General features: G+C 64.4%; 54 protein-coding genes, 1 tRNA gene, 3 pseudogenes and 1 riboswitch (1 of these 59 running past the window's edge). Of the genes and pseudogenes, 24 read left to right on the top strand and 34 right to left on the bottom strand.

What is annotated here, in order from left to right; translation table 11 throughout:
• Positions 1–123 carry the end of an MBL fold metallo-hydrolase gene (locus tag EN851_RS01680; RefSeq protein ID WP_245520674.1) on the top strand. Its footprint begins 870 nt before the window's first position, so the window shows 123 of its 993 coding nt (coding positions 871–993); its start codon lies beyond the left edge, outside the window; its stop codon occupies positions 121–123.
• A gap of 16 nt (positions 124–139) precedes the next feature.
• On the opposite strand, the gene EN851_RS01675 is transcribed toward EN851_RS01680, so the two are convergent.
• The 17 genes from EN851_RS01675 to EN851_RS01595 form a co-directional block, all read right to left on the bottom strand.
• Positions 140–1,810, bottom strand: coding sequence for a ribonuclease J (locus EN851_RS01675; protein WP_135866590.1), 1,671 nt, complete (start codon positions 1,808–1,810; stop codon positions 140–142).
• 95 nt (positions 1,811–1,905) lie between these two features.
• Entirely contained in the window at positions 1,906–2,727 is an 822-nt protein-coding gene (locus tag EN851_RS01670; RefSeq protein ID WP_135928390.1) for a biotin--[acetyl-CoA-carboxylase] ligase, read from the bottom strand.
• A gap of 4 nt (positions 2,728–2,731) precedes the next feature.
• Positions 2,732–4,168 (bottom strand): NADH-quinone oxidoreductase subunit NuoN, encoded by a 1,437-nt coding sequence (nuoN, locus tag EN851_RS01665; protein ID WP_135866586.1) that lies wholly within the window; start codon positions 4,166–4,168, stop codon positions 2,732–2,734.
• Positions 4,169–4,187: 19 nt separating this feature from the next.
• A complete protein-coding gene (locus tag EN851_RS01660) occupies positions 4,188–5,693 on the bottom strand; it encodes an NADH-quinone oxidoreductase subunit M (RefSeq protein WP_127276496.1) in 1,506 nt (501 codons plus the stop codon).
• Complete coding sequence (gene nuoL, locus EN851_RS01655; protein WP_135928389.1) at positions 5,693–7,666, bottom strand: NADH-quinone oxidoreductase subunit L; 1,974 nt, start codon at positions 7,664–7,666, stop codon at positions 5,693–5,695. Before nuoL ends, EN851_RS01660 begins: the two co-directional genes overlap by 1 nt.
• A gap of 10 nt (positions 7,667–7,676) precedes the next feature.
• On the bottom strand, positions 7,677–7,985 hold the full coding sequence (gene nuoK, locus EN851_RS01650; protein ID WP_127276500.1) for an NADH-quinone oxidoreductase subunit NuoK: 309 nt from the start codon (positions 7,983–7,985) through the stop codon (positions 7,677–7,679).
• Position 7,986: 1 nt separating this feature from the next.
• Complete coding sequence (locus EN851_RS01645; protein ID WP_127871580.1) at positions 7,987–8,607, bottom strand: NADH-quinone oxidoreductase subunit J; 621 nt, start codon at positions 8,605–8,607, stop codon at positions 7,987–7,989.
• Positions 8,608–8,730: 123 nt separating this feature from the next.
• A complete protein-coding gene (gene nuoI, locus EN851_RS01640) occupies positions 8,731–9,222 on the bottom strand; it encodes an NADH-quinone oxidoreductase subunit NuoI (RefSeq protein WP_023763316.1) in 492 nt (163 codons plus the stop codon).
• Positions 9,222–10,265 carry an NADH-quinone oxidoreductase subunit NuoH gene (gene nuoH / locus EN851_RS01635; RefSeq protein WP_135866582.1) on the bottom strand — a complete coding sequence of 348 codons (1,044 nt, stop codon included), beginning with the start codon at positions 10,263–10,265 and terminating at the stop codon, positions 9,222–9,224. The genes nuoI and nuoH overlap by 1 nt, the downstream gene beginning before the upstream one ends.
• Before the next feature lie 2 nt (positions 10,266–10,267).
• The gene (nuoG, locus tag EN851_RS01630; RefSeq protein ID WP_135928388.1) at positions 10,268–12,349 is read right to left on the bottom strand and encodes an NADH-quinone oxidoreductase subunit NuoG; all 2,082 of its coding nucleotides are present in this window, start codon (positions 12,347–12,349) and stop codon (positions 10,268–10,270) included.
• A gap of 72 nt (positions 12,350–12,421) precedes the next feature.
• Complete coding sequence (locus tag EN851_RS01625) at positions 12,422–13,117, bottom strand: NADH-ubiquinone dehydrogenase (RefSeq protein WP_135928387.1); 696 nt, start codon at positions 13,115–13,117, stop codon at positions 12,422–12,424.
• A 67-nt stretch (positions 13,118–13,184) separates the two neighbouring features.
• The gene (gene nuoF, locus EN851_RS01620; RefSeq protein ID WP_015317342.1) at positions 13,185–14,489 is read right to left on the bottom strand and encodes an NADH-quinone oxidoreductase subunit NuoF; all 1,305 of its coding nucleotides are present in this window, start codon (positions 14,487–14,489) and stop codon (positions 13,185–13,187) included.
• Positions 14,490–14,499: 10 nt separating this feature from the next.
• Positions 14,500–15,792, bottom strand: coding sequence for an NADH-quinone oxidoreductase subunit E (locus EN851_RS01615; RefSeq protein ID WP_135928386.1), 1,293 nt, complete (start codon positions 15,790–15,792; stop codon positions 14,500–14,502).
• Positions 15,793–16,983 (bottom strand): NADH-quinone oxidoreductase subunit D, encoded by a 1,191-nt coding sequence (locus EN851_RS01610; RefSeq protein WP_127871586.1) that lies wholly within the window; start codon positions 16,981–16,983, stop codon positions 15,793–15,795.
• Between the two features lie 9 nt (positions 16,984–16,992).
• Complete coding sequence (locus tag EN851_RS01605) at positions 16,993–17,598, bottom strand: NADH-quinone oxidoreductase subunit C (RefSeq protein ID WP_135866573.1); 606 nt, start codon at positions 17,596–17,598, stop codon at positions 16,993–16,995.
• Between the two features lie 4 nt (positions 17,599–17,602).
• Positions 17,603–18,184 carry an NADH-quinone oxidoreductase subunit B gene (locus tag EN851_RS01600; protein WP_015317338.1) on the bottom strand — a complete coding sequence of 194 codons (582 nt, stop codon included), beginning with the start codon at positions 18,182–18,184 and terminating at the stop codon, positions 17,603–17,605.
• On the bottom strand, positions 18,175–18,540 hold the full coding sequence (locus EN851_RS01595) for an NADH-quinone oxidoreductase subunit A (RefSeq protein WP_006335683.1): 366 nt from the start codon (positions 18,538–18,540) through the stop codon (positions 18,175–18,177). The genes EN851_RS01600 and EN851_RS01595 overlap by 10 nt, the downstream gene beginning before the upstream one ends.
• Before the next feature lie 332 nt (positions 18,541–18,872).
• Between EN851_RS01595 and EN851_RS01590 the strand changes: the two genes are divergently transcribed.
• From EN851_RS01590 to EN851_RS01555, 8 genes and pseudogenes are all read left to right on the top strand, one after another.
• Positions 18,873–20,072: a winged helix-turn-helix domain-containing protein gene (locus tag EN851_RS01590; protein ID WP_135928385.1), complete on the top strand. Its 1,200-nt coding sequence runs from the start codon at positions 18,873–18,875 to the stop codon at positions 20,070–20,072.
• A gap of 29 nt (positions 20,073–20,101) precedes the next feature.
• Positions 20,102–20,308: riboswitch (cobalamin riboswitch) on the top strand.
• 37 nt (positions 20,309–20,345) lie between these two features.
• Entirely contained in the window at positions 20,346–20,780 is a 435-nt protein-coding gene (locus tag EN851_RS01585; RefSeq protein ID WP_127871589.1) for a DUF1636 family protein, read from the top strand.
• Positions 20,777–21,829 (top strand): cobalamin biosynthesis protein CobW, encoded by a 1,053-nt coding sequence (cobW, locus tag EN851_RS01580; protein WP_135881838.1) that lies wholly within the window; start codon positions 20,777–20,779, stop codon positions 21,827–21,829. The genes EN851_RS01585 and cobW overlap by 4 nt, the downstream gene beginning before the upstream one ends.
• Positions 21,830–21,847: 18 nt before the next feature.
• A complete protein-coding gene (locus EN851_RS01575; RefSeq protein WP_135919218.1) occupies positions 21,848–25,369 on the top strand; it encodes a cobaltochelatase subunit CobN in 3,522 nt (1,173 codons plus the stop codon).
• Positions 25,366–26,859: pseudogene (gene cobG, locus EN851_RS01570) on the top strand (precorrin-3B synthase); the annotation flags it as partial. The gene EN851_RS01575 and the pseudogene cobG, both read left to right, overlap by 4 nt.
• 5 nt (positions 26,860–26,864) lie before the next feature.
• Entirely contained in the window at positions 26,865–27,497 is a 633-nt protein-coding gene (locus tag EN851_RS01565) for a precorrin-8X methylmutase (protein WP_127871593.1), read from the top strand.
• Positions 27,494–28,246 (top strand): precorrin-2 C(20)-methyltransferase, encoded by a 753-nt coding sequence (locus EN851_RS01560; protein WP_127280970.1) that lies wholly within the window; start codon positions 27,494–27,496, stop codon positions 28,244–28,246. Before EN851_RS01565 ends, EN851_RS01560 begins: the two co-directional genes overlap by 4 nt.
• Positions 28,243–29,007, top strand: a complete 765-nt coding sequence (locus EN851_RS01555) for a precorrin-3B C(17)-methyltransferase (protein WP_127280969.1) — start codon at positions 28,243–28,245, stop codon at positions 29,005–29,007. The genes EN851_RS01560 and EN851_RS01555 overlap by 4 nt, the downstream gene beginning before the upstream one ends.
• On the opposite strand, the gene EN851_RS01550 is transcribed toward EN851_RS01555, so the two are convergent.
• The gene (locus EN851_RS01550; protein WP_135866560.1) at positions 28,971–29,729 is read right to left on the bottom strand and encodes a cobalt-precorrin-6A reductase; all 759 of its coding nucleotides are present in this window, start codon (positions 29,727–29,729) and stop codon (positions 28,971–28,973) included. The genes EN851_RS01555 and EN851_RS01550 overlap by 37 nt on opposite strands.
• Positions 29,730–29,883: 154 nt before the next feature.
• Here EN851_RS01550 and cbiE point away from each other — a divergent pair, with 154 nt between their 5' ends.
• From cbiE to cobT, 7 genes are read left to right on the top strand one after another with little or no spacing between them, the layout of a single operon-like run.
• Positions 29,884–31,110 (top strand): precorrin-6y C5,15-methyltransferase (decarboxylating) subunit CbiE, encoded by a 1,227-nt coding sequence (gene cbiE / locus EN851_RS01545; RefSeq protein ID WP_127280201.1) that lies wholly within the window; start codon positions 29,884–29,886, stop codon positions 31,108–31,110.
• Positions 31,107–31,493, top strand: coding sequence for a cobalamin biosynthesis protein (locus EN851_RS01540; RefSeq protein ID WP_135866556.1), 387 nt, complete (start codon positions 31,107–31,109; stop codon positions 31,491–31,493). Before cbiE ends, EN851_RS01540 begins: the two co-directional genes overlap by 4 nt.
• Positions 31,490–32,254, top strand: a complete 765-nt coding sequence (gene cobM / locus EN851_RS01535; RefSeq protein ID WP_135866554.1) for a precorrin-4 C(11)-methyltransferase — start codon at positions 31,490–31,492, stop codon at positions 32,252–32,254. The genes EN851_RS01540 and cobM overlap by 4 nt, the downstream gene beginning before the upstream one ends.
• The gene (gene cobA, locus EN851_RS01530; protein WP_127280204.1) at positions 32,251–33,069 is read left to right on the top strand and encodes a uroporphyrinogen-III C-methyltransferase; all 819 of its coding nucleotides are present in this window, start codon (positions 32,251–32,253) and stop codon (positions 33,067–33,069) included. The genes cobM and cobA overlap by 4 nt, the downstream gene beginning before the upstream one ends.
• Complete coding sequence (locus EN851_RS01525; RefSeq protein ID WP_135928384.1) at positions 33,066–34,379, top strand: cobyrinate a,c-diamide synthase; 1,314 nt, start codon at positions 33,066–33,068, stop codon at positions 34,377–34,379. The genes cobA and EN851_RS01525 overlap by 4 nt, the downstream gene beginning before the upstream one ends.
• A 3-nt stretch (positions 34,380–34,382) precedes the next feature.
• Complete coding sequence (cobS, locus tag EN851_RS01520; protein WP_135928383.1) at positions 34,383–35,159, top strand: adenosylcobinamide-GDP ribazoletransferase; 777 nt, start codon at positions 34,383–34,385, stop codon at positions 35,157–35,159.
• Positions 35,160–35,196: 37 nt separating this feature from the next.
• Positions 35,197–36,207 carry a nicotinate-nucleotide--dimethylbenzimidazole phosphoribosyltransferase gene (gene cobT, locus EN851_RS01515; protein WP_135928382.1) on the top strand — a complete coding sequence of 337 codons (1,011 nt, stop codon included), beginning with the start codon at positions 35,197–35,199 and terminating at the stop codon, positions 36,205–36,207.
• Between the two features lie 68 nt (positions 36,208–36,275).
• On the opposite strand, the gene EN851_RS01510 is transcribed toward cobT, so the two are convergent.
• A complete protein-coding gene (locus tag EN851_RS01510) occupies positions 36,276–36,509 on the bottom strand; it encodes a hypothetical protein (RefSeq protein ID WP_135928381.1) in 234 nt (77 codons plus the stop codon).
• 91 nt (positions 36,510–36,600) lie between these two features.
• Positions 36,601–36,952: pseudogene (locus EN851_RS01505) on the bottom strand (IS1 family transposase); the annotation flags it as partial.
• Positions 36,953–37,387: 435 nt separating this feature from the next.
• Here EN851_RS01505 and EN851_RS01495 point away from each other — a divergent pair.
• Positions 37,388–37,696 carry a hypothetical protein gene (locus tag EN851_RS01495; protein WP_135919225.1) on the top strand — a complete coding sequence of 103 codons (309 nt, stop codon included), beginning with the start codon at positions 37,388–37,390 and terminating at the stop codon, positions 37,694–37,696.
• 257 nt (positions 37,697–37,953) lie between these two features.
• Here EN851_RS01495 and EN851_RS01490 read toward each other — a convergent pair.
• Positions 37,954–38,029: transfer RNA gene (locus EN851_RS01490), tRNA-Lys, on the bottom strand.
• Between the two features lie 106 nt (positions 38,030–38,135).
• Entirely contained in the window at positions 38,136–39,044 is a 909-nt protein-coding gene (locus EN851_RS01485) for a PhzF family phenazine biosynthesis protein (protein ID WP_127279494.1), read from the bottom strand.
• A 101-nt stretch (positions 39,045–39,145) separates the two neighbouring features.
• Between EN851_RS01485 and EN851_RS01480 the strand changes: the two genes are divergently transcribed.
• The 4 genes and pseudogenes from EN851_RS01480 (at position 39,146) to EN851_RS37800 (ending at position 42,739) form a co-directional block, all read left to right on the top strand.
• Positions 39,146–40,438: an efflux RND transporter periplasmic adaptor subunit gene (locus EN851_RS01480; RefSeq protein ID WP_127279495.1), complete on the top strand. Its 1,293-nt coding sequence runs from the start codon at positions 39,146–39,148 to the stop codon at positions 40,436–40,438.
• Between the two features lie 4 nt (positions 40,439–40,442).
• A complete protein-coding gene (locus EN851_RS01475; RefSeq protein ID WP_127871606.1) occupies positions 40,443–41,150 on the top strand; it encodes an ABC transporter ATP-binding protein in 708 nt (235 codons plus the stop codon).
• Between the two features lie 3 nt (positions 41,151–41,153).
• Positions 41,154–42,371, top strand: coding sequence for an ABC transporter permease (locus tag EN851_RS01470; protein ID WP_135866537.1), 1,218 nt, complete (start codon positions 41,154–41,156; stop codon positions 42,369–42,371).
• A 129-nt stretch (positions 42,372–42,500) separates the two neighbouring features.
• Positions 42,501–42,739: pseudogene (locus EN851_RS37800) on the top strand (hypothetical protein).
• Positions 42,740–42,812: 73 nt separating this feature from the next.
• Here the strand turns inward: EN851_RS37800 and EN851_RS01460 are convergent.
• The 4 genes from EN851_RS01460 to EN851_RS01445 all read right to left on the bottom strand — a co-directional run bounded on the left by EN851_RS01460 (position 42,813) and on the right by EN851_RS01445 (position 45,448).
• A complete protein-coding gene (locus EN851_RS01460; RefSeq protein ID WP_127280733.1) occupies positions 42,813–43,238 on the bottom strand; it encodes a type II toxin-antitoxin system VapC family toxin in 426 nt (141 codons plus the stop codon).
• A complete protein-coding gene (locus tag EN851_RS01455; protein WP_127280732.1) occupies positions 43,235–43,489 on the bottom strand; it encodes a plasmid stabilization protein in 255 nt (84 codons plus the stop codon). The genes EN851_RS01460 and EN851_RS01455 overlap by 4 nt, the downstream gene beginning before the upstream one ends.
• Positions 43,490–43,592: 103 nt before the next feature.
• A complete protein-coding gene (locus EN851_RS01450; RefSeq protein WP_127280731.1) occupies positions 43,593–44,309 on the bottom strand; it encodes a hypothetical protein in 717 nt (238 codons plus the stop codon).
• A gap of 26 nt (positions 44,310–44,335) precedes the next feature.
• Positions 44,336–45,448, bottom strand: a complete 1,113-nt coding sequence (locus tag EN851_RS01445; protein ID WP_135928380.1) for an endonuclease/exonuclease/phosphatase family protein — start codon at positions 45,446–45,448, stop codon at positions 44,336–44,338.
• Positions 45,449–45,639: 191 nt separating this feature from the next.
• Here EN851_RS01445 and EN851_RS01440 point away from each other — a divergent pair, with 191 nt between their 5' ends.
• Positions 45,640–46,227 carry a BA14K family protein gene (locus tag EN851_RS01440; protein WP_127279160.1) on the top strand — a complete coding sequence of 196 codons (588 nt, stop codon included), beginning with the start codon at positions 45,640–45,642 and terminating at the stop codon, positions 46,225–46,227.
• Positions 46,228–46,391: 164 nt separating this feature from the next.
• Here the strand turns inward: EN851_RS01440 and ilvC are convergent, their stop codons facing one another.
• The 3 genes from ilvC to EN851_RS01425 all read right to left on the bottom strand — a co-directional run bounded on the left by ilvC (position 46,392) and on the right by EN851_RS01425 (position 48,710).
• Positions 46,392–47,411, bottom strand: a complete 1,020-nt coding sequence (ilvC, locus tag EN851_RS01435) for a ketol-acid reductoisomerase (protein WP_135928379.1) — start codon at positions 47,409–47,411, stop codon at positions 46,392–46,394.
• A gap of 18 nt (positions 47,412–47,429) precedes the next feature.
• The gene (locus tag EN851_RS01430) at positions 47,430–48,086 is read right to left on the bottom strand and encodes a TetR/AcrR family transcriptional regulator (protein ID WP_127279159.1); all 657 of its coding nucleotides are present in this window, start codon (positions 48,084–48,086) and stop codon (positions 47,430–47,432) included.
• Positions 48,087–48,251: 165 nt separating this feature from the next.
• Positions 48,252–48,710, bottom strand: coding sequence for a MarR family transcriptional regulator (locus tag EN851_RS01425; protein WP_135928378.1), 459 nt, complete (start codon positions 48,708–48,710; stop codon positions 48,252–48,254).
• Between the two features lie 100 nt (positions 48,711–48,810).
• On the opposite strand from EN851_RS01425, the gene EN851_RS01420 reads away from it, so the two are divergent.
• Positions 48,811–49,548 (top strand): glutathione S-transferase family protein, encoded by a 738-nt coding sequence (locus EN851_RS01420; protein WP_245520672.1) that lies wholly within the window; start codon positions 48,811–48,813, stop codon positions 49,546–49,548.
• Here the strand turns inward: EN851_RS01420 and EN851_RS01415 are convergent.
• Together EN851_RS01415 and EN851_RS01410 are read right to left on the bottom strand one after the other, a co-directional pair.
• Positions 49,496–50,761 carry an NAD(P)/FAD-dependent oxidoreductase gene (locus tag EN851_RS01415; protein ID WP_135866522.1) on the bottom strand — a complete coding sequence of 422 codons (1,266 nt, stop codon included), beginning with the start codon at positions 50,759–50,761 and terminating at the stop codon, positions 49,496–49,498. The two genes, EN851_RS01420 and EN851_RS01415, sit on opposite strands and share 53 nt — an antisense overlap.
• Positions 50,762–50,813: 52 nt before the next feature.
• The gene (locus EN851_RS01410) at positions 50,814–51,224 is read right to left on the bottom strand and encodes a helix-turn-helix domain-containing protein (protein WP_127871613.1); all 411 of its coding nucleotides are present in this window, start codon (positions 51,222–51,224) and stop codon (positions 50,814–50,816) included.
• 134 nt (positions 51,225–51,358) lie between these two features.
• Between EN851_RS01410 and EN851_RS01405 the strand changes: the two genes are divergently transcribed.
• A complete protein-coding gene (locus EN851_RS01405; protein WP_127279156.1) occupies positions 51,359–52,249 on the top strand; it encodes an SDR family oxidoreductase in 891 nt (296 codons plus the stop codon).
• Between the two features lie 34 nt (positions 52,250–52,283).
• On the opposite strand, the gene EN851_RS01400 is transcribed toward EN851_RS01405, so the two are convergent.
• The 3 genes from EN851_RS01400 to EN851_RS01390 all read right to left on the bottom strand — a co-directional run.
• Positions 52,284–53,324, bottom strand: coding sequence for an aldehyde reductase (locus tag EN851_RS01400; protein WP_135928376.1), 1,041 nt, complete (start codon positions 53,322–53,324; stop codon positions 52,284–52,286).
• A 37-nt stretch (positions 53,325–53,361) separates the two neighbouring features.
• On the bottom strand, positions 53,362–55,281 hold the full coding sequence (locus EN851_RS01395) for a potassium transporter Kup (protein WP_135928375.1): 1,920 nt from the start codon (positions 55,279–55,281) through the stop codon (positions 53,362–53,364).
• Positions 55,282–55,476: 195 nt separating this feature from the next.
• Positions 55,477–55,941: KUP/HAK/KT family potassium transporter (locus EN851_RS01390; RefSeq protein ID WP_189521741.1), on the bottom strand; the 465-nt coding region annotated here is incomplete at its 5' end.

Here is a 55,941-nt window from a genome sequence, read left to right as displayed (position 1 = left end):
ATGGCTTCCGAGCGTCGCCTGCTCGTCGCCGGCCATCACATGCCGTTTCCGGGCCTGGGCCACGTCGGGCGGACAGGCGGGTCCTTTCGCTGGATTCCGGTCAGCTACCAGCTGAACGTCTGACCAGCCGCCGCCGCCTTCAGCGGGTGACGAAAACCGTCACCAGCGGTTTCTTGCCCCAGGCTTCGTTGGCCGCGCCGCGCACCGCGCGGCGCACCGCCTCCTGCACGAGGTCGAGGTCCTTGCGGCGCTGACGGGGGATCGACTCGACCGCGCCGACGGCCGCATCGATCATCAGGTCCTCGAGCGTCTCGCCTCGGGCATCGGCCTCGGCGACGCCGATTGCCACCAGATCGGGATCGCCGGCCAGCTCGTACTTCTCGTCGAGCACGACATTGACCGCGACATGACCGGCAAAGGACAATTTGCGCCGGTCGCGAATACCCATCGCCTGATCGCTGCCGATCAGATTGCCGTCCTTGTAGACGCGGCCGAACGGCACCTGGTCGATGATGGTGGCGGGACCTGGCGCGAGCCGCAGCATGTCGCCGTCGCGCACCTGCGCCACCTGGCCGATGCCAGAGGTCGACATCAGCGAACCCTGCGCCACCAGATGCGCGGCCTCGCCATGCACGGGAACGCCGATCTGCGGACGCACCCATTCGTACATCTTGCGCAGTTCACTGCGTCGCGGGTGGCCGGAGACGTGTACCAGTGCGTCGCCGTCCTCGATGATCTTGATGCCGAGATCGATCAGGCGGTTCTTGATTTCGAGGATCGCCTTCTCGTTGCCGGGAATGGTGCGCGAGGAAAACACCACCGTGTCGCCCGCCGTCAGCGACACCGATTTCATCTCCTCGCGCGACAGTTTCGCCAGCGCCGCCAGCGGCTCGCCCTGGCTGCCGGTGCAGATGATGACGAGGTTCTCGCGCGGGATGAAGCCGAAATCCTCCTCGGCGATGAACTCCGGCAGCCCGTCCATATAGCCAAGCTCGTCAGCCACATCGATGACGCGCTTCAGCGAGCGGCCGAGCACCAGGCACTGGCGGCCGGCATCGCGCGCTGCCCTGGCGATCGAGACGATACGTCCGACATTGGAGGAGAAGGTGGTGACGGCGACGCGGCCCTTGGCGGCCTGGATGACGCCTTTCAGGCCCTCGCCCACCGCCACTTCCGAAGGCGACTCGCCTTCACGCAGCGCATTGGTCGAATCGCAGATCAGCGCCAGCACGCCCTTGTCGCCATAGGCGCGGAACCGCGCCTCGTCGGTCTTGGGTCCAATCGTCGGTTCCGGATCGATCTTCCAGTCACCGGTATGGATGACGGTGCCGGCAGGCGACGTGATCGCCAGCGACATGGGTTCGGGAATCGAGTGCGCCACCGGAATGGCTTCGATCTCGAAGGGACCGACAGTGAACTTTTCGCCCGCCCGGTAGATCGTCAGCGGGATCTTCGGCGCGCCCTGCTCGCCCTGCCGCTTGGCTTCCAGCAGCCCGGCGCTGAACGGCGTCATCCAGACCGGCGCCTTCAGCTTCGGCCAGGTGTCGAGCAGCGCGCCGTAATGGTCCTCATGCGCGTGGGTGATGATGATGCCGCGCAGATTGGCGAGGTTCTCCTCGATGAAGCGCGTGTCGGGCAGAATCAGGTCGACGCCCGGATGCGCCGCGTCGGGAAAGGTGACGCCGACATCGATGACGATCCACTCGCGCGCGCTCGGCGGGCCGTAGCCGTAGAGGGCGAAGTTCATGCCGATCTCGCCGACACCGCCGAGCGGCACGAAGACGAGTTCGGCGTTGTCCGCTTTCGCCATGATTTTTCCCTTCCTGGCCCTCAGGCCAAGCCGTTAAAGCAATTCCGGCAAAGGTGTCTAACGGTTTTCAGTCCGGAATTGCCCAAAAAACAAAACTAAACCCGCGCGGAAGCGACCGCACCGAAGTGAACATCGCCGGCGGCGACCGTCAGAACAGCCCCGTCATCGTCGCGGATCACGAAACGGCAGTCCTCGTCAATGGTCTCGAACACGCCACGCACCACATTACCGTCAATTCTGACAGCAACCTCGCCGCCAAGGCCCGCGGCACGGGCCAGCCAGCGCTTTCTGATCGCGGCAAGGCCTCGTCCTTCGTCCCAAAGGCGGGCATTCTCGCTCCAGGCATCCGACAGCGCCAGAAAAAGCGTCTCGGCATCGCAGGCGGCGCCCAATTCATGAAGCGATGTCGCGGGATAGGGCAAGTCCTGCGGGTGCGCCACCACATTGACGCCGATGCCGACCGCCACCGCGAAGCGGCCACCGTCGAGCATCGCCGACTCCAGCAGGATGCCGGCCAGCTTGGCCCCGGACGCCAGCACATCGTTCGGCCATTTCAGCTCGAAGCGGTTCTGTCCCTGGCTCGCGCCGTCGAGGCCTACCGAAATGCGGCCCTTCGGGACCGCCGCGTCGAGCGCGTCGGCCAGTGCCAGCCCGGCGACGAAACCGAGCGTCGCGGCAAGGCGCAGTTCACCGCCGGTGATGACAAGCAGCGTCGCCGCCAGATTGCCTTCCGGCGTCGCCCAGGGACGGCCACGCCGGCCACGCCCGCTTTCCTGTTTCTTGGAAACGACCCAGAGCTTGCCCGGGTCGCCGGCGCGGGCATGGTCCAGCGCCAGCGCGTTGGTCGAGCCGACACTGTCATGCGCCTCGAGCCGGAACCCTTCCGACGCCGAGGTTGGAGCCAGCCGAAATGCCATCCCGTCAGAAAAATGTCTTGGCGGCGGCTTCGGCATAGGTGCCGATCGGCCCGCCGATCAACACATAGAACAGCACGAAGGCGCCACTGACGCCGAGCACGACACGCAATTCGCTGGCCATCGGCACGAAGCCGCCGACCGGCTCGTCGAACCACATGATCTTGATGATGCGCAGATAATAGTAGGCGCCCACCACCGAGGCCAGCACGCCGATGATCGCCAGCGCATAGAGATTGGCGTTGATGGCGGCGAGGAAGACGTACCACTTTCCCCAGAAGCCGGCGAGCGGCGGAATGCCGGCCAGCGAGAACATCAGGATGGTCAGGATCGTCGCCATGACCGGGTTGGTCGACGCCAGGCCGGCGAGATCGCTGATCTGTTCGACATTGCCTTCCTTGCGCCGCATGGCGAGGATGAAGGCGAAGGTGCCGAGCGTCATCACCAGGTAGATCAGCATATAGATCGCGACGCCGCGCACGCCGGCCTGGCTGTTGGCGGCAAGGCCGACCAGCGCGTAGCCCATATGGCCGATCGAGGAGTAGGCCATCAGCCGCTTGATGTTGGTCTGGCCGATCGCTGCGAAGGCGCCAAGCGCCATCGAGGCGATCGAGATGAAGACGATGATCTGCTGCCAGTCGGAAGCGATCGGCTTGAACGCGCCCATGGTGACGCGCACGATCAGCGCCATCGCCGCCATCTTGGGGGCCGCCGCCAGGAAAGCCGTCACCGGGGTCGGCGCGCCCTCATAGACGTCCGGCGTCCACATGTGGAACGGCACCGCCGATATCTTGAAGGCAAGCCCGGCCAGCACGAAGACGAGGCCGAAGACGAGCCCAAGCTGGCGCTCGCCGCCGCCCAGCGCGGTCGCGATTTCCTGGAAACCGGTGTTGCCGGTGTAACCGTAGACCAGGCTGATGCCGTAGAGCAGCATGCCCGAGGACAGCGCGCCGAGGACGAAATATTTCAGGCCGGCTTCGGTCGAACGCAGATTGTCGCGGTTGATCGCCGCCAGCACATAGATCGCCAGCGACTGCAGTTCGAGGCCGAGATAGAGCCCGATCATGCCGTTGGCCGAGATCATCAGCATCATGCCGAGCGTGCAAAGCAGGATCAGCACCGGATATTCGAACTTGTCGAAACGCTCCGCCTTGGCAAAGCGCATCGACATGATGAGCGTCACCGCCGAGCCGACCAGGGCCAGCACCTTCATGAAGCGGGCGAAGGAGTCCTGGATGAAGGCGTGGCCATAGGCGCTGCCCTGCCCTGCGTGGAAGATCAGCCAGGCGCCTGCGATCACCAGCACGGCCACGGCAAGGCCGGTCACCGTACTGGCGGTGTTGGAACGCGAATAGGCCCCGACCATCAGCAGCGCGAGCGCGCCGATGGCAAGGATCAGCTCGGGCGTCGAGAGCGACAGGCTGGAGAGAAGGTCCGGCGTCATGGTTCGCAAAACCCCTGGGTCAGTTCGCCGCCGCGGTCTGCGCGGCGCCGATGGATGCGGTGACATTGGTGACGAGCGACTTGACCGACTGGGCCGTCGCGTCGAAGACGGGTGCGGGATAGACGCCGAAGAAGATGACCAGCACGACCAGCGGATAGATGATCGCCTTCTCGCGGGTCGACAGGTCGAGCAGCCCCTTCAGGCTGTCCTTGGTCAGCGCGCCGAAAATCACCCGGCGATAGAGCCAGAGCGCATAGGCGGCCGACAAGATGACGCCGGTGGCGGCGAAGAACGCCACCCAGGTGTTGACCCGGAACACGCCGAGCATGGTCAGGAACTCGCCGACGAAGCCTGACGTGCCCGGCAAGCCGACATTGGCCATGGTGAAGACCATGAACACGGTGGCGTATTTCGGCATGTTGTTGACGAGGCCGCCATAGGCGGCGATCTCGCGCGTGTGCATGCGGTCATAGATGACGCCGACGCAGAGGAACAGCGCGCCCGAGACCAGGCCGTGGCTGAGCATCTGGAAGATCGCGCCCTGCACGCCTTCCTGGTTCATGGCGAAGATGCCCATGGTGACGAAGCCCATATGGGCGACCGACGAATAGGCGATCAGCTTCTTCATGTCCTCCTGCATCAGCGCCACCAGCGAGGTGTAGATGATGGCGACGACCGACAGCGTGAACACCAGCGGCGCGAACATTTCGGACGCCAGCGGGAACATCGGCAAGGAGAAGCGCAGGAAGCCGTACCCGCCCATTTTCAAGAGAATGGCCGCCAGGATGACCGAACCGGCCGTCGGCGCCTCGACGTGTGCGTCGGGCAGCCAGGTGTGCACCGGCCACATCGGCATCTTCACCGCGAAGGAGGCGAAGAAGGCGAGCCATAGCCAGGTCTGCATGTTGGCCGGGAAGCTGTGCGTCAGGAGCGTCGGAATGTCGGTCGTGCCGGACTGGTAGAACATCGCCATGATGGCGAGCAGCATCAGCACCGAGCCGGCCAGCGTATAGAGGAAGAACTTGAACGAGGCGTAGACGCGCCGCTTGCCGCCCCACACACCGATGATGATGAACATCGGGATCAGGCCGGCCTCGAAGAAGACGTAGAACAGCACGATGTCCAGCGCGCAGAACACGCCGATCATCAGCGTTTCCAGCAGCAGGAAGGCAATCATGTACGCCTTGACGCGCTTCTCGATCGCTTCCCACGACGCCAGGATGCAAAGCGGCATCAGGAAGGTCGTCAGGATGACGAACAGCATGGAAATGCCGTCGACGCCCATATGGTAGGAAATGCCGGAGTCGAGCCAGGCCACCTTCTCAACGAACTGGAAGCCGGCCTGCGAATTGTCGAAGCCGGTCCAGATAAACAGCGAGATGATGAACGTGAATGTCGTGGTCAACAGCGCGATGGCGCGGATGTTGCGGCGTGCGTTTTCGCTGTCATCGTTGATGAACAGGATCAGCAGCACACCAACCAACGGCAGGAAGGTGACCAGCGAGAGGATTGGCCAAGCGGTCATCAGAGCATCATCCAGGTGACGAGTGCGGCAACGCCGATCAGCATGGCGAAGGCATAGTGGTAGAGGTAGCCGGTCTGCAGCTTGACGACGCGGTTGGTGACGTCGACGACGCGGGCCGAAACGCCGTCAGGCCCCAGGCCATCGATGATGGTCCCGTCGCCGGTCTTCCACAGGAAGGACCCGAGGCGCTTGGCTGGCCGCACGAACAGGAAGTCGTAGAGCTCGTCGAAGTACCACTTGTTGAGCAGGAACGCGTAGAGCCCGCGGTGCCGCCCGGCGAGATCGACCGGCATTTCCGGCGAGCGGATGTAGAACTTCCAGGCCAATGCCAGGCCGATCAGCATGGCGATGAAGGGCGATAGCTCGACCCACAGCGGCAATTCGTGGATTTCGTGCAGGATATGGTTGTCCGCCAGGGTGAACAGCGACGCCTTCCAGAATTCGGCATAGCCCTCGCCGATGAAGGCGCCGTGGAAGATGATGCCTGCAAACAAAGCGCCGGCCGCCAGGATGAACAGCGGCACCAGCATCACCGGCGGCGATTCATGGACGTGATGCATCACCTCGTGGCTCGCCCGCGGCTCGCCATGGAAGGTCATGAAGATCAGCCGCCAGGAATAGAAGGAGGTGAAGCCGGCGGCGATCACCAACAGCACGAAGGCCAGGCCCGCAGCCGAATTGTGGCCGGCAAAGGCCGTCTCGATGATGGCGTCCTTGGAGAAGAAGCCGGCGGTGCCGATGACGGTCACGGGAATGCCGACGCCGGTCAGCGCCAGAGTGCCGATCACCATCATCCAGTAGGTGGTCGGGATCAGCTTCCTCAAGCCGCCCATCTTGCGCATGTCCTGCTCGTCGGAGACGGCATGGATGACCGAGCCCGAGCCGAGGAAAAGCAGCGCCTTGAAGAAGGCATGCGTGAACAGGTGGAAGATCGCAGCGCCGTAGGCGCCGACGCCGAGCGCCACGAACATGTAGCCGAGCTGCGAGCAGGTCGAATAGGCGATGACGCGCTTGATGTCGTTCTGGACGAGACCGACGGTCGCGGCGAAGAATGCGGTGAAGGCGCCGATGAAGGTCACCACCGTCAGCGCCGAATGCGACAGCTCGAACAGCGGCGACAGCCGCGCCAGCATGAATACGCCTGCCGTCACCATGGTGGCGGCATGGATGAGTGCCGACACCGGGGTCGGGCCTTCCATGGCGTCGGGCAGCCAGGTGTGCAGCGGCACCTGCGCCGACTTGCCCATGGCGCCCATGAACAGGAGCAGGCAGACGACGGTCATCGCCGCCTGCTTGTCGAGCGCATGGCCGAGGAAGGTGAGCACGGCGGCACCCTGTGGCGCGCCTTCGGCAGGAATGAACGTCGCCGCATTGGCGAAGATGGTGCCGAGATTGGCCGAGCCAAACAGCACGAAGACGCCGAAAATGCCGAGTGCGAAACCGAAATCGCCGACACGGTTGACGACGAAGGCCTTTATTGCCGCTGCATTGGCCGATGGCTTCTTGTACCAGAAGCCGATCAGCAGGTAGGACGCGAGGCCCACCCCTTCCCAGCCGAAGAACATCTGCACGAGGTTGTCCGCCGTCACCAGCATCAGCATGGCGAAGGTGAACAGCGACAGATAGGCGAAGAAGCGCGGCCGGTTCGGATCGTGGTGCATGTAGCCGATCGAATAGATGTGAACCAGGGCCGACACGGTGTTGACCACCACCAGCATCACCACCGTCAGCGTGTCGATCCGCAGCGCCCAGGAGACGTCCAGCCCGCCGGACTGGATCCAGTGCAGCACCGGCACGGTGAACACCTCGCCATGGCCGAAGCCGACGCTGAAGAAGGCGACCCATGACAGCACGGCCGCGATCACCAGGAAGCCGGAGGTGATGTATTCGGATGCCTTGGCACCGAGCGCGTTGCCGAACAGGCCGACGATCAGGAAGCCGAGCAGTGGAAGGAAGACGATCGCTTGATACATAGTCGCCCCGTCAACCCTTCATGGTGTTCACGTCTTCGACCGCGATCGAGCCACGGTTGCGGAAGAAGACGACGAGAATGGCAAGTCCGATGGCGGCTTCAGCCGCCGCGACCGTCAGCACGAACAGCGCGAACACCTGGCCGACCAGATCGCCGAGCGCCGCCGAGAAGGCGACGAAGTTGATGTTGACCGCGAGCAGGATCAATTCGACCGACATCAGGATGACGATGATGTTGCGGCGGTTGAGGAAGATGCCGAACACGCCGAGCGTGAACAGAACAGCCGATACGGTCAGATAATGTGCGATGCCGACGACCATCTCAGACTCCTTCGCCCGACTTGACCTTGCGGATTTCCATGCCGGTAGCCGCGGTGCGGCCGACCTGGGCGGCGATCGACTGCCGCTTGACCCCTTCCTTGTGGCGCAGCGTCAGCACGATGGCGCCGATCATGGCAACCAGCAGGATGAGGCCCGAAATCTGGAAGTAGTAGAGGTAGTCGGTATAGAGGATGTCGCCGAGCGCTGCCGTGTTCGAGCGCGCGGCGAGATCCGGGATGGGCTTTGCGACGGTCGCGGCGAGCTTCGGGGCGAAGGTGTAGCCGCCCAGCACGATGATCAGCTCCGCCGCCAGGATCAGCCCGACCAGCGCGCCGATCGGCGCGTATTGCAGGGCTCCCTCCTTCATCTCGGCGAAGTCGACGTCGAGCATCATGACGACGAACAGGAACAGCACCATGACCGCTCCGACATAGACGACGAGCAGGATCATCGCCAGGAACTCGGCGCCGGTCAGCATGAACAGACCGGCGGCGTTGAAGAAGGTCAGGATCAGGAATAGCACCGAATGCACGGGGTTGCGCGACGAAATGACCATGAACGCCGACGCCACCGCGACAAAGGCGAAGAGGTAGAAAAAGGCCGCCTCTAGTCCACTCAGCATTGGGGATCCCCCGGGTTCCTGTCCGGACACGACGCTTGCGCCTGTCCGATTTTCGCCGCCGCCTCCGGCTGGCAAGTTGCTTGTCCTTAGACGAGGCCCCTCGCCTCGTCCATGCGTCAAATGTCAGCGATAGGGCGAGTCCAGCGAGATATTGCGCGCCAGTTCGCGCTCCCACCGGTCGCCATTCGCCAGCAGCCTGTCCTTGTCGTAGTAGAGTTCCTCGCGCGTCTCCGTCGCGAACTCGAAATTCGGCCCCTCGACGATGGCGTCGACCGGGCAGGCTTCCTGGCAGAAGCCGCAATAGATGCACTTCACCATGTCGATGTCGTAACGCACCGTGCGGCGCGTGCCGTCATTGCGGCGCGGGCCGGCCTCGATGGTGATGGCCTGCGCCGGGCAGATCGCCTCGCACAACTTGCAGGCGATGCAGCGCTCCTCGCCATTGGGATAGCGGCGCAGCGCGTGCTCGCCGCGGAAGCGCGGGCTGACCGGCCCCTTCTCGTGCGGATAGTTGATCGTCTCCTTCGGCGCGAAGAACTGGCGCATCGACAGGAAGAAGGCGCTGACGAAATCCTGCAGCAGCAGCGATTTTGCGGCCTGGGACAAAGCGGACATCACGCAAACCCCGTGATCTTGAGGAAGGCCGCGGTGGCGACGACCATGAACAGCGAGATCGGCAGGAACACTTTCCAGCCCAGCCGCATCAGCTGGTCGTAGCGGTAACGCGGCACGAAGGCCTTCACCATCGAGATGCCGAAGAACACGAAGCAGACCTTCAGCACGAACCAGATGACGCCCGGCACCCAGGTGAAGGGCGCGAAGTCGAAGGGCGGCAGCCAGCCGCCGAGGAACAGGATGGTGGCCAGCGCGCACATCAAGACGATCGCGACATACTCGCCGAGGAAGAACAGCAGGAACGGCGTCGACGAATATTCGACCATGTGGCCGGCGACCAGCTCCGATTCGGCTTCCACCAGATCGAAGGGCGGCCGGTTCGTCTCGGCCAGGGCCGAGATGAAGAAGATGATGAACATCGGGAACAGGGCCAGCCAGTTCCAGTCGAGGAACGTATTGGGCAGGCCGAGCCGCGTGCCGATTCCGTCATGCTGCGACAGCACGATATCGCTGAGGTTGAGCGAGCCGGCGGTGAGCAGCACGGTGACGATGACGAAGCCGATCGAGACTTCATAGGACACCATCTGCGCGGCGGAACGCAGCGCGCCGAGGAACGGATATTTCGAGTTGGACGCCCAGCCGCCCATGATCACGCCATAAACCTCCAGCGAGGAGATGGCGAAGACATACAGGATGCCGACATTGACGTTGGCGATCGCCCAGCCCTGGCTGACCGGAATGACCGCCCAGGCCGAGATCGCCAGCACGGCCGAGACCAGCGGCGCCAGCAGGAAGACGCCCTTGTTGGCGCCTGACGGGATGACCGGCTCCTTGAAGACGAACTTCAACAGGTCGGCGAAGGCCTGCAGCGTGCCCCAGGGGCCGACGACGTTCGGGCCACGGCGAAGCTGCACCGCCGCCCAGATCTTGCGGTCGGCGTAGAGGATGTAGGCGACGAAGATCAGCAGAACGACGATCAGCACGACTGATTTCAAGAGGATCAGCAGCGCCGGCAGCACGTAGAAGGAGAAGAAGGTGTCCATGCTTATTCCGCCGCCTGCTTGAAGCCGCTCTTGGCCAGTGCCGAGCATTCCGCCATCACGGCCGATGCCCGCGCGATCGGGTTGGTCAGATAGAAATCCTTGACCGGCGAGGTGAAGGTGCCCTTGTTCAGCCGCCCGCCGAGCTTCGCCACGCTGGCGATATCCTCGGCGTTGCCGGCCGCGACCTGGTCGATGCGGGCCAGATGCGGGTATTCGCCATAGAGCTTGGCACGCAGTTGCGGCAGCGAGTCGAACGGCAGTTTCTTGCCCAGCACGTCGGACAGCGCCCGCAATATGGCCCAATCCTCGCGCGCATCGCCCGGCGCGAAGCCGGCGCGGTTGGTCTGCTGCACACGTCCCTCTGTGTTGACGTAGGTGCCGGACTTTTCGGTATAGGCCGCCGCCGGCAGGATGACGTTGGCGCGGTGCGCGCCGGCGTCGCCATGCGTGCCGACATAGACGACAAAGGCGCCGCCGGTCTTGCTCATGTCGATCTCGTCGGCACCGAGCAGGAACAACACATCCGTCTCGCCCAGCATGCCGGCAACGTTCTTGCCACCCTCGCCCGGCACGAAGCCGAGGTCGAGGCCGCCGACGCGCGCCGCCGCATTGTGCAGCACGGCAAAGCCGTTCCAGTCGGCGCGAGCAGCATTCACGGCAGCGGCGAGCCTGGCCGCCTGGCCGAGCACGGCCGCACCGTCGGCGCGCGCCAGCGCGCCCTGGCCGACGATGATCAGGGGATGCGTCGCCTTCTTCAGCGTCTGGAAGAACTTGCCGTTGCCGTCCGCCAGATCCTTGAGCGAGTCCGGCCCGGCGCCCAGTTGTTCGTAGTCATAGCGCGTGTCGCCGACATCGCCGATGACGCCGACCGGCAGATTGCCGAGGCGCCAGCGCTTGCGGACGCGGGCATTGAGCACAGAGGCCTCGAAGCGCGGATTGGCTCCGATGATCAGCACCGCGTCGGCCTGCTCGATGCCTTCGATGGTCGGGTTGAAGATATAGCTGGCGCGTCCGAGCGCCGGATCGAGCGCAGCGCCGTCCTGGCGGCAATCGGTGTTCTTCGAACCGAGCGAAGCCATCAGGAGCTTCAACGCAAAGATTTCCTCGACCGCCGCGAGATCGCCTGCGATCGCGCCGATCTTCTCAGGCGTCGTCTTCGACACCGCGTCCTTGATAGATGCGAACGCTTCGGCCCAGCTCGCCGGAACCAGCTTGCCGTCCTTGCGCACATAGGGGCGGTCGAGGCGCTGCGTGCGCAGGCCGTCCCAGATGAAGCGGGTCTTGTCGGAAATCCATTCCTCGTTCACGGCCTCGTTGACGCGCGGCAGGATGCGCATCACTTCGCGGCCACGGCTATCGACGCGGATCGCCGAGCCGACGGCGTCCATGACGTCGATGGATTCGGTCTTGGTCAGCTCCCACGGCCGCGCCTGGAAGGCGAAGGGCTTGGAGGTCAGCGCGCCGACCGGACAGAGATCGATGACATTGCCCTGCAGCTCCGAGGTCATTGCCTGTTCGAGATAGGTGGTGATCTCGGCATCCTCGCCACGGCCGATCAGGCCGAGTTCGGAAATGCCGGCGACCTCGGTGGTGAAGCGGACGCAGCGCGTGCAATGGATGCAGCGGTTCATCACCGTCTTGACCAGCGGGCCGATATACTTGTCTTCGACCGCGCGCTTGTTCTCGTGATAGCGCGAGGAATCGACGCCGAAAGCCATCGCCTGGTCCTGCAGGTCGCACTCGCCGCCCTGGTCGCAGATCGGGCAATCCAGCGGGTGGTTGATCAGCAGGAATTCCATCACGCCTTCCCGGGCCTTCTTGACCATCGGCGTGTTGGTGAAGATTTCCGGCGGCTCGCCGTTGGGGCCGGGGCGCAGGTCGCGCACGCCCATGGCGCAGGAGGCCTGCGGCTTGGGCGGCCCGCCCTTCACCTCGATCAGGCACATGCGGCAATTGCCGGCGATCGACAGCCGCTCATGGAAGCAGAAGCGCGGCACTTCCGCGCCCGCGTCTTCCGCCGCCTGCAGCAGCGTATAGTGGTCGGGTACAGTGATTTCTTTCCCGTCGACCTTGAGCTTTGCCATTCGCTTCAAACCCCTGCGGATTTCCCGCAATCTCTTTTCCGGTCGCGACCGACGCCGCGCCCGACATTTCGTTTACTTCTTGGCGGCCAGCGCCGCGGCCTGGGCAGTCCAGTCGTCACGGCCGATACGGCCGTTGAACGAGAGATAATCGTCGACCCAGGCGATCTCCTGCGGCGACCATTGGGCGATCTGGGCGTAAGTCCAGATACCCAGCCCGTTCAACACCTTCTCCAGCTTCGGGCCGATGCCCGATATCGCCTTGAGGTCGGACGGTTTCGCTGGCTTCTCCATGGCCTTGGGCTGCCTGAAATCTTCCGGCAACAGCACATCGGAGGTCTCACCCGCTGCCGGAGCTGCATCCGCGGCTGGTGCGATGACCGCGGCCTCCCTGGCTGCGATATCGGTGACCTCCTGGGCGAAGGACTGCGCCTCGGCCATCATGGTCTTCGCCGTCGCCCGCGCCCTGATGGACGACGAGTTCGCGTCCTCGAATTGCTCGACGCGCGCCTCGAAATCCTCGATCAGCGGCTGCATGAGCCGATGTGATGCCTCGGTGGCTCCCGAAAGCGCCCCCATCCAGACGCCGAAGGCATGATTGGCGAGCCCCATGCCAAGCGCCGACATCGCCACTGCACCCGCGACAGGGTGCGCGAAAAGGTTGACGGCGCTGGCCATCTCCTTCGGCATCATCCTTGTCAGGTCCTGGTTCATCTTCTCGATCTGGTCCAAATTGGGCATCAATGAGTAGGGTGTCGAATACGGCGCCATAGAGTTCTCCTGGTCGTTTCTTCGTTCGCCCCGCCCCGTTTTCTTCCCGAGTTCAAAAAGTTTCTTTTTATTCCGCCGCCACCATCACCGGTTCGGCCCGGTGCGCGTTGCGCGAAAACTCGTCGATGCGCCGCTCCACCTCGCCACGGAAATGCCGCATCAGGCCCTGGATCGGCCAGGCCGCGGCATCGCCCAGCGCACAGATCGTGTGGCCCTCGACCTGCTTGGTGACGTCGAGCAGCATGTCGATCTCGCGCTTCTGCGCCTCGCCGCGCACCAGCCGCTCCATCACCCGCCACATCCAGCCTGTGCCCTCGCGGCATGGCGTGCACTGGCCGCAGCTCTCGTGCTTGTAGAAGTAGGAAAGCCGCGCGATCGCCTTCACGACATCGGTCGACTTGTCCATGACGATGACGGCCGCGGTGCCGAGGCCGGATTTGAGGTCGCGCAGCGCGTCGAAATCCATCGGCGTGTCGATGATCTGCTCGGCCGGCACCAGCGGCACCGAGGCGCCGCCCGGAATGACCGCAAGCAGATTGTCCCAGCCGCCGCGGATGCCGCCACAATGCGTCTCGATCAGTTCGCGGAACGGGATCGACATCGCCTCTTCGACGGTGCACGGATTGTTGACGTGGCCGGAGACGCAGAACAGCTTGGTGCCGACATTGTTGGGCCGGCCGAAGGACGAGAACCACGCGGCCCCCCGGCGCAGGATGGTCGGCGCCACGGCAATCGATTCGACATTGTTGACCGTGGTCGGGCAGCCATAGAGGCCGACATTGGCCGGGAATGGCGGCTTCAGCCGGGGCTGGCCCTTCTTGCCTTCGAGGCTTTCCAGCAGCGCGGTTTCCTCGCCGCAGATATAGGCGCCGGCGCCGTGATGCATGTAGATTTCGAAATCGTAGCCCGACGTGTTGTTCTTGCCGATCAGCTTGGCCTCGTAGGCCTCTTCGATCGCCCGCTGCAGCGCCTCGCGCTCGCGGATGAATTCGCCGCGCACATAGATATAGGCGGCAATCGCGCCCATGGCGAAGCCGGCCAGAAACGCGCCCTCGACCAGCGTGTGCGGATCGTTGCGCAGGATGTCGCGGTCCTTGCAGGTGCCGGGCTCGGATTCGTCGGCGTTGATGACGAGATAGCTCGGCCGGCCGTCGCTCTGCTTGGGCATGAACGACCATTTGAGGCCCGTCGGGAAGCCGGCGCCACCACGGCCGCGCAGGCCCGACGCCTTCATCTCGTTGACGATCCACTCACGCCCCTTGGCGACGATGCCGGGCGTGTTGTCCCAGGCGCCGCGCGCCATGGCGCCGGCCAGCGACTTGTCGAAGAGGCCGTAGATGTTGGTGAAGATGCGGTCTTTGTCCTGAAGCATTTTTCGTCCCTCAGACCGGCTTCTTGCCGAAAACGCGGATGTATTCGGCAACGCCGCCCTTGGCGAGCGCCTTGGCTTGGGCAACCCAGTTGTCGCGGTCGATGCGGCCCTGGAAGGAGAGATAGCCATCGACCCATTCGCGCTCGGCCTTCTTCCACGACGCGACTTGCGCGAAGGTGAAGATGCCAAGCGTATGCAGGATGCCCTCGATCTTCGGGCCGACGCCGGAGATCAGCTTGAGATCGTCGACCGCGGCCGGCCTGTCGATACCGGCCGGACGGTTCTTGTCCTCCAGCGACGGCTTTGCCGGCTTCGCGGCTGGCACCTTGGCTTCCGGCGCCTTGAAGGCCGATGCCGGTTCGGCCTTGGCCGTCGGCCCATTGCGCTGCTTGGAAACCTTCTCGACCTCAGGCGCTGCCGTATTCGCGTTGGCCGCCGAATGCAGCGGCGCCGAAACGCTCGCCGCCTTTTCCGCCGCCGGCGCCACCTTGGTCTTTGAAGGCGTCTTCAGCGCCGGGCTGGTCTCGGGCGCATCGGTTTTCGGCTTGCTGGCATTGGACGGCGCGACAGGGGGCGTGGGAGCTACAGCCGCGGGGGCCGGCACGGCCGTCGCGATGATCGCGCCGGGCGCTGCCTTGGCGGCCTTGGCTGCTTCCCGGGCTTCACGGTCGCGGGTCGATTTGAGGATCGCCTTTTCGCTTTTGAGCGTCGTCAAACCGGAGGCCGGCTCCGAGCCGGTGCGGCCGTTCTGCGGTCCCGGCGCCACCGAGGCGCCCTTGCCGGCATCATAGAGATCGATGATTTCGGCCAACCGTTCAGGCGTCAGATCCTCGAACGTATCCTTGAACACCATGACCATCGGCGCGTTGACGCAGGCGCCGAGGCACTCGACCTCCTCCCACGACAAGGTGCCCTTGTCGTTGGTGTGGAACTGGTCGTGATGGATTTTCGAGCGGCACACATCCATCAGCGCTTCCGAGCCGCGCAGCATGCAGGGCGTGGTGCCGCAGACCTGGATATGCGCGCGGGTACCGACCGGATTGAGCTGGTACTGCGTGTAGAAGGTCGCGACCTCGAGCCCGCGGATGCGCGGCATGCCGAGCATGTCCGAAATCGTCTCGATCGCCGCCTTGGTGACCCAGCCTTCCTGCTCCTGCGCTATCATCAGAAGCGGGATGATCGCCGACTGTTCGCGCCCCTTCGGATATTTCTTGATCCACTGCTTGGCCGCCGCCGCATTCGCCTTGTTGAAGGCGAAGGACGCTGGCTGGACGCTGGCTTCTGCGAGACGGCGGACTGACATTTAGCGATCGACCTCACCAAACACGATGTCGAGGGAGCCAAGAACGGCGGTGACGTCGGCCAGCATGTGGCCGCGGCACAGGAAATCCATGGCTTGCAGATGCGCGAAACCGGGGGCGCGCAGCTTGCAGCGGTACGGCTTGTTGGTGCCGTCGGAGACGAGATAAACGCCGAACTCGCCCTTCGGCGCCTCGACGGCCGCATAGACCTCGCCGGCCGGCACGCGATAGCCCTCGGTGTAGAGCTTGAAGTGGTGGATCAGCGCTTCCATCGAACGCTTCATCGCCTGGCGCTTGGGCGGCACCACCTTGCCGTCGAGGTTCGACACCGGACCGGTGCTTTCCTTGCCGAGCAGAAGATCGACGCACTGGCGCATGATCCGCGCCGACTGGCGCATTTCTTCCATACGCACGAGATAACGGTCGAAGCAGTCGCCATTCTTGCCGATCGGGATGTCGAAATCCATCTCGGAATAGCATTCATAGGGCTGCGACTTGCGCAGATCCCACGGCGAGCCCGAGCCGCGCACCATGACGCCCGAAAAGCCCCAGGCCCAGGCATCGGCCAGCGAAACGATGCCGATATCGACATTGCGCTGCTTGAAGATGCGGTTGCCGGTGAGCAGCTTGTCGAGATCGTCGAGCGATTTCAGGAACGGGTCGATCCATTTGCCGATGTCCTCGACCAGCTGCCGCGGCAGGTCCTGGTGGACGCCGCCAGGCCGGAAGTAGGCCGCATGCATGCGCGAACCTGAAGCCCGCTCATAGAACACCATCAGCTTTTCGCGCTCGACGAAGCCCCACAGCGGCGGCGTCAGCGCACCGACGTCCATCGCCTGCGTCGTCACATTGAGGATGTGCGACATGATGCGGCCGATCTCGCAATAGAGCACGCGGATCAGTTGGCCGCGCCTCGGCACCTCGATGCCGAGCAGGCGCTCGGCGGCAAGCGCGAAGGCATGTTCCTGGTTCATCGGCGCGCAATAGTCGAGCCGGTCGAGATAAGGCACCGCCTGCAGATAGGTCTTGGCCTCGATCAGCTTCTCCGTGCCGCGATGCAGCAGGCCGATATGCGGATCGACGCGATCGACGACTTCGCCGTCGAGCTCAAGGACCAACCTCAATACACCATGCGCCGCAGGGTGTTGAGGTCCAAAGTTGATGTTGAAATTGCGGACGGAGGTTTCAGCCATTCTGGCGCCTCAATTCGTCTTGGCTTTTTCGTCCCCGGGCAGCACGTAATCGGTGCCTTCCCAAGGGGAAAGAAAATCAAAATTGCGGAATTCCTGCTTGAGCTCGACCGGCTCGTAGATGACGCGCTTGGCTTCGTCGTCGTAGCGCACTTCGACGAAACCGGTCAGCGGGAAGTCCTTGCGCAGCGGATGGCCTTCGAACCCGTAATCGGTCAGCAGGCGGCGCAGGTCCGGATGGCCCGAGAACAGCACGCCATAGAGATCGTAGGTCTCCCGCTCGAACCAGTCGGCGCCGGGATAGACGCCGGTGACCGACGGCACCATCGTCTCCTCGTCGGCCTGCACCTTGACGCGGATGCGGACATTCTGCTTCGGCGAAAGCAGGTGATAGACGACGTCGAAGCGCTTGGCCCGCGACGGATAGTCGGCGCCGCAGACATCGATGATCGAAATGAACTGGCAGCGCGCATCGTCGCGCAGGAAGGTCATTACCTCGATCAGGTTTTGCGGCTCGACGTGAACGGTAAGCTCGCCATAAGCGAGCACAGCGTCGCTGAAGCGGCCAGGCAGCTTCTCGCCGAGATAGGTCGACAGTTCGCTAAGGGATGCGGCCATGGATTTACCGTTCGATCGTGCCGGTGCGGCGGATCTTCTTCTGCAGGAGAAGAATGCCGTAGAGCAGGGCTTCGGCGCTCGGCGGGCAGCCGGGCACATAGATGTCGACCGGCACGACCCGGTCGCAGCCGCGCACCACCGAATAGGAATAGTGGTAATAGCCGCCGCCATTGGCGCAGGAGCCCATCGAGATGACGTAGCGCGGCTCCGGCATCTGGTCGTAGACCTTGCGCAGCGCGGGCGCCATCTTGTTGGTCAGCGTGCCGGCCACGATCATGATGTCGGACTGGCGCGGAGACGCGCGCGGCGCGACACCGAAGCGCTCCGAATCGTAGCGCGGCATCGAGGTGTGGATCATCTCGACAGCGCAGCACGCCAGGCCGAAGGTCATGAACATCAACGAGCCGCTGCGCGCCCAGGTGATCAGCGCCTCGGTCGAGGTGACCAGAAAACCCTTGTCGGCAAGCTCATTGTTGATTTCGAGGAAGAAGGGATCGTCCTCCCCCACCGGCCTGCCGGTGTTGGGATCGATGATGCCCTTGGGCTTTGGCGCGACGAGGGTACCTGAACTGTCGTTCAATCCCATTCCAGCGCTCCTTTTTTCCATTCATAGGCAAAGCCGATGGTCAGCACTGCCAAAAACACCATCATCGACCAGAAGCCGAGCATGCCGATCTTCGAGAAGGACACCGCCCAGGGAAACAGGAAGGCCACTTCGAGGTCGAAGATGATGAACAGGATCGACACCAGGTAGAAACGAATGTCGAACTTCATGCGGGCGTCGTCGAACGAGTTGAAACCGCACTCGTAGGCGGAAAGCTTTTCGGGATCGGGGTTGCGGTACGCCACCAGGAACGGCGCGACCAGCAGCGCCAGGCCGACCACCAGCGCCACGCCGATGAACAGGACGATGGGCAGGTACGAACTGAGGAGTGCGTTCATGCAGCGGCTTTCCGTTGGCGCCAATCCACGTTGATTACAGCAGCGGACCTTAATGCGGAAGCGTGACAGTTTAACCGCTGAACCGTTTTAAGGAGCCTATGCTGCAACGCGGCGAGGGTTAGCGCAGCACTTCCAGCGAAGCAAGTCAAACCTTGTTCAAAACAACGAGCTGGACGGCATTCCGGGAGAAACTGGTCTCATAGGCTCCTGTTTGATTTCCTTCTCTTTTTACTCCACTTTTCTCTCCTGACAGGGTTGCCGCCAAAACCCTGCTAGCATGGGCTGGAATCACCCATCACACCTTTGTCAAAGCACCTCAGAGTGACGCCTGCATGAAGGAAAAGATCTCGCTTGCCGCCGCCCGGCGCATCGCGCTCGCAGCCCAGGGGTTTCTCGATCCCCGCCCCGCCGGCACACCCGACCGCCGCCATTTCGCCCGCGTCCTGTCCCGCACCGGCCTGCTGCAGATCGATTCCGTCAGTGCGGTGGTGCGTGCCCACTATATGCCGCTCTATTCGCGTCTGGGTCCCTATCCCGTCGCCTTGCTCGACAACGCCGCCGTGACGCGCAAGCGCACGGTGTTCGAATATTGGGCACACGAGGCCTCATTCCTGCCGGTCGAGACGTACCCGCTGATGCGCTGGCGCATGCAGCGCGCCGAGCAAGGCGATGAAATGTATCTGGGGCTGGCCAAATGGGGCCGTGAGCACGCTGCCTATATAGAAGAGATCTACCGCCAGGTCGTCGATCGTGGCCCGATCGCCGCTTCGGCGCTGGAAGGCCAGAAAGGCTCCGGCGGCTGGTGGGGTTGGAGCCACGCCAAGCACGCCTTCGAATGGCTGTTCTGGGCCGGCCGCATCACCACGGCGCACCGGCGCGGTTTCGAGCGCTTCTATGACCTGCCCGAGCGGGTGCTGCCGCAAGCGATCCTCGACCTGCCGGTACCGGCGGCCGAGGATGCACATCGCGAATTGCTGCGCATTTCCGCCCGCGCCCACGGCATCGCCACATCAGGCGACCTGCGCGACTATTTCCGGCTCTCCCCCGCCGACATGAAAGGCCGGCTCGAGGAACTGGTCGAACTCGGCGAGTTGTTGCCGGTCCGTGTCGAGGGGTGGGACAAGCCAGCTTACCTTCATAGGGATGCGCGTTTGCCACGCAAGATCGAGGCCCGCGCCCTGCTGGCGCCGTTCGATCCCGTCGTCTTCGAGCGCTCGCGCTCGGAGCGGCTGTTCGATTTTCACTATCGCATCGAAATCTACACCCCGGCCGAGAAGCGCCAATACGGCTACTATGTCCTGCCCTTCCTGCTTGGCGACAGGATCGTGGCGCGCGTCGACCTCAAAGCCGACCGGCCGGCCAGTGTCCTGCGCGTCCATGCCGCCTATGCCGAGCCCGGCGCGCCGCCTGAAACCGCCGCTGAACTTTTCGAGGAATTGAAGCAGATGCAGGGCTGGCTTGGGCTTGAACGCATCGAAGTGACGCCTGCCGGCGACCTCGGCCCGGCGCTGTCCGACATCGCGGTGTCGTAAGCTCGCGTTGACACCGCTGCCCGCAAGAGCCTAAATCCGATCCAGACGGTCTCCTCTCGGCAAAGGGAGGAGCCAAGAGGGAATGCGGTGCGGGCCGAAAAGCCCAAATCCGCGGCTGTCCCCGCAACTGTAAGCGAAGAGCCAAGGCCGAAAGCCACTGGGATTGTCCCGGGAAGGCGGCTACCCAAGGCGATGACCCGCGAGCCAGGAGACCTGCCGTCTGGAATGCAAGAATCCGATCGCCCGGCGGGTTTTCCGGGCAAGGAGCCTGATTTGGATCGCGACAGCAGTTTCTCGGCTGAAACAACGGACATTTCGTCCGGCGGGGATGATTCCCTGGCCGGCATCACTGTCATCGTCTGCGCCTCCTGTCGCGACGAGACCGGTTCCGACGCCCATCCCCGGGCCGGCGAACTTCTGGCTGAAGATACCCGCCAAGCCGCCTCGGGCGAGCAAATTCGCATCCGCACGGTCGAATGCCTCGGCAATTGCAAGCGCAGGCTGAGCGCCGCGATCCTGCGCGACGGATGCTGGAGCTATGTGTTCGGCGACCTGACCACAACCAGCGGCGCCGATCTCGTCGCCGGCGCGAAACTCTTCGCCACCTCGACCGACGGCCTCATTCCCTGGCGCGGCCGGCCCGATAGCCTCAAGCGCGGCCTCGTTGCCCGCATCCCTCCTCTCGACATGCTGAAGGACTTGATATGACCGCTCCAAATTCGGCCGGCAATCTCTCCCGCGTTCCCTGCACCGTCGTTACCGGCTTCCTCGGCGCCGGCAAGACGACGCTGGTCCGCCATCTCCTGGAAAATGCCGGCGGCAAGCGGATTGCCATCATCGTCAACGAATTCGGCGATATCGGCATCGACGGCGAAATCCTCAAGGGCTGCGGTATCGACACCTGCCCCGAGGAAAACATCGTCGAACTGGCCAATGGCTGCATCTGCTGCACCGTCGCCGACGATTTCGTGCCAGCGCTCGACCAGATCCTGTCGCTGACGCCGAAGGTCGACCACATCCTGATCGAAACCTCCGGTCTCGCCCTCCCCAAACCTTTGGTCCAGGCGTTCCAGTGGCCGACGGTGAAAAGCCGCGTCACCGTCGATGGCGTCATCGCCGTGGTCGACGGTCCCGCACTTGCGGAAGGCCGCGTCGCCAACGACATGGAAGCCCTGCAGGCGCAACGCGCCGGGGATGAAAGCCTCGACCATGACGATCCGGTCGAAGAGGTGTTCGAGGACCAGATCGCCTGCGCCGACCTGATCATCCTGTCGAAGAGCGACCTGATGGACGCCGAGGGCTCGGCCCGCGCCAACGCCATCGTCAACGAACACTCCGCCCGCGCGGTGAAGATCGTGCCGACGTCGCATGGCAAGGTCGATCCCTCGGTGCTGCTCGGGCTTGGTCTTGCCGTCGAGGACGACATCGAGAACCGCAAGTCCCATCACGACGGCGCATTCGACCACGAGCATGACGACTTCGACACATTCATCGTCGACATTCCCTCGATCGCCAATCCCGACGATCTGGCAAAACGTGTCGCAGAGGCCGCCGAACAGGAAAACGTGCTGCGTGTAAAAGGCTTCGTCGAGGTCGGCGGCAAGCCGATGCGGCTCCTGCTGCAGGCCGTCGGCCCACGCGTCAATCATTACTATGACCGTGCCTGGAGCGCCGAGGACGACCGCCGCTCGCGCCTGGTCGTCATTGGTCTCAAGGGGCTGAACCGTCCGGCGATCGAACGTATCCTCGCCGGCTGATTTCAGACACGGACCGCGATGCACATCCTCACCACGACCTCCGCTTCGCTTGACGACCTCGCCGAGCCTGTCGATCTCAGGCAGACGCCGGCGGATATCGTGGCCTTGTCCTTCACCGACAGCGATCTCGCCGGACTGGCGGCGGCGTGGAAGGCGGACGCCGACCGCCTGCCCTCCATGCGGCTTGCGGCACTGCGCGACCTGCGCCATCCCATGTCCGTCGACCTCTGGATCGACAGCGTCGCCCGCCATGCCAAGGTCATCCTGGTGCGCATCCTCGGCGGCAACGACTGGTGGCGCTATGGCTGCGACCAGCTGGCGGTGATTGCCCGTGAGCGCGGCATCAAACTGGCGCTGCTTCCGGGTGAAAGCCATGACGAGGATCTCAGGCTGATCGAAGCCTCGACGCTGCCACGCGCCGAACTCGACGGCCTGCTTGGCTATTTCCGAGAGGGCGGCCCGGCCAATATGAGCGCGCTGGTTCGGAGGCTGGCAGGCCTGGCTGGACAGGATACGTCCGTCGCCAGTCCGGTCAGCGTGCCGAAGGCCGGTTACTATCAGTCTGGATTGGGGGTCGCGGAGGAGCCGGACCTTTCAGATGTCGGCGCTCCCATCGTCCCTATCCTCTTCTACCGCTCGATGCTGCTCGCGGCCGACGTTGCCCCGATCGATGCGCTGGCCGAGGCCTTGCGCTCCCAGGGACTGGCAGCGGTCCCGATCTTCGTTTCCAGCCTTAAGGATCCTGTGTCCCTGGCGTTCGTCGAAAATGCCATCGCATCGCTGAAACCTGCCGCCATCATCACCGCGACCGCCTTCGCTTCGGGCGCCGAACCCGGCGTCGAAACCCTGTTCGACCGCGCCGGCGTACCCGTCTTCCAGGTCATCGTCGCCACCACGCGCCGCGATGTCTGGGAAAACAACCAGCGCGGCCTGGCGCCGGCCGACCTTGCCATGCATGTCGTGCTGCCCGAACTCGACGGCCGCATCCTTGCAGGCGCCATTTCCTTCAAGGGCGAGAGCGATGTCGATCCGGCGCTTGGCCACCGTGCGCTGGCCAACCGGCCGGAACCGGATCGTGTGACGCAGGTGGCTAAGCGCGTTGCGGCCTTCATCCGCCTGCGGGAGACATCGCGCGCAGAGCGCAAACTGGCGATCCTGATTCCCGATTATCCCAGCGCTCCTGGCCGCACCGGATATGCGGTCGGGCTGGATGTGCCGTCCAGTGTGCTGGCGATGCTGCACGACTTGAGCGAACAGGGCTATGCCGTTGAGGGGATTCCGCAAACACCGCGCGCGTTGCTGGATCTGCTGGAGCACGGCAATGATCGATTGGGGCTCGACGACTATGGTGCCTTTTCTATTGAGCTTCCGACATCGGCAATTGCCGCGGTAGACGCCGCGTGGGGCAGAGCAGATCAGGAGACAGGTTTGCGCGAGGCGCCCCCCTCTGTCCTGCCGGACATCTCCCCCACACGGGGGGAGATTGTGCCCGCATCTCCGCTTTCGCCAATCTCGAAGGTTAAAGAACGGGCGCCGAAGTTGCCAATCTCCCCCCTCGTGGGGGAGATGTCCGGCAGGACAGAGGGGGGCGCTCAAGCGCCAGCCTCAGCAAACTTCCCCTTCCGTGCCGCAACCTTCGGCAACATCACCGTGGCACTCGCCCCTGATCGCGGCCGTTCCGCCGATCGCCGCGCCGATTACCACGACCCGACACTGCCTCCGCGCCACGCCTTGATCGCCTTCGGCCTCTGGCTGCGCAAATCGCTCGGCGTCCATGCCTTGATCCACGTCGGCGCCCACGGCACGCTGGAATGGCTGCCCGGCAAGACCGTCGCGCTTTCGCAAAACTGCTTCCCCGAGATCGTGACCGGGTCCCTGCCCGTCATCTATCCCTTCATCGTCTCCAATCCAGGCGAGGCGGCGCAGGCCAAACGGCGCATCGCCGCCGTCACCCTTGGCCATCTGCCGCCGCCGCTCGCCGGTGCAGGTCTCGACGAGCACCAGCACAAGCTCGAACGCCTGGTCGATGAATACGCCCAGGCCGATGGCCTTGACCGCCGCCGCCGCGACCGTCTCGCCAGGCTGATTGTCGAAACCGCGCAAAAGACCGGCCTTGCCTCCGAAGCCGGCGTCGCCAAAACCGATGCGCCCGACGAAGCGCTGCGCCGCATCGACGCCTGGCTCTGCGATCTCAAGGATTTCGCTATCAAGGACGGGCTGCATATCTACGGCCGCGCGCCCGAGGGCGAGCCGGATGCCATGCGCCGCCAAAGCGCGGCAGCCGAGAAGTCGGCGCTGTTCGCCGCGCTCGATGGCTGTCACGTCAAGGCCGGCCCGGCTGGCGCGCCCGCACGGGGCCGCTCCGACGTGCTGCCCACTGGCCGCAACCTGTTCACCTCGGACCCGCGCACTATGCCGACGCCGACCGCCTACGACCTGGGCAAGGCGGCGGCGGTAGAAGTGGTACGCGGCTACCTGCAGTCGCATGGCGACTGGCCTCGTTCCCTGGTCATCGACCTCTGGGGCTCGGCCTCGCTGCGCACCGGCGGCGAGGAGATCGCGCAGGGCCTGGCGCTGATGGGCTGCCGGCCGCAATGGGACACTGCCACCGGCCGCATCACCGGCATCGAGGTGCTGCCGCCGGCTATACTCGGCCGTCCGCGCGTCGACGTCACCTGGCGCATATCAGGCCTGTTCCGCGACATGTTCCCGACCCAGATCGCGTTGATCGATGCCGCCGCCAACGCCGTCGCCGCCCGCGACGAGGACGATTCGGAAAACCCGCTCGCCGCCAAGACCCGCGCCGATGGCAAGATCAGCCCGCGCATCTTCGGCACATCGCCCGGCACTTACGGCGCCGGCGTCGAGGATCTGTTGTCGAGAGGCGACTGGAGCGCGCGCGATGAGATCGGCCGCGCCTATCTCGACGCCACCTCGCATGCCTATGGCGGCGCCGGCGGCGAAGGCGTCTCGGCGCCTGGCGCCTTCGAGGGACGCATCGCCGAAGCCGATCTTATGGTTCACACCGGCGACGATCCCGGCCGCGATATTCTTGAAGGCTCAGCCGACGTCGCCTTCATCGGCGGCTTTTCGGCCGCCCTGGCCACACTCGGCAGGAACGCCGACGTCATCGTGCTCGACACCACCGATCCGCAAAAACCGAAACCGCGATCGGTCGGCGAGGCCGTGTCGCGTGTGGTGCGTGCCCGCGCCGTCAACGCACGCTTCATCTCAGGCCAGATGCGGCACGGCCCGCGTGGCGCCTCCGAATTCGCCGAAACGGTCGATCGGCTGGTCGGCTTCGCCGAGACCACCCATGCCATTTCAGGCGCGCTGATCGAGGCCGTGCACGATGCCTATCTCGGCGATCCGGACGTTCGCGCCTTCATCCTGCGCGAAAATCCCGCCGCCGCCAAAGTCATCGCCGAGCGCTTCCTGTCGGCGCGCCGCCGCGGCCTCTGGCATCCTTTGCGCAATTCCATCGACGACGATCTCGCCGCGCTGATTGCGGAAGCCAACGCGCCCGGGGTCGCGGCATGAACGCCTTCTCGCGCCGTGGCGCCTGCCCCGCTCTGTCCGCGCCGATGCAGACAGGCGACGGCCTGCTGGTGCGCCTGAACCCGGTCGCCGGAGGTCCATCCTCCGGAGGGTTGTCGCCGAAGCTCTTGATCGGGATCGCCGAATCCGCCTTGCGGCACGGCAACGGCATCATGGAAGTCACCGCGCGCGGCAGCCTGCAGATACGCGGCCTCACGGCGGACAGCACTGCGTTGCTGGCGGCGGAGGTGGATGCATTGGGAATCGCGGTGCGCACCGGGGTGCCGGTCGAGACCGGCCCGCTGGCAGGCATTGACCCGCAGGAGATCGCCGATCCCCGGCCGATGGCGGAAGAGATTCGCGTGGCCGTCGAGGAAGCCGGGTTGACGCAGCGGCTGGGACCGAAGGTTTCGGTGATCGTTGACGGTGGCGGACAACTGACGCTGGATGCGGTAACGGCCGATGTGCGGCTGAGGGCGGTGCGAGCCGATACAGCCAGCCGTTGGCTTGTATCCGTCGCGGGTGACGGGCGGACCGCCAAGCGGCTCACCGTGGCGGATGAGGATGCGGCACGCGACATTGCTGTCGCGGCGCTGCGGATGGTTGCCGAGAAAGGCCGGGACGCACACACGCGGGATTTGTCGGGGCGGCAATTGGAGTCTCTCGCAAGCTGGCACTCTACGGCGCCCCCCTCTGTCCTGCCGGACATCTCCCCCACAAGGGGGGAGATCAACGGCTTCGACGCTGGCTTTTCAACAACACCGGAGATTGGCGAAACCATCGGTGACAGCGCAATCTCCCCCCTTGAGGGGGAGATGTCCGGCAGGACAGAGGGGGGCGCCTCGCGCAAACCTATCGGGCTTTTCCCCTTGGCCGGTGGAACTTTCGCCCTCGGCATCGGCCTGCCCTATGGCAGCATCCCAGCGGACAAAATCATCGCCCTCGCAAAAAGCGCCCTCGCCCTCGGCACCACCGAAATCCGCCTCGCCCCAGGCCGCGCCTTGCTTTTCCTCGGCCAGCCGGCGACCGCCAACCAGCCCCTGCAAGACACAGCCGCCACCCTCGGCTTCGTCACCTCCCCCGCCGACCCCCGCACCCGCATCGCCGCTTGCCCCGGTACGCCGGCCTGCGCGTCCGGCCGCATCGCCACCCGCGACATCGCCGAGACGATCGCCACCGAAAACGCCGACATCCTCGATCCCTCCCTCATCCTGCACATTTCCGGCTGCGCCAAGGGCTGCGCGCATCCCGGCCCGGCGGCGCTGACTTTGGTCGGCGGCGAAAACGGAGCCGGACTTGTCGTGAACGCGACGGCAAAGGCTCTTCCTGCCGGCTACAGGCCGGGCTATGACGCCGCGCGCGGCATCGGCCGCGTCGCCGCGGTGATCCGCGGCGCTCGATATCAGGGCGAGACCGCCGCCGCTTGCCTGACAAGGCTGGGCGCGGCCGGCATCGCCGAAACTTACCAACGGGCCCAACCTTACCAACGGAAATGAGCATGGCCGCCTACGACTACATCCACGACGGCACGGCGATCTACGAGCGTTCCTTCGCCATCATCCGCGCCGAGGCCGATCTCTCGCGCTTCTCGGAGGCCGAGGCCGATGTCGCCATCCGCATGATCCATGCCTGCGGCCAGGTCGAAGCCGCCAGGAATTTTGTCTTCTCCCCCGATTTCGTCACCGCCGCCCGCAAAGCCCTGGCGGCGGGCGCGCCTATCTTCTGCGACGCGGAGATGGTCTCGCATGGCGTCACCCGCGCCCGGCTGCCGGCCGGCAATGAGGTGATCTGCACCTTGCGCGACCCGCGCACGCATGACATCGCGAGGGAGATCGGCAACACCCGCTCGGCCGCCGCGATCGACCTGTGGGGCGAGCGCATGGCCGGTTCGGTTGTCGCCATCGGCAATGCCCCGACCGCGCTCTTCTACCTCCTGGAGAAGCTGCGCGATGGCGCGCCGAAGCCAGCTGCCATCATCGGCATGCCAGTCGGCTTTGTCGGCGCCGCCGAATCCAAGGATGCGCTGGCCGAGAATTCCTATGGCGTGCCCTACGCCATCGTGCGCGGCAGGCTCGGCGGCAGCGCCATGACCGCCGCCGCGCTCAATTCGCTGGCGAGGCCTGGTCTGTGAACGCGATTTCCAAAGGCAGGCTTGTCGGTGTCGGCACGGGTCCCGGCGACCCCGAATTGTTGACGCTGAAGGCCGCGCGAGCCTTGGCCGAGGCCGATGTCGTGGCCTATTTCGCCAAGCGCGGCAACAACAGCAATGCGCGCGCCATCGTCGAAGCGCGCTTCCGGCCCGACATGCTGGAACTGCCGCTGCTCTATCCCGTGACCACCGAAATCGACAAGGATCACGACGACTACCGCTCGCAGATATCAGGTTTCTACGAGGAATCGGCCGACAAGGTCGCCGAGCACCTAGATGCTGGCCGGATGGTCGCCGTGCTGTCCGAAGGCGACCCGCTGTTCTACGGCTCTTATATGCACCTGCACGTCCGTCTCGCCAATCGTTTCCCGACCGAAGTCATTCCCGGCATCACCGCCATGTCCGGCTGCTGGTCGCAGACCGGTGTGCCGATCGTCCAGGGCGACGACGTGCTGACCGTGCTGCCCGGCACGATGAGCGAGTTCGAGCTGACACGCCGGCTCGCCGACACCGACGCCGCCGTCATCATGAAGGTCGGCCGCAACCTGCCCAAGATCCGGCGCGCACTGGAAGCGACCGGAAAGCTGACGCGCGCCGTCTATGTCGAGCGCGGCACCATGGCCGGCAGCGTCTCGATGCGGCTTGCCGACAAGCCGGACGACAAGGCGCCCTACTTCGCCATCGTGCTGGTCGCCGGCTGGTCCGGCCGCCCGACTGGAGCGCAGGCATGAGCGGCCGTCTCACCGTCATCGGCCTCGGCCCCGGCAATGCCGACCAGGTCACGCCGCAAGCCAGCCGCGCTGTCGCCGAGGCGAAATTCTTCTACGGCTACAAGCCTTATCTCGACCGGCTTGATCTGCGCCCCGACCAGACCCGCGTCGCTTCCGACAATCGCGAGGAACTCGCCCGTTCCAAGGACGCGCTGACCAAGGCCGCCGAAGGCCACGATGTCGCCGTGGTGTCCGGCGGCGATCCCGGCGTCTTCGCTATGGCCGCCGCTGTCTGCGAGGCGATCGAGGCCGGTCCGGCCGAATGGCGTGCGGTCGATGTCGCCGTGGTGCCTGGCGTCACCGCCATGCTGGCGGTCGCCGCCCGCATCGGCGCGCCGCTCGGCCACGACTTCTGCGCCATTTCGCTGTCCGACAATCTGAAGCCTTGGGATTTGATCGAACTGCGTCTTCTGGCGGCGGCTGGCGCCGGCTTCGTCATCGCGCTCTATAACCCGATCAGCAAGGCGCGTCCCTGGCAGCTTGGCCGCGCCTTCGAATGCCTGACCGCCATCCTGCCCGGCACGACGCCGGTGATCTTCGGCCGTGCCGCGGGCCGGCCAGACGAGCGCATCGAGGTCTATCTGCTGGCCGACGTCGACGCTGAAAAGGCCGACATGGCGACCTGCATCATCATCGGTTCGCCGGAGACCCGGATCATCAAGCGCGGCGACAAACCGGCGCTGGTCTACACGCCGCGCTCGGCGTCGGGTTCGACGAAATGATCGATCATGGCGGCCAGCGCTTCGACGGTTTCAGCCGAAGGCACCTCCGGCAAGGCCGGCCTGCGCACCATGACCACCTCGATGCCGAGCGTTCGCGCCGCGGCAATCTTCCCGTATGTCGCCGCGCCACCGCTGTTCTTCGACACCACGACACCTATGTGATGCTTTTCGAGCAAAGCGCGTTCTTCCCTCTCGTGAAACGGGCCCCGCGCCAGCAGATAGTCGGCGTCGGGCACAACCAGCTTCGGCTCGACCGGATCGACGCTGCGGATGAGATAGTGGTGCTGGGGTGCTGCCTCGAAGGCGGCGACCTCCTGCCGGCCAAGCGCCAGAAATACGCGGCGCGGCACATCGCCAAGCGCCCGCGCGGCGCCGGCAACGCTATCGATCTCAAGCCAGCGGTCGCCTTCTACGGCCTCCCACCCCGGGCGCCGCAAGGCAAGGATCGGCACGCCGGTCTTGCGCGCGGCCATTGCCGCATTGGCGGAGATTCGCGCCGCATAGGGATGCGTGGCGTCGATCAGCAGACCAGTGCCGGTCTCCCTGAGATATGCGGCCAGTCCATCGGCGCCGCCGAATCCACCGCTTCGCACCGGCACGCCCTGCGCAACCGGGCTTTCCGTGCGGCCGGCCAGAGAAAGCGTGACGAGGAAATCCTCCACCAGTTTTCCGGCCAATTGGCGCGCTTCTGTTGTGCCGCCGAGGATCAGAATCTTCTTCATGGGCACCATGTCAAACATCGTCGGCGCTGCCCCTCACCCTTACCCTCTCCCCGTGAAGGACGGGGAGAGGGAGGCGTCGGCGCCGGAGCTTCTCCCTTCTCCCCGTCACTATACGGGGAGAAGGTGCCGGCAGGCGGATGAGGGGCGGCGCGACATGTCAAAAAATCAGCCAACGCCAAAATGGCTTACGGTAGTCGGCATCGGCGAGGACGGTTTAGCGGGTCTCGGCGACGAGGCCAAGCGTCGGATCGCCGAGGCGGAGTTCATCTTCGGTGGCAAGCGGCACCTGGCGCTAGTCGCTTCTTTCGCCAGGGGTAAGCCATGCCCCTGGCCGGTTCCTTTCGATGCCGGGATGGCCGATGTCCTGGCGCTCACCGGCAGGAATGTCTGTGTGCTCGCCTCCGGCGACCCGTTCTTTCACGGTGTCGGCGCCACCCTCGCCCGCAAGGTCCAGCCACAGGAGATGCATGTCATATCAGCTCCGTCGGCGATTTCGCTGGCCGCGGCGCGGCTCGGCTGGGCGCTGCAGGACATCGAGATCATCTCGTTGCACGGCCACCCGGTCGACCTGATCCGCCCGCTGCTGCAGCCCAACGCGCGCATCCTGGCGCTGACGTCGGATGGCGACGCGCCCGCTGCAATTGCCCGCCTGCTCACCGAGCTCGACTTCGGCGCTTCACGGTTGACGGTGCTGGAGGCGTTGGGCGGACCGAAGGAGACATTGCGCTCAGCGCGTGCCGATGCCTTCAATCTGGAAAACATCAATCCACTCAACGTGCTGGCGATCGAGATTGATTCGAATCCGCAAGGGCGCGTGCTGCCGCTCACATCGGGCCTTGCCGATCATATGTTCGAGCATGACGGCCAGATCACCAAACGCGAAATCCGCGCCATCACCCTGTCGGCGCTGGCGCCGAGACGCGGCGAAGTGCTGTGGGATATCGGCGCCGGCTCAGGCTCCATCGGCATCGAATGGATGCTCGCCCACCCTTCGCTGCGCGCCATCGCCATCGAGGCCGACCCGGCCCGCGCCGCCCGCATCGGCCACAATGCCGTTGCCTGTGGTGTTCCCGGCCTCGTCATTGTGGAAGGCAGCGCGCCCAAGGCACTGGCCAAACTGGCGACGCCCGATGCGATCTTCATCGGCGGCGGCGGCAGCGACACCGGTGTCTTGAACGCCGCCATCAAGGCGCTGCGCGCCGGCGGCCGTCTCGTCGCCAACGCGGTGACGCTGGAGATGGAAGCCCTGCTTCTCGCCCAGCACACTAGGCGCGGCGGCGATCTTGTCAGGATAGGCATTTCCCGCGCTTCGCCTGTCGGCTCGATGCAGGCGTGGCGGCCGGCCATGCCTGTCACGCAATGGAGCTGGGTCAAGCCATGATGGTCGCGGGCATCGGCAGCCGAAAAGGCGTCACCGTCGAGGACGTGCTCGCGGCGATAGAAACCGCGCTCGAAGCGCATGGGCTGGCGATGTCGGCTCTTTCGGCCCTGGCCACCGCGGCGCTCAAGAAGGATGAAGACGCGATCGCTGCCGCCGGCCGCGCGCTGAACCTTCCGGTCATCATCGTCGATGACGCAGCTCTCCAGGCAGCCTCGCCACGGACGCTCAGCAGCTCCAGCCTCTCGCGGGACCTGGCCGGCACACCATCGGTTTCCGAAGCGTCGGCCGTTGCCGTCGCCGGCAAAGGCGCCAGCCTGCTTGGTCCGCGCACGGTGCTCGGCGCGGTCACCTGCGCCATCGCCATCAGCGGAGACGCCGAATGACCGTCCATTTCATCGGCGCCGGTCCCGGTGCCGCCGACCTCATCACGCTGCGTGGCGCAAGGCTCTTGGCGAGTTGCCCGGTCTGCCTCCATGCCGGCTCCATCGTCGCGCCGGAATTGCTGCAGCATTGCGCGCCGGGAACGAAGCTGATCGACACCGCGCCGATGTCGCTCGACGAGATCGAGGCTGAATATGTGGCGGCCCACAAGGCCGGCCATGACGTTACCCGTCTGCACTCCGGCGACCTGTCGGTGTGGAGCGCGGTTGCCGAGCAGATCCGCCGGCTGGAAAAGCATGGCATCCCCTACACGCTGACGCCGGGCGTCCCTTCCTTCGCGGCGGCGGCCGCCGCACTTCGCCGCGAGCTGACCATTCCCGAAGTCGCGCAAAGCCTGGTGCTGACCCGCGTTTCCGGCCGCGCCTCTAAAATGCCGCCTGGCGAAACGCTGGCCGGTTTCGGCCGCACCGGCGCCACGCTGGCCATTCATCTTGCCATCCATGCCATCGACCGCGTCGTCGCCGAACTGACACCGCACTATGGCGGCGATTGCCCGGTCGCGATCGTCTTCCGCGCCTCCTGGCCGGACGAGCGCGTGCTGACCGGCACGTTGGAGACCATCGAGGCAAAGCTCGCCGCCGATCCGATGGAGCGTACGGCGCTTATCTTCGTCGGCCGCTCGCTGGCGGCGGAAGGCTTTGGCGAGAGTTCATTGTACGACGCCCATTATCAGCGGCGTTTTCGCGGACGGGACGGATTGTGAGCGGCAGCACCAAAAACAAAGGCGAAAACGCCACGCTCGAACAGGCGCTCGCGCGTCTGAACTTCAAGCCGCGTCCGCTCGAGCCCGGCCATGTCTGGCTGGCCGGCGCCGGCCCCGGCGACCCGGGTTGCCTGACGCTGGAAGTGCTGGCGGCACTGGCCGAAGCGGACGCACTGGTCTACGACGCGCTGGTTTCGCCTGACGTGGTCGCGGTAGCCGGAAACGCCGAGCTTTTCTTTGCTGGAAAACGCGGCGGCCAACCCTCGATGAAGCAGGACGACATCACCGCTTTGCTGGTGCGGCTGGCGCGTGAAGGCCGCCGCGTCGTCAGGCTGAAGGGCGGCGACCCTTATATTTTCGGCCGTGGCGGCGAGGAGGCGCTGGCACTGGCGCGCGAAAACATCCCATTCCGTGTGCTGCCGGGCCTGACATCGGGCCTCAGCGCATTGGCCGCCACCGGTATCCCGGCCACCATGCGCGGCATCAACAAGGCTGTCATTCTGGCGACCGGCCACGCCGCTGGCACCGACGACGACATCGACTGGGCGGCAATCGCCCGTACCGGCCAGCCGGTCGTCGTCTATATGGGCATGGCCAATCTGCCTGTCATAGCGGCAGCCCTGCTCGACGGCGGGCTTGCGCCATCGACGCCGGCGGCCGTGATCGTCGCCGCGACGACGCCGCAGGAGCGGACCGTCGTCGCCACGCTCGCCACCATTGCCGAGGCAGCGGCGGCGGCCGGGCTTGCCTCGCCGGCATTGATCGTCGTCGGCGGCATCGTCGCCATGCGCGCGGCACTGGCTGGGCAAGCATGACCGCGCGCGCGATCATCATCGGCGCGCCACGCTCCGGTTCTGGCAAGACCAGCGTTACCATCGGCATCTTGCGCGCGCTGACCCGGCGCGGCCTGAAGGTGCGCGGCGCCAAATCCGGCCCTGACTATATCGATCCCGGCTTCCACACCGCCGCCACCGGCCTGTCCGGCGTCAATCTCGACAGCTGGGCGATGTCGCCGTCGCTGCTCAATGCGCTGGCCGCACAGGCGGCCGACGATGCCGATTTCGTCATCCTCGAAAGCGCCATGGGTCTGTTCGACGGCATCCCGGCCGCGCAGGGGCGCACCGGTTCGGCCGCCGATCTGGCGCGGCTTTACGGCCTGCCGGTGCTGCTGGTGCTCGACGTGTCGGGCCAGTCGACCACGGCGGCGGCCGTCGCCAAGGGCTTTGCCACCTACGATCCGGATGTGCACATGGCGGGCGTGGTGCTGAACCGGCTGGGTAGCGAGCGCCACCGTCGGCTCTCCGGCGACGCCATCGAGGCGATCGGACTGCCCGTCGTCGGCGCCATCCTGCGCGATCCCACGCTCAATTTGCCCGAACGCCATCTCGGCCTCGTCCAGGCCGGCGAATATGACGACCTGGTGGCGCATCTCGATCGGCTCGCCGACATGGCCGAGAAGTCGCTCGACCTCGATGCGATCATGGCGCTGGCAACACCCCTCGCCCCGGCAGTTGGCGACTTTGCCGACGCGCTGCGGCCGCCCGGCCAACGCATCGCGCTGGCAGAGGACGCCGCCTTCAGCTTCCTTTATCCGCATGTCGCCGCCTGTTGGCGCAAGGCCGGCGCGGAAATCGTTCCGTTCTCGCCGCTCGCCGACCAAGCGCCCGACGAGGATTGTGATGTCTGCTGGCTGTCCGGCGGCTACCCCGAGCTTCACGCCGGCACACTCGCAGCCGCAATGAATTTCCATGCGGGAATGGCGCGTTTCGCCGCGAAGAAGCCGGTCCATGGCGAGTGCGGTGGTTTCATGGTTCTTGGTGAAGCGCTGGAGGATGCTGGCGGCGAGACGCATCGCATGCTCGGCCTGCTCGGCCATTCCACCAGCTTCGCCAGGCGCAAGATGAATCTCGGCTACCGCGAGGCGCGGCTGCGCGCCGACTGTCCGCTGGGGCCGCAAGGTGCGCTGATCCGAGGTCACGAATTCCACTACGCGCAGATGACGGCCACCGGCAATGACGAGCCGCTGGCCGACCTCGCCGACGGCCAGGGCAATCCGCTCGGCGCTTCCGGCTACCGGCGCGGCCATGTCAGCGGCACTTTCTTTCATGCGATTGCGAAGAGCTAGGCCATGAAGCTCCCAAGAATCACCCTGTCGCCTCGGCAAGTCCTCGATGACATCGCGCTCTGCCTGGTCTTCTTCACGCGCCTGCCGCTGCCCGTGCTCGATTTTCGTGGCCGCAGCCTCGCCGCCGCGATCTGGGCCGCTCCGATCGCCGGCCTTGCCGTCGGCTTGATCGGCGCGATCGTCTTTGCCACTGCGGAACGCTTTGGCCTTGCCATTGGGCCATCAGCCGCCCTTGCCCTTGTTGCAACCGTGCTCACCACCGGCTGCCTGCACGAGGATGGCCTCTCCGACGTCGCCGATGGCTTCGGTGGCGGCAAGTCGCGCGGGCGCAAGCTCGAGATCATGCGCGACAGCCGCATCGGCGCCTATGGTGCGATGGCGCTGGCGCTGTCGCTGCTGATCCGCTGGAGCACGCTTTCGGAACTCCCCGATCCCACGCAAGCCCTCTTCGCTCTGGTGGCCGCGCATGCGGCCTCGCGTGGCGTGCTCGGCGCCTTCATGCACCTCTTGCCGCCGGCACGATCCGACGGCCTGTCGGCCGACGCCGGCACGGTATCGCTCGGCACCGCCATAGCCGGCGGCGTGCTCGGCGCGATCCCTTTGCTGTTGCTTGGCCCCGGCGGCGCCATCGCCGCGCTCGTCCTGCTTGGCCTGCTGTTTGCCGCTTTCCACGCTCTTTGCCTCAACCAGATCGATGGCCAGACCGGCGATACGATCGGCGCCTTGCAGCAGGTGAGCGAAATCGCGGTGCTTCTCGTCGCTTCCGTCGCCCTTTCCTGATCCCTTGACCTGATTCCCTTCTGGAGACCTTGCCCCCATGCCCATCAAATCCCTCGATGAACTGCGCGCTGCCTGCCTTAATCTGCCCGCCGGCAGCGAGACGGCGGCCGATGCCGTTGCCCGCCGTCAGGACACGCTGACCAAGCCGCAAGGCAGCCTCGGCCGGCTGGAAACCATCGCCGCCTGGCTGGCGCGCTGGCAGGGCCGCGATATGCCCAAGCTCGACCGCGTGAAAGTCTTCGTCTTCGCCGGCAACCACGGCGTCACCGCGCAGGGCGTGTCGGCCTACCCTTCCGAAGTCACCGTTCAAATGGTGGCGAATTTCGCCGGCGGCGGTGCCGCCATCAACCAGTTGGCCCGCATCGCCGGCGCCGAACTCGACGTCATCCCGCTCGACCTCGACCAGCCCACTGGCGACTTCACGCAGACATCGGCGATGGATGAGAAAGCCTTTCTCGCCGCGGTTTCCGCCGGTTATGACGCGGTCACCAAGGACATCGATCTCGTCTGCTTTGGCGAAATGGGCATCGGCAACACCACGCCGGCCGCCGCCATCTCGGCTGCCCTGTTCGGCGGCGGCGCGGAAAAATGGACTGGACGCGGCACCGGCGTCGACGATGCCGGCCTGAAGCGCAAGGTGGTCGCCATCGAAGCTGGCCTGAAGCGCCACGCCGCCGCCCTTGCCGATCCGCTGGGGATCGCGGCCAGCCTCGGCGGACGCGAACTCGCCGCGATCTTTGGCGCGACGCTGGCCGCACGGCATCTGGGCATACCCGTACTGCTCGACGGCTTCGTCTGCACCGCTGCCGCGGCACCCCTGGCGAAGCTGCACCCGACCGGCCTCGCTCACACCATCGCCGCCCACGTCTCGGCCGAATCGGGCCATCGCGGCCTGCTCGAAGCGCTCGCCCTGCCGCCGCTGCTTGATCTCGGCATGCGGCTCGGCGAAGGCTCAGGCGCGTGCCTGGCCGTCAACATCGTGCGCTCGGCGCTGGAATGCCATGCGAGAATGGCGAGCTTTGCCGAGGCTGGCGTGTCGGAGAAGTAATGCGCGGATCGCCTTGAGGTACAAACCCTCATAAATTTTGGTAGTGGGTCAGTTTGAAATTGCGAGCATCATTCCTCGATCTCATAGGAACCTATAGGGCCCAGCATGGCAGCGACATGGGCGATCACATCGGATAGGATGTCGTGGCGCGCGTGATAATATGGATCAGCGACCTTCGCGAGGCGATCCTTGGGTATTTCCTGCGCATGGGCGTGAAAGAACGCTAGGTGTTTCGCGGTGTCCAAAATCTCCCGCCTGGTTCCGGACATTTGCTCGTCATTATCCCGAAACGGATGCTTCATGACGAAATGCATACGTTCAACGGCATCTGGGTATTGGTCAGATGCAGATGCATAAACTCTTCGATTTGACTGTCGCTGAACGTTCGCTGTCTCAATTAAGTTTCTTTCGATAAGCCCCGCGAGCCATTGGCTTCTCGGCTTCTTTCGCTTCAATCAACGCGACAATATCCGATCTCCCAAAGCTTGTCAGTCACGCCAGCGGCCATCGCCGGGGTGACGCGCAGCGTCTTATGGATGCGGACGAAATTGTAATACATGAAGTGCAGAGCGACCGCATTAGCGTGAGCTTCAACCTTTTTGGAAAAGCCATTGGTCAGGCGGGTGAAGCGGCGCATGTGCATCCGCATGGTGAGGTTCTGGCGCTCGGCAAATGACGTGCTGACGTGCTTAGGATCGGGATTGCCTTCGACCGTCTCTTTGCGTGCGCCAGGCGAGCGGCTTCTTATCTTCAGCCTCGCCGGTGGCGAGCGAGACAATCGACTTCGCCAACTGGTTAGGATCGCGCGGGCGCTTTGGGTGCTTCTCTGTCATGGCTTGAAGATGGCATGCGCTTCAGCCTATTTTCCAGACAGAGCGTAGGCGAAAGCGCCTATTGTGATCGGGGCGGAATTTCAAACTGACCCACTACCTAAATTTTCGAAGACCCCGAAACAGGGGGGCGCGATGTCCTTGCTCGAACCGACTGAAATTTCGACAGCAAGAGAAGGCACGGGCGCGCTCGGCCCTTCTGCAGGCTCCAAGGACGCATATTAGCAAGAAAGAATATATTAACGGCTGTGATGCAGCCTTCCATAAGGGGATGGGAAACGCCTCCTCATCGGACGTTCCAAACGCGCGCCCTCAAGCGCCGGGACGCTCGACCAATGCGGAGCAAACGCATGAGTGTCGGAGCAGCTCTCGAACTATTGCTACGGTTGATTCATAGCCGAGCCATGAAGTTGGCGGCGTTGCCGGAGGATGAAAGGGATGTACACTACGATCTCATCCGCCGCGCATGCTGCGAAGCAGCCGAGCACATCGGGCAAAACCCCGACAAGGCAGCCATCACGGCAAACGATATGGTTGAGTTTGTTCACGCGCTGGTGGGAATCATCGAAGTGGGCCGTGGACCAGATCAAGGGGCAAGCACCGACCGACCGCCAGCGCGACATTTTGGCAGCCGGGGGCATGGCATGACGCGCATCTAGAGCATGATGCCGAACAAGTGTGACGCGGTTTTCGGACGACATCATGCTCCATCTCTTTGATTTAGAGGCGGATGGGTTTCGCAAGCTTTGAATTTCCGGAGAGGCCGACGGGGCTTTTTGGTCGGATTGAGCGGGAAAGAAACCAGGACGCAACTTCGATGCTGCCCAAAATATTCAGACATAGCGCGGATACCGACTTCCGCCTGCATCCGTCAGGGTCCCTCACCTCGTCCAACAAATTGATTTTGTTAGATTTTTGGTGGGTGCGCACAGGATTGAACTGTGGACCCGCTGATTAAGAGTCAGCTGCTCTACCAACTGAGCTACGCACCCACTCGGCCGGTAAAAACCGGCGTTGGCGGCCATATAGCCGCCGATACTGGTCCTGTCCAGCCCTGCCGGAATCATTTCCCGACAAATCGACAAAGCCCGGAGGCGATCAGAGGAAAAGCTTGCCTTCCGCGACTTTGATCGCATTGCCGCCAATGCGCGCGGAGGCCAGTTTTCCGCCCTGCACGGTCAATTCGAGGCGGATGCGCGATGGCCGCCCCATCTCCAGTCCCTGTTCGATCCACAATTGCGAAACCCCGTCGGTCGGAGCGTCGAAATGCATGATGGCGCCGGCGAAGGCCGCCGCCGCCGAACCCGTCGCCGGGTCTTCATAGGACGGCGTGCCCGGCACGATCATGCGCACGTGGAAAGCGCTTTCGTGGTTTACCGTCTCGCGGCAATAGACATAGGGGCTGGCAAAGGCCCATTCGCTCTTGCGCGGCGCCAGTTCCGACCACGCCTGATTGTCCAGCCGGATCCGGCCCGCCGCCTCGATATTGGCGACCGGAATGGTCACGTAGGGCACGCCCGCCGACCAGAAGGCGACGCGGTGATTCTCGAAGCCGACTTCATGCGGTGCCAAGCCAAGCGCCGCGCCGATCGCCACCGGATCGGCTTCGAGCTTCAGCGGCTCCGGCAGCTTGGCCAGGTCGAATTCGGCGAAGGTGGCGCCATCGTGCTGGCTCACGGCGCAACGCACCGGTCCGATATTTTCCTCCAGCACGAAGATGCCGGCACCGCCCTCACCGGCCAATTCCGCCAGCGCAATGGCCGAGCCCACCGTCGGGTGGCCCGCGAACGGCATTTCATAGTCGGGCGTGAAGATGCGGATGCGGTTTCGGTGCTTGGGATTGTCCGGCGGCAGCACGAAAACCGATTCGGACAGGTTGAACTCGCGCGCGATGGCTTGCATCGCGGCGGTGTCCAGACCTTTGCAATCCAACACCACCGCCAGCGGGTTGCCGGCCAGTCGCTCGGTCGTGAACACATCGTAAAGCAAGTAATTCCGGGTTTGCATTCCTGCCTCAATCCCAACATGGGCGAAATTTAATTTGATATTTGAACCGGTAAGCCTGATCTGTGCACAGATAGGGACGTTGCGCATCATAGGGGTCCGAGGTGGACCAGATTGTCAATCTGCCAAAGACGGAATCGGATTCCGCCATCGAGACGGCGCTGGGGCTCGACCACGCCGGCCGGCGCAGGACGCGCCGCCGCGGTTGGCTCTACGCGCTGCTGATCCTGATCGCCCTCGTCGCGGCTTTTGCCGGCTATCAATGGTATGCCGGCACGCCGACCAGGATCGACTATACGACAGTGCCGGCCGCCAAGGCCGACCTCACCGTCCAGGTGTCGGCGACGGGCACGCTGCAGCCGCTCACCCAAGTCGACATTTCCAGCGAATTGTCCGGCATCATCCGCTCGGTCTCCGCCGAGGAGAACCAGCAGGTCAAGAAGGGCGACGTGCTGGCGACGCTTGATACGGTGAAACTCGAGGTCCAGATCGAACGCGCTGAGGCATCCGCCAAGGGCGCCGCAGCCAATGTCGAAGACGCCACGGTGACGCTGGCCGAGACCGAAAGCGCGTTGGTACGCGCAGCGGCCTTGACAAAACGCGGCATGGCGACCGACCAGTCGCTCGAAGCGGCAACCGCGACCCGCGACCGCGCCAAGGCGGCGCTCGACAGTGCGCAAGCCAATCTCGCCATCGCCCAGGCCGACCTCAAGGCGCAGCAGACCGACCTTGCCAAGAGCACCATCTACGCGCCGATCGACGGCATCGTATTGACCCGTTCGGTCGACCCCGGCCAGACGGTCGCTTCCTCGCTGCAGGCGCCGGTGCTGTTCGTCATCGCCGCCGATCTCAGAAACATGGAGTTGGTGGCCGCGGTCGACGAAGCCGACATCGGCGCGGTCAAGTCGGGCCAGCATGCCCGCTTCACCGTCGACGCCTTCCCCGACCGGCCGTTCGATGCCGAAATTCGCGACATCTCCTATGCCTCGGTCACGACGGATGGCGTCGTCACCTACAATGCACGGCTCGAGGTCGACAACGGCGAACTTCTGTTGCGGCCCGGCATGACCGCCACAGTTTCGGTGGTCACGCGGCAGGCCAAGGACGTGCTCACCGTGCCTTCTTCCGCCTTCCGCTACCGCCCGGCGCAGCAAGCGGCACGCGGCTGGAGCTTGAGCGACCTGTTCACCGGCCGCATGGGCCGCCCCGGCGGCAACCGCCAGCGCCAGGCCGCGAAGGCACCGACCGATGGTTCCCGCACGCTCTATGTGCTGGATAACGGGCGGCCGCATCCGGTCAACGTCAAGATCGGCTCCACCGACGGCGAGCTGACCGAGATCACCTCCGGCCTGGAGGAAGGCGCGCAGGTGATCACCGCCTCGCAGTCGCGGAGCTGAGGCCATGGCCGCCGGTGCCGCCCTCATCACCTTCGACAAGGTCTGGAAGAGCTACGGCCAGGGCGAAGCCAAGGTGCATGCGCTGGCCGGCGTCGACCTTGCCATCAAGCGCGGCGAATTCGTCGCCATCATGGGTCCGTCCGGCTCCGGCAAGTCGACGGCGATGAATATCATCGGTTGCCTCGACACGCCGACGGCCGGAACCTATTCCTTCATGGGCGTCGATGCCGGCCGGCTCGACCGCAACCGCCGCGCCATGCTGCGCAACCTCTATGTCGGCTTTGTCTTCCAGGGCTACAATCTCCTGGCCCGCACCACGGCGGCGGAGAATGTCGAACTGCCGCTGATCTATCGCGGCGTCGCTGCCCGCGAGCGCCGCGACCTCGCCATGCAGGCGCTGGCCGAGGTCGGCCTCGTCGGCCGCGAGCACCACACGCCGGCCGAACTTTCCGGCGGCCAGCAGCAGCGCGTGGCGATCGCCCGCGCCATCGTCACCAGGCCGACACTGCTCGTCGCCGACGAGCCGACCGGCAATCTCGACACCGCGCGCACGCATGAGATCATGGAGCTGCTGACGCGGCTGAACAGGGAGCTTGGCCTGACCATCGCCATGGTTACGCACGAGGCCGATGTCGCCGAATACGCCGAGCGCACCATCCGCTTCCTCGACGGCCACGTGGCCTCCGATTCCATGAACCTGGAAGTGGCATAGGCCATGATCTGGGAAACCGTACGCCTGTCGCTGCGCTCGATCCGCCGCAACGTGCTGCGCTCGTTCCTGACCTTACTCGGCATCGTCATCGGCGTTGCCGCCGTCATTGCCATGCTGACCATCGGCTCCGGTACCACGCAGAAGGTCAAGGCCGACATTTCCAAGCTCGGCAGCAATCTGCTGGTCGTGCGTGCCGGGCGCCCGGCCGGCCCCGGCGGTCCGGGCGGGCTCGACCAGGCGGTGCGGCCGCTGGCCGAAAAGGACCTGGCGGCGCTGGTTGCGCATCTCACCGGCGCGCGCGCCATATCGCCGGCATCGCAGAAGCAGGTGCGCGTCATCTTCGGCACCGAAAGCCTGACCTCTGGCGTCACCGGCACCGACAGCGCCTATCTCGACGCACGCGACTGGAAACTGGTCTCGGGCCGCCCGTTCAGCGATTCCGAAACCCGGTCGGGCACCGGCGTGTGCCTGATCGGCGAAACGGTGCGCCAGCAATTCTTCGGCGCCGGCGATCCCGAGGGCGAGATCATCCGCGTCAACCGCACCTCCTGCAAGATCGTCGGCCTGCTCGAGCCCAAGGGCTATACCGGCTTCGGCCAGGACCAGGACAATGTCGTGCTGATGCCGCTCGCCGCCTATCAGCGCCGCATCGCCGGCAACCGCGACATCGACAACATCTACATCGCCGCCGACGACCGCACGCCGACCACCGAATTGCAGCCGCGCGTCGAGGACATTTTGCGCGATGCGCGCCATATGACCCCCGACCGCGAAAGCGATTTCGCCATTCGCGACATGACCCAGATCGCCGATGCCATGGCCAGTGCCACCACCACCATGACCGGCATGCTGGGCGCGGTCGCCGGCGTCAGCCTGCTGGTCGGCGGCATCGGCATCATGAACATCATGCTGGTGTCCGTCACCGAGCGAACGCGCGAGATCGGCATCAGGCTCGCCATCGGCGCGCATGAAAAGCACATCCTCATCCAGTTCCTGGTCGAGGCGACCGTGCTGTCGCTGCTCGGCGGCATCATCGGCATCCTGATCGGGCTGGCGCTGGCCGGCCTCGCCTCCGTGACCTTGACCATACCCTTTGCGCCAAGCCCCGCGGTGATCCTGCTCGCAGTCGGCTTCTCCGCCCTGATCGGCATGGTGTTCGGCTTCTTCCCGGCCCTGCGCGGCGCCAGGCTCGATCCGATCGACGCGCTAAGGCACGAGTAAGGGAGCAAGCTGCAAAGGCGCCCGGCACGCCGCGCCGGTTTTTGCGCAACCTTGGACGATTCCGCCCTGCCCCTGTCGTCACTGTGTCGGCGATGTTATGCCAAGGCATTTCTGGTCGAGGAGCAGCTGATGAGCAAGAAGGCGCGCGTGATCCTGACCATGGTGATTATCGAAGCTGTCCTGGCAGGATCTGGTGGTATCTCGCCGATTACGGGATGACCAACCCCGATCGCGTCAAACCGGATTTCCAAGCGGTCGTCGGCCAGACCATGGGTATGGCGATGGGCGGGTTGCTGGGCGTCGGCTTCATTCTGTTTTTCATCGCCGCGCGCAACGAACGCAAGGCACTCACGAGCAAGACATCATAGAGCCCTGTCCGCCTCTCCCGGATCATTCATCCCGACCGCGGCGACAACGTGCGGTTTCGAGTGGCAGGCACGGTTACAACGCTGCTTCCCACGGATTGACGGTATTCAACCCGGCGGCCGCCAACGGGCTGGTATCGCGGGTGGCGACCGTGAGGCCGTGCGCAGCGGCTGTGGCGGCGATGTAACCATCCGCGTTGCCGATGGCCTTGCCCGCGGCCCTCGCCTGCACCATGAGGATGGCATAGGCGCGCGACGCATCGAGATCGAAGGGCAGAATACGGCCAGCAAACAGCGGCAGCGCGTCCTGCTCCAGACGATCCTGCAGGATCGTGCGGCGCTTGCCGGCAGGCATCGCCGCGACACCGAAACGCAGCTCGGCCACGGTGACGGCCGAAAGATACAGGGTTTCAACGGCCTGAGCGTCGATCCACGCGATGACGCGCGGATCGGGCGCGGGTTTCCACGGTTCGGAAATTACATTGGTATCGATGAGGATCATTCGAACCGTACCGGCTCGCCCGGTGTCTTGTCGCGGAGCCTTTGCAAGGTATCGACATCCTCTTGCGACAATCCAGCCTCGCGACCGATGGCGGCGAGCAGCGAGCCGAGTTTGACCCGATTGGCCGGCCGCACGGCCGTTTCCAGGATCTCTCGCATTTCGGCCTCAGTGCTGCGGCCGTGGTGGGCCGCCCGCACCTTCAAGGCGCGGAGCGTTTCCTCTGGCAAATTGCGGATGGTGACAGCGCTCATCGATAGCAACATACTTATAGTGACATCTTTGATAGCATTTTATCAAGTTTGATATCACAACGCAATCTCTCGACGCTTCTCCGTAAGGCGCATGCAAGGGGATTTAGCCCTCGTTCGCAAAATGCCACTCGATCAGCGGCTTCATATGCGGCGACAGACCGTCCGGCAGGTCGCCGGCATGGCGGATGATCACAGGCCCCTCGATCTCCGGATCGGCTTCGGAGGCGACGAAGGCGCGGATGCGCGATGCGATCTCGTCAGCCGCCTCATCGACATGATAGCGGCGGAAGATGACCGTGCCGCTTGTCGTCGACAGGGCGTGCCAGCGCACACCGCGCCTGGCATCCGACAGGTCGAGGCCGGTCTCCTCGCGCACCTCGCGGATCATGTTGAAATCGACATCGACGAGACCGTCGCGGAAATCGGTCGGCTCGAACGAGCCCGCGGCGAAATAGACGCTCCCGGCACCCACTGTGTGTCGTCCCATGCGGATCGCCACCAGAGCGTTGTCCCCGGCCACCAGCATGGCGTGCCCATAGGCGTGCTCGGCGCCGGAATTCTCCCGTCGTTTGCGCCAAAGCATGAAGGTCGAGTAGTTGATCGCATGACAGCGGCCAATGAGGCTGCGGTCGCGATAGGCGAGTTCCGAAAGCAGAACCACCGTGCCGTCGAACAGCGCCGGATTGGCCGCGATCTCGCTCTGCCAATTCTTGGCGATCGCCTCGGCATTATCCACCGCGAAGGGATGCGGGCCGGGATCGAGACGGACGTCGATGGCATCGACCGGCAGGATGACATTGCGCGGAAGATCGAAGCTCATGTCGGCTCAGGTCCCGATCCTGCCCATCAGGCCATGTCCAGCGTGATCGCCACCGGGCAATGGTCCGAGGCCTTGGGCCGATCCCAGCCGGCACGCGGGAAGCGCTCGACTTCCTGGCCCGCGGGAAAGATCGTGCGCCAGGGCTGGCCGTTGCGGATGATGTCGGGAACGGCGGTGGCGTTCTTGGCCGCCAGTCCCCTGGAAAGCAGGATATAGTCGAGCTGGCACAAATGCCGCTCCTCGGGTCCGCGTGTGTGATAGAAGGTCCAGCGGTTCATTTCCGGCCGCCGCTCGACCACGTTTTCGCAGAAGCCGCCCGCTGTCAGCACGTTGATGCAGGACAGGTTCTCGTCGACCACCTCGAAACGGTAGCCGTCGACCTCATCGCCGGCGATCTTCACGCGCTGGCGGTAATCGTTCATGTCGCCGCAGATCGCCCAGCGCTTGTCGGCAGCGTGATCCCCACCGAAGCGCTCCTCGATGATGCGCCGCACGGCCTGCGCCTCGGCGATGCGCACCGGCATTGTCGCCTCGCGTCCGTCGAGCCCGTTGCGGGGCGACCCCATCGACTTGAAGTGCACGAGATAGAGCGTCATCGGCGCGCCGCCCACCTTGATGTCGACCTCCAGGCAGTCGCGCCGGAAGATGCGTTCATTGGCCTGGTTGCCAAGCGCCGCGAGTTCCGGCGTGTGCAAGCCGAACTGCTCGTAGGTGACATAGGCGTGGCTGGTCATGCGCACGAATTCGATCGGCTGTCCCTGCGCAGTCTCGTTGCGCATCATTATCGCGACATCGATGCCGCGCGAATCATTGCCCGACGTGGTGTATTTCTGGCGGTAGCCCTGCCCCACCATCTTGAACAGATAGCCGTACTCGAACGCCTTCAGCGCTTCGATGTTGTCGACCTCCTGCATGCAGATGATGTCGGCGCGGGTGGCGGCGATGGCCAGCGCCGTCAGCTGGCGCGTGTCATCGGATTGCGCGATGGCGCGCGCCTGTTCCAGCATCCTGTATTCGGCCTCGCTCTGGATATCGAACAGCGCCAGTGTCCGGTCCTCGTTGAGTTGGTTGCGATAGCCGGAAAAGTCGAACCTATTCATCAGGTTCTCGACATTGAAGGTGGCAAGGCGCAGCGACATGCGCTGACCTTTGCCTGCAAGAGCAGCGGAAGACAAGATCGCAAGACCACAAGCAGGGATCGTTTGGTCCTGACGGCGTTCGCGCCATGGTTGACGGAACCTTTCCGTTCATCCGCCGTTCAGACGCAAAGATCCACAGTGGTCCCATTCCCCTGGGTAGGGCGTGGGGCCTGTTCTCTTGGAGAAGTGCAATGAACGCGCTTTTTTCTTCCACTGTCAAATCCGGGCTGATAGCGCTTGGTATTGTCTCCGGCGTCACGGCGCCGTCCGCTGCCGGGCCGATCCTACAGCCGGATGTGTCGATCCCGGCCAGCACCGCCGCGCCAACGGTCACCCCGGTCCGCGAAGGCTGGGCCGGCGGCAACAACCGGAGTTTCAACAACGATTGGAGATGGCGCCGGTCGGGGAACTGGAACGGCCGCCACTGGAATGGCGGAGGCAACTGGAGCGGCCGTCACTGGAATGGTGGCGGCAACTGGAACCGCGGCGACGACTGGCGCTGGCGCCATGGCCGCCGCTACTATCACGGCGGCTACTACGACGATGGCGCCGCCGCGATCCTCGGCCTTGGCCTGGGTCTCGGCCTTGGCAGCATGTACAACAACTATAACAACTACGACTACTATGCGCCGGCGCCACGCCGCTACTACCGCGCGGGACGGCTTTCGAGCGCCCATGTCCGGTGGTGCTACAACCGCTACCGGTCGTACCGCGCTTACGACAACACGTTCCAGCCCTATAACGGGCCGCGCCAGCAGTGCTGGTCGCCCTATAGTTGAGCTGCCTGCGGCTGACACCAGAAATGAAAACGGCGCCACGTGGCGCCGTTTTTGGTTTTTGACCGTTCGAAGTCAGAGCAATTCCAGAAAAGTGCGTAGCGGTTTTCCATCCGGAATTGCGTAAAAACCAAGAGTTGGAGGGGCTTCGAGCGGATAGATTTCGCTCAATTCTTGGCCTTGTCCACCAGCTTGTTCTTCGAAATCCAAGGCATCATCGCGCGCAGCTTGGCGCCGACTTCCTCGATCTGGTGGCTGTCGTTGTTGCGGCGGATGCCCTTGAAGCGCGACATGCCGGCGCGGTATTCCTGCATCCATTCCGAGGTGAATTTCCCCGTCTGGATGTCCTTCAGCACGCGCTTCATCTCGGCCTTGGTCTCGGCGGTGATGATGCGCGGACCCGAAACATATTCGCCCCATTCGGCGGTGTTGGAGATCGAGTAGTTCATGTTGGCGATGCCGCCTTCATAGATCAGGTCGACGATCAGCTTGACCTCGTGCAGGCACTCGAAATAGGCCATTTCCGGCGCGTAACCGGCTTCCACCAGCGTCTCGAAGCCGGCGCGGATCAGTTCGACCAGGCCCCCGCACAGCACGACCTGCTCGCCGAACAGGTCGGTCTCGCATTCTTCGCGGAAATTGGTCTCGATGATGCCCGAACGGCCGCCGCCGACGCCGCAAGCATAGGAGAGAGCGAGGTCGAGCGCGTTGCCCGAGGCGTCCTGGTTGACGGCGACCAGGCACGGCACGCCGCCGCCCTTCTGGTATTCGCCGCGCACCGTGTGGCCGGGACCCTTCGGCGCGATCATGACCACGTCGACGGTCGACTTGGGTTCGATGAGGCCGAAATGCACGTTGAGGCCGTGCGCGAAGGCGATCGCGGCACCGTCGCGGATGTTCGGCGCGATCTCGTTCTTGTAGATGTCGGCCTGCAATTCGTCTGGCGTCGCCATCATCATCAGATCGGCCCATTTGGCGGCGTCGGCGACGCTCATCACCTTGAGCCCGTCGGCCTCGACCTTCTTGGCCGTCGCCGAGCCGGTCTTGAGGCCTATGGCGATTTCCTTGGCGCCGGAATCCTTGAGGTTGAGCGCATGCGCCCTGCCCTGGCTGCCGTAGCCGATGATGGCGACCTTCTTGCCCTTGATCAGGTTGAGATCGGCATCACGATCGTAATAGACGCGCATTTTTACTTCCTTCCCGTTTTATGAAGAGGCCTTGCGGCCGTTTGTTGCTCCGAAAAGAGCGAGAAACTGCTGCGTCGCGCGGATGGCATCGCCGCCGATCGCCGCCTCAGTCAATTCCAGCCGGTCACCGAGGAGCAGACGGATCTGCACATCCCGGCCAACCAGTCCGAAAAAGGTACGGAACGCCATCTCGGCATCCGAAAATTCAAGGAGTCCCGCCTGCCGGCCGGCCTCAAGCACCGGCTTCAGCCGCTTGGCCAGGGCAAAGCGCCCATTCTCCAGCACGACGGCGCCGAGATTGTCCTTGCCCGACCCGGCATGGCCGACCGCGACACGGTTGAGCGCAATCGAGGTGTCGCTGGAGATCACTCTCAGCCAATCGGAAGCGAAACGCTCTAGGCTCGCCGCCAGCGAGGCAAGGTCAAGCCCCTTGCCGTCGACCGGAGCCACCCGGACCTTGGAGGCCTGCCACTGCACGGTTGCCGTCAAAAGCCCGTCGCGGTCGCCGAACCATTTGTAGAGGGTTTCCTTGGAACAGCTGGCGCGTCGCGCCACGGCAGTCATGGTCAGGTTGTCGCCCTCCTCGACCAGCAGCCGCAGCGCCGCGTCCAGGACGGCCTGCTGCCGCTCCGTCAGCGTCTGGCTGTTGTCGATGTCGGCGTTGGCCTGCAACACGTTCGGTTCCTGTTCGAAGGGTACAGTTTGTCGTCAACCAACAGCGTACCGTACGTTACGGTTCGGCATATTGCGCGATCCGCCATCCGACGCAAGGGGAAAAAGTAGAAATATTTGGCGGCAAAAGGCGACGGTGCGCAACAGCCGCTCAGTACTGGTCCAACCTCAATGGTCCACAGGCGGATCGCGCAGCCGGCCGAGCATCGCCGAGACCGTGTTCAACTCAACGGTTGACAGTTTGGCGCCAACCAGGTCCGCGATCGAGCGCCCGTAGACCGCCCACATCCGGCGGCGCGTCTCGCGCCCCTTGGCCGTGACGCGGATGGTTTGCCCACGGCCGTCATCGGCCACCGGCAGTTTCTCGACCAGCCCGCCGGCCTCGAGCCGCGCCAGTAGCCGCGAGATGTTGTACTGGGCAAACAAGGTGCGCTCGATCAATTGAAACGGCCGCAAACCGGCCTCGCCGGCCTCGGCAAGCTCGTGCAACACGTCATACCATGCGAGCGGCGGCAGGCCGCCCTCCCTCAGCGCGTCCTCGGCGCGTTCCATCAATTGGCGCGACACCCGCATCAGGCGGGCCCAGACCTTGATGGCTTCAGGCGAAGGCATGGCTGTCTCTGTCATGGCCGCACCATACGAGGTAGATGCAATTGCATCAAGCTTGACGATCAATGCACATGCATCTACATAAATGCAATCGCATCGATATCGAGAGGCACATCCCGTGCAACATACCGACACCCTCATTCTCGTCAGCCACCCCCTTTGCCCCTATGTCCAACGCGCCGCGATCTCGTTGGCCGAGAAGGGCGTCCCGTTCGAGCGCGTCGACATCGACCTCGCCGACAAGCCGGACTGGTTCAAGGCGATCTCGCCACTCGGCAAGGTGCCGCTGCTGCGCGTGCGGCAAGCTGGCGACGAGACGATAATCTTCGAATCAGCGGTCATCCTCGAATTCCTCGAGGAGACACAGGCCAATCCCCTCCACCCTGCCGATCCCTACGCTCGTGCCCGGCACCGGGCTTGGATCGAATACGGCTCGGCCATCCTCAACGCCATCGGTCGCTTCTATTCAGCGCCGAGCGAGGCCGGCTTCCTCGCCGAGTGTAGTGCGCTGTCGGCGATGTTTGGCCGCCTCGAGGCTGAACTCGCGGACGATACCCCGCGGCGCGGGCCATGGTTCGCTGGCAGCCGCTTTTCCCTCGTCGATGCCGTTTACGGTCCGGTCTTTCGCTACCTCGACGCCTTCGACCGGATCGGCGATTTCGGCATCCTGGAAGGCAAGCCGCTTGTCCAGGCCTGGCGCAAGGCGTTGAGCGGCCGTCCGTCGATCAGGCAAGCCGTGGCGCCTGACTATCCGCAGCGCCTGCATGCTTTCCTGCGGGCGAAGGGGTCTTTCCTATCGAGTCTCATTCGGCAAGGCGATCCGGCCACCGCGCTTCGGCAAGCCCTGCCCGCCTGAACGGATCGATCACCGTGCCGGCCACCATCGAGGCGAGAAACCGCGGCGCCGGCGGGATTTTGGCGATCGTCGCCACCAGCCTGTCGCGGATGAAGGGCAGCGCCGCCGAATCCGACTGGTAGAAGGGCGTGAATGCCAGCGACAGTGCCTGGAAGGCCCGCACATGCCAGCGCCGCGCTCTCGCATAGGCTTCCAGCGCTGCCTCCACGCCGTCCGCTCGCGCCAGCGCATGGCTGAGCGCGGCGGCGTCGAGGAGCGCCATGTTGGCGCCCTGGCCAAGCTGTGGGCTGGTCGAGTGCGCGGCGTCGCCGATCACGGCCAGCCGCCGGCCAGCCGGAAATTTCATCGTATGGTGGCCGTAGCGGGCCAGCGAGAGCTGGTCGAAACTGTCGATCTGGCCGGTGAACGCCTCGGCCTGCGGCCACAGCCGCAGCACCCGCTCCTTCCAGGCATCGATGCCGAGGTTGCGCACGGCATCGGCATCCGCCGGTTTCAGGCTCCAGAAGAAAGCCGCCATCCTTTCGGCATCGGGTTCCGGCCGGCCGATCGGCAGCACGCCGATCATCACGCTGGCCTTGTCGTAGCGCTGCAAGAGCGCGTGCTCGTCAAAGCCCTCGCCTCGCCAATCCAGCGATGCCCAGAACGCGCCATAGGTGAGTGGTCGTGGTGCCGCGGCATTGCCGGCGCATTGCCGCAGTTTCGAGCGTGCGCCGCTGGCATCGACGACCAGATCGAACGGCCCCGCCTTTCGCCCGCCGCTGTGGATCAGCGTTGCCCGTTCGCCGATTTCCAGGGTCTCGATTTCGACGCCGGTTTCGATGGCGAGGGTCTCACGCCGGGCAGCGCGGAACAGCACGCCGAACAGGGCAGCCCGGTGCACCGCCAGGCCGAAGCGGCCGCCCTGCTGGGCGTCGTAGCGGACATCGAGCACGGTGCGGCCGGTCGAGGCATCGGCGCCATGCAGCCGGTCGATGCGGGCACCAAGTGCCATGACATCATCGAGCAGGCCGAGATCGGCCAGCACCGTCAGCCCGGTCGGCTGCAGGATCAGGCCGGAGCCGACCGGCCTGGGTTCCTCGAAGCGTTCGAAGACGGTGACCCTGTGGCCGGCGCGCTTGAGGTAAAGCGCCATGGCCAGCCCTGCCGGACCGGCGCCTGCAATTGCAATGTCGTAGGAAATGCCGATGCCCCCAAGCCGAACTGGCCGGGACAATCCTTCAGCCGTCGGGCGAAATCAAGTCGCCGAGCCGCGCACTGTCCGTTGTTCAAGCCTGGGTCGCGTCGAAGGCAGTGCGCGCGTCGCGCACCGCGTCATGGTTGTTTTCAGCCCACTGCAGCAAATACTGCAAGGCATCGAACATCGAGCGCCCGAGGTCGGTCAGGCTGTATTCGACACTCGGCGGCTTGGTCGGAAACACTTCGCGACGCACATAGCCGTCGCGCTGCAGATCGTAGAGCGTCTGGGTCAGCATGCGCTGCGAAATGTCGGGAACCAGCCGCCGCAGCTCGCCGAAGCGATAGGGCTGCTCAGCCAAGGCCGCCGTCAACAGCGAACTCCATTTGCCATTGAGCCCCTGGATGACGTCGCGGACCGGGCAATCGGCGATGCTTCCGCCGTCGGTCATCGCTTTGTAGACTTCGAGTTTGGATCTCAGATTGACGGTTCGGCTGTCCATGACTGGTTCCCTGCCTGTGCCTACCTCCCCAAAAACTGCCTTCTTTACGGCATCGGGTCAATTCCTATTTTAGTGCTGGTCTCTTTTTGAGACCACCACTCGAACCGCCCTTCGGCGCAAAGTCAGGATCCCCCATGACCGCAACTCTTCTCGTCACCGGCGCGTCCGGCCAGCTCGGCCGCAGCGTCATCAACCATCTGCTGGACACGTTCGAGATACCGGCGGCCCGAATCATCGCCACGACCCGCACGCCCGCCAATCTTGCCGACCTGTCAGCGCGCGGCGTCACTGTTCGCGAGGCCGACTTCGACGATCAGGCCTCGCTTGCCAAAGCTTTCGCCGGCGCCGACCGGGCGCTCATCATTTCGACCAACGAGCTGGCGATCCAGGGAAAGCGGCGCGAACAGCAGCTCGCGGCGGTCGCTGCGGCCAGCAAGGCAGGCGTCGGCCACCTGCTTTACACCTCGATGCCCAACACCGAGCCGGGGTCGCCGGTGCTCTTCGCGCCCGACCACTACGACACGGAACAGGCGATCAAGGCGAGCGGCATTCCCTACACGATCTTCCGCAATGGCTGGTACGACGAGAACCTGTTCATGGCGATGCCGCAAATCCTCGCATCGGGCCAATGGTATACGTCCGCGGCCGATGGCGCCATTTCCTACGGCGCGCGGAGCGATCTGGCCGCGGCCATAGCCGCGGGGCTGGCTTCGGACGACACCGAAAGCACGACTTACACGCTGACTGGCCCCAAGGCCTATACACCAGCCGAAGTCGCCGCACTGGTCACCGAAGTCACCGGCAAGCCGATCCAGGTCGTCCAGCTCTCCGACGAAGCGCTGACCGAGGGAATGAAGGCGGCCGGGCTTCCCGAGCCGATCGCCAAGCTCCTGGTGTCCTTCGATGCTGCCACACGCGCCGGCGACCTTGGCATGGTAACGGACTCGGTGGAGACCCTTTCCGGCCGGAAGTCGGTACCGCTGAAGCAGTTTCTCAAGGCCAACAAGGCCGCGCTGGCCGGCTGAAATCCGCGCGGCGGGAAGGCTTTGTCCCGCCGCGCTATTTCGGGGTCTTGACCAGCCCAAGCCGAACCAGGCTTGCTCCGGTGGCGGCCAGGGCATCCTCGCGCGAGCGCGGCGCCCAGCCGAGCATGCGCACCGCCTTGGCGTTGGTGGCGTTCTTGACCTTGCCGAGTTCCGTCACCAGCTGCGCGGCTTCCGCGTTGAACAACCCCACCACCCGCACCAGCCAATCGGGAAGCTCCCGTGTCGAGACACGCGAGGCGGCCGCGCCGAGCCGCGTCTTCACGGCCTGCGCGATCTCCCGCACGGTCATGAAATCGCCGGCTACGGCCAGAAACCGCTCGCCCTTGGCAGCGGGATTGGTCATGGCGCGCACATGCAGGTCGGCCACGTCGCGCGCGTCGACCACACCGAAGGACAGGCGCGGCAGCCCCGGCATGGCACCGTTCATCATGCGCTGGACGAATGCGGTGGAGGTCGAATGGTCGGCCCCCAGGACAGGCCCGAAAATGCCGACCGGATTGACGACTGCCAGCTCCAGGCTGCCACCCTCGGCGGCGATGAAATCCCAGGCCGCGCGTTCGGCGAGCGTCTTCGACTTCACATAGGCGCTGACCTTGGCCGTCGGATCGGTCCAGCTCTCTTCGGTGAAGGGCCGGCCGTCCGGCGGCATCTTGCCATAGCCGATAGCGGCGAAGGATGAGGTCAGCACGACGCGTTTGACGCCTGCGTCTCGCGCCGCCCTGAGCACGCGCAAGGCGCCTTCGCGAGCCGGGATGATCAGGTCATCTTCATGCTTCGGCACGCCGAAGGGAAATGGCGAGGCGACATGCAGGACATAGTCGCAGCCGGCAACCGCTTGCGGCCAGCCGGCGTCGCTCATGAGGTCGGCAATGGCAAAGGAAAGCCGGTCGCCGGGCTCGGCGCCACCAACCTTCAGCATGGCCAGAACATCGGCTTCACGCCTGGCGGAGCGCAGCGTCGTGCGCACGCGATAGCCCGGCTTCAACAGGGCAAGGATGCAGTGAGCGCCGAGGAACCCCGACCCGCCGGTGACAAGCACCAATTCGCCGCTCATCCCCGCCTCCCCGTTCAGGCCGAGGCGATCGACCTCGTCAGATCGCCACCTGCGTACCGATTTCTACCACACGTCCGGTTGGAATCTGGAAATATTCGGTGGCGTCGGCCGCCGTGCGCGCTAGGCCGATGAACAGCCTGTCCTGCCACATCGGCATGCCGGAATTGGGCGAGGCCTTCAGCGAGCGCCGCGACAGGAAGAAGGACGTCGTCATGATGTCGAACTTCCAGCCTTGCTTGCGGCAGATCGCCAGCGCGCGCGGAATGTTGGGCTGCTCCATGTAGCCGAAGGTCAGCGTCACCCGCATGAACAGCTCGTTGACCGTCTCCATCTTGACCCGGTCGCTGTCGGGCACCACCGGCTGAGGAGCGGTGACCACCGAGAGGATGACGTTCTGCTCGTGCAGCACCTTGTAATGCTTCAGGCTGTGCATCAGCGCGGTCGGTGCGCTCAAGGGATCGCTGGTTAGGAACACGGCGGTGCCCGAGACCAGCTGCGGCTTCTTCTTCAACAGATTGCCGGCGAGGAAATCGAGCGGGATCTCGTTGCGGCGGGTCTTGTCGAAGAGATAGCGGCTGCCGCGCACCCAGGTCCACATGCCCAGCACGATGGTGAAGGCCACGACCAGCGACGCCCAGCCGCCTTCGAACACCTTGACGATGTTGGAGGCGAAGAAACCGATGTCGATGAAGGCAAACAGCACGGTCAGCGGGATCGCCAGCGACAGCTTCCATTTCCAGATGCGCGTCATGACGACATAGAGCAGCACCGTCGTCACCAGCATGTTGCCGGTCACGGAGATACCGTAAGCGGAGGCCAGCTTGCTGGATTCGCCGAAGCCGACCACCAGCATCATCACCACCAGGGCCAGCAGCAGGTTGACGCGCGGCATGTAGATCTGGCCGGACTGCTTTTCCGACGTGTGCAGGATTTCCAGCCGCGGCAGCATGTTGAGCTGTACCGCCTGGCGGGTCAGCGAGAAGGCACCCGAAATCACCGCTTGGCTGGCGATAACCGTCGCGGCGGTCGCCAGCACGACCATGGGAATCAGAGCCCAACCCTCGTTCATCTCGAAGAACGGATGGCCGACGATGCCATTCTTGGCCAGCACGAAGGCACCCTGTCCGGCATAATTGAGCAGCAGACAGGGAAACACGATCGCCAGCCAGGCAAGTACGATCGGCTTGCGGCCGAAATGACCGAGATCGGCATAGAGCGCTTCTGCACCGGTCACGGCAAGGAAGACGGCGCCGACCGTGACGAAGGCCACGTCCGGCGAATGAATCAGGAAGGCGACGATGTAGTGCGGGCTGATTGCCAGCAGGATTTCTGGATCGTTGATGATGTGTTTCAGGCCGGAAAGGCCGATCGCCAGGAACCAGACCGCGGTCACCGGCCCGAACACCAATCCCACCCCGCCCGTGCCAAAGCGCTGCACCGCGAACACCATGGCGAGGATGACCAGGGTCAGCGGCACCACATAAGGCTGGAAAGCAGGCGTGACGACGTTCATGCCCTCGACCGCCGAAAGCACCGAAATCGCCGGCGTGATGACCGCATCGCCAAAAAACAGCGAGGCGCCGACGATGCCAATGCCCAGAATCACCGCCGAGCGCTTCGGGAAACTGCCGCGTGCCAGCGCCATCAGCGACAGCACGCCGCCTTCGCCGCGGTTGTCGGCGCGCAGCACGAACATGATGTATTTTATCGTAACCGTAATCGTCAGCGACCAGATGATCAGCGACAGCACACCGAGAATATCGCCGCGATCAGCAACGGTGCCGTGTGACGACGCGACCAGCGCTTCTCGAAAGGCATAGATAGGGCTGGTGCCGATATCCCCATAGACCACACCGAGCGCGCCCAGCATCAGCACCTTGGTGCTATGCTGTTCGATTTCCGGATGGCTCGATTGGTCGACGGGTTCTGCCTCACTACCAGCATTGGCAAGGGCCATGTACGACACTCCGATAAACGCGCGGTGCTCTACGCTTGCTGCAATGCAATATCAAGTGCCGTAACGTTATGGCACTCATGTTAGCAGCGCGCGGCTCCCGGTGGGCGACGTCTTGCGATGTCGATCCATGCGACGTTTCGCATGCTCATATCCCGAACCATCGCAAAACAACCAGGCCCGGCGAACTCGTACCTATTAAATGGCGACCTGCGTGCCGATTTCAACGACGCGTCCGGTCGGGATCTGGAAATACTCCGTCGCATCGGCCGCCGTGCGCGCCAGCCCGATGAACAGCCGGTCCTGCCACACCGGCATGCCGGAATTGGGCGAGGCCTTGAGCGAGCGCCGCGACAGGAAGAAGGACGTCGTCATGATGTCGAACTTCCAGCCTTGCTTGCGGCAGATCGCCAGCGCGCGCGGGATGTTGGGCTGCTCCATGTAGCCGAAGGTCAGCGTCACCCGCATGAACAGCTCGTTGACCGTCTCCATCTTCACCCGCTCGCTGTCGGGCACCACCGGCTGCGGTGCGGTGACCACCGAGAGGATGACGTTCTGCTCGTGCAGCACCTTGTAATGCTTCAGGCTGTGCATCAGCGCGGTCGGTGCGCTCAAGGGATCGCTGGTTAGGAACACGGCGGTGCCCGAGACCAGCTGCGGCTT

It is taken from the genome of Mesorhizobium sp. M8A.F.Ca.ET.208.01.1.1 (assembly GCF_004791315.1).
Taxonomy (GTDB): Bacteria; Pseudomonadota; Alphaproteobacteria; order Rhizobiales; family Rhizobiaceae; genus Mesorhizobium.
This window is presented reverse-complemented; position numbering and strand designations above follow the sequence as displayed.

Excerpts from the sequence above, each read along its gene's own strand:
- cobW (WP_135881838.1), top strand. The coding sequence starts at position 20,777 with ATGACCGCTCCAAATTCGGCCGGCAATCTCTCCCGCGTTCCCTGCACC.
- EN851_RS01600 (WP_015317338.1), bottom strand. The coding sequence starts at position 18,184 with ATGGGATTGAACGACAGTTCAGGTACCCTCGTCGCGCCAAAGCCCAAG.
- cobS (WP_135928383.1), top strand. The coding sequence starts at position 34,383 with ATGAAGCTCCCAAGAATCACCCTGTCGCCTCGGCAAGTCCTCGATGAC.
- EN851_RS01540 (WP_135866556.1), top strand. The coding sequence starts at position 31,107 with ATGATGGTCGCGGGCATCGGCAGCCGAAAAGGCGTCACCGTCGAGGAC.
- ilvC (WP_135928379.1), bottom strand. The coding sequence starts at position 47,411 with ATGCGCGTCTATTACGATCGTGATGCCGATCTCAACCTGATCAAGGGC.
- EN851_RS01425 (WP_135928378.1), bottom strand. The coding sequence starts at position 48,710 with ATGACAGAGACAGCCATGCCTTCGCCTGAAGCCATCAAGGTCTGGGCC.
- EN851_RS01510 (WP_135928381.1), bottom strand. The coding sequence starts at position 36,509 with ATGAAGCATCCGTTTCGGGATAATGACGAGCAAATGTCCGGAACCAGG.
- EN851_RS01440 (WP_127279160.1), top strand. The coding sequence starts at position 45,640 with ATGAACGCGCTTTTTTCTTCCACTGTCAAATCCGGGCTGATAGCGCTT.
- EN851_RS01475 (WP_127871606.1), top strand. The coding sequence starts at position 40,443 with ATGGCCGCCGGTGCCGCCCTCATCACCTTCGACAAGGTCTGGAAGAGC.
- cobM (WP_135866554.1), top strand. The coding sequence starts at position 31,490 with ATGACCGTCCATTTCATCGGCGCCGGTCCCGGTGCCGCCGACCTCATC.
- EN851_RS01395 (WP_135928375.1), bottom strand. The coding sequence starts at position 55,281 with ATGGCCCTTGCCAATGCTGGTAGTGAGGCAGAACCCGTCGACCAATCG.
- EN851_RS01595 (WP_006335683.1), bottom strand. The coding sequence starts at position 18,540 with ATGAACGCACTCCTCAGTTCGTACCTGCCCATCGTCCTGTTCATCGGC.
- EN851_RS01645 (WP_127871580.1), bottom strand. The coding sequence starts at position 8,607 with ATGCTGAGTGGACTAGAGGCGGCCTTTTTCTACCTCTTCGCCTTTGTC.
- nuoF (WP_015317342.1), bottom strand. The coding sequence starts at position 14,489 with ATGCTTCAGGACAAAGACCGCATCTTCACCAACATCTACGGCCTCTTC.
- EN851_RS01410 (WP_127871613.1), bottom strand. The coding sequence starts at position 51,224 with ATGGACAGCCGAACCGTCAATCTGAGATCCAAACTCGAAGTCTACAAA.
- nuoH (WP_135866582.1), bottom strand. The coding sequence starts at position 10,265 with ATGGACACCTTCTTCTCCTTCTACGTGCTGCCGGCGCTGCTGATCCTC.
- EN851_RS01495 (WP_135919225.1), top strand. The coding sequence starts at position 37,388 with ATGAGTGTCGGAGCAGCTCTCGAACTATTGCTACGGTTGATTCATAGC.
- nuoG (WP_135928388.1), bottom strand. The coding sequence starts at position 12,349 with ATGGCAAAGCTCAAGGTCGACGGGAAAGAAATCACTGTACCCGACCAC.
- nuoI (WP_023763316.1), bottom strand. The coding sequence starts at position 9,222 with ATGTCCGCTTTGTCCCAGGCCGCAAAATCGCTGCTGCTGCAGGATTTC.
- EN851_RS01455 (WP_127280732.1), bottom strand. The coding sequence starts at position 43,489 with ATGAGCGCTGTCACCATCCGCAATTTGCCAGAGGAAACGCTCCGCGCC.
- EN851_RS01625 (WP_135928387.1), bottom strand. The coding sequence starts at position 13,117 with ATGGCGCCGTATTCGACACCCTACTCATTGATGCCCAATTTGGACCAG.
- EN851_RS01675 (WP_135866590.1), bottom strand. The coding sequence starts at position 1,810 with ATGGCGAAAGCGGACAACGCCGAACTCGTCTTCGTGCCGCTCGGCGGT.
- EN851_RS01660 (WP_127276496.1), bottom strand. The coding sequence starts at position 5,693 with ATGACCGCTTGGCCAATCCTCTCGCTGGTCACCTTCCTGCCGTTGGTT.
- EN851_RS01525 (WP_135928384.1), top strand. The coding sequence starts at position 33,066 with ATGACCGCGCGCGCGATCATCATCGGCGCGCCACGCTCCGGTTCTGGC.
- EN851_RS01575 (WP_135919218.1), top strand. The coding sequence starts at position 21,848 with ATGCACATCCTCACCACGACCTCCGCTTCGCTTGACGACCTCGCCGAG.
- EN851_RS01610 (WP_127871586.1), bottom strand. The coding sequence starts at position 16,983 with ATGGCTGAAACCTCCGTCCGCAATTTCAACATCAACTTTGGACCTCAA.
- EN851_RS01400 (WP_135928376.1), bottom strand. The coding sequence starts at position 53,324 with ATGAGCGGCGAATTGGTGCTTGTCACCGGCGGGTCGGGGTTCCTCGGC.
- EN851_RS01460 (WP_127280733.1), bottom strand. The coding sequence starts at position 43,238 with ATGATCCTCATCGATACCAATGTAATTTCCGAACCGTGGAAACCCGCG.
- EN851_RS01470 (WP_135866537.1), top strand. The coding sequence starts at position 41,154 with ATGATCTGGGAAACCGTACGCCTGTCGCTGCGCTCGATCCGCCGCAAC.
- EN851_RS01485 (WP_127279494.1), bottom strand. The coding sequence starts at position 39,044 with ATGCAAACCCGGAATTACTTGCTTTACGATGTGTTCACGACCGAGCGA.
- EN851_RS01590 (WP_135928385.1), top strand. The coding sequence starts at position 18,873 with ATGAAGGAAAAGATCTCGCTTGCCGCCGCCCGGCGCATCGCGCTCGCA.
- EN851_RS01555 (WP_127280969.1), top strand. The coding sequence starts at position 28,243 with ATGAGCGGCCGTCTCACCGTCATCGGCCTCGGCCCCGGCAATGCCGAC.
- EN851_RS01450 (WP_127280731.1), bottom strand. The coding sequence starts at position 44,309 with ATGAGCTTCGATCTTCCGCGCAATGTCATCCTGCCGGTCGATGCCATC.
- EN851_RS01445 (WP_135928380.1), bottom strand. The coding sequence starts at position 45,448 with ATGTCGCTGCGCCTTGCCACCTTCAATGTCGAGAACCTGATGAATAGG.
- EN851_RS01565 (WP_127871593.1), top strand. The coding sequence starts at position 26,865 with ATGGCCGCCTACGACTACATCCACGACGGCACGGCGATCTACGAGCGT.
- cobT (WP_135928382.1), top strand. The coding sequence starts at position 35,197 with ATGCCCATCAAATCCCTCGATGAACTGCGCGCTGCCTGCCTTAATCTG.
- EN851_RS01605 (WP_135866573.1), bottom strand. The coding sequence starts at position 17,598 with ATGGCCGCATCCCTTAGCGAACTGTCGACCTATCTCGGCGAGAAGCTG.
- nuoN (WP_135866586.1), bottom strand. The coding sequence starts at position 4,168 with ATGACGCCGGACCTTCTCTCCAGCCTGTCGCTCTCGACGCCCGAGCTG.
- EN851_RS01615 (WP_135928386.1), bottom strand. The coding sequence starts at position 15,792 with ATGTCAGTCCGCCGTCTCGCAGAAGCCAGCGTCCAGCCAGCGTCCTTC.
- EN851_RS01405 (WP_127279156.1), top strand. The coding sequence starts at position 51,359 with ATGACCGCAACTCTTCTCGTCACCGGCGCGTCCGGCCAGCTCGGCCGC.
- nuoL (WP_135928389.1), bottom strand. The coding sequence starts at position 7,666 with ATGTATCAAGCGATCGTCTTCCTTCCACTGCTCGGCTTCCTGATCGTC.
- EN851_RS01550 (WP_135866560.1), bottom strand. The coding sequence starts at position 29,729 with ATGAAGAAGATTCTGATCCTCGGCGGCACAACAGAAGCGCGCCAATTG.
- cbiE (WP_127280201.1), top strand. The coding sequence starts at position 29,884 with ATGTCAAAAAATCAGCCAACGCCAAAATGGCTTACGGTAGTCGGCATC.
- nuoK (WP_127276500.1), bottom strand. The coding sequence starts at position 7,985 with ATGGTCGTCGGCATCGCACATTATCTGACCGTATCGGCTGTTCTGTTC.
- EN851_RS01670 (WP_135928390.1), bottom strand. The coding sequence starts at position 2,727 with ATGGCATTTCGGCTGGCTCCAACCTCGGCGTCGGAAGGGTTCCGGCTC.